The 55,696-nt window shown below is 53.0% G+C and carries 58 protein-coding genes, 1 tRNA gene, 2 rRNA genes and 1 pseudogene (1 of these 62 cut by a window edge); 25 read left to right on the top strand and 37 right to left on the bottom strand.

All coding sequences use genetic code 11. The features are described 5' to 3' along the window. On the top strand, window positions 1-302 hold the 3' portion of the coding sequence (argR, locus tag ACOTYB_RS18640; RefSeq protein ID WP_003860428.1) for a transcriptional regulator ArgR. It extends 169 nt beyond the left edge of the window; only the last 302 of its 471 coding nucleotides appear in the window; its start codon lies off the left edge, out of view; the stop codon is at window positions 300-302. Window positions 303-680: 378 nt separating this feature from the next. After that, complete coding sequence (gene yhcN, locus ACOTYB_RS18635; RefSeq protein ID WP_003860426.1) at window positions 681-944, top strand: peroxide/acid stress response protein YhcN; 264 nt, start codon at window positions 681-683, stop codon at window positions 942-944. Window positions 945-1,003: 59 nt separating this feature from the next. On the opposite strand, the gene ACOTYB_RS18630 is transcribed toward yhcN, so the two are convergent. The 5 genes from ACOTYB_RS18630 to aaeX all read right to left on the bottom strand — a co-directional run bounded on the left by ACOTYB_RS18630 (window position 1,004) and on the right by aaeX (window position 5,979). Then, window positions 1,004-1,276 carry a barstar family protein gene (locus ACOTYB_RS18630; RefSeq protein WP_003860424.1) on the bottom strand — a complete coding sequence of 91 codons (273 nt, stop codon included), beginning with the start codon at window positions 1,274-1,276 and terminating at the stop codon, window positions 1,004-1,006. Between the two features lie 45 nt (window positions 1,277-1,321). Continuing rightward, window positions 1,322-2,776: an NAD-dependent succinate-semialdehyde dehydrogenase gene (locus ACOTYB_RS18625; RefSeq protein WP_003860422.1), complete on the bottom strand. Its 1,455-nt coding sequence runs from the start codon at window positions 2,774-2,776 to the stop codon at window positions 1,322-1,324. A gap of 86 nt (window positions 2,777-2,862) precedes the next feature. Then, window positions 2,863-4,830 carry a p-hydroxybenzoic acid efflux pump subunit AaeB gene (gene aaeB, locus ACOTYB_RS18620; protein WP_409249005.1) on the bottom strand — a complete coding sequence of 656 codons (1,968 nt, stop codon included), beginning with the start codon at window positions 4,828-4,830 and terminating at the stop codon, window positions 2,863-2,865. Between the two features lie 5 nt (window positions 4,831-4,835). After that, the gene (aaeA, locus tag ACOTYB_RS18615) at window positions 4,836-5,768 is read right to left on the bottom strand and encodes a p-hydroxybenzoic acid efflux pump subunit AaeA (protein ID WP_003860417.1); all 933 of its coding nucleotides are present in this window, start codon (window positions 5,766-5,768) and stop codon (window positions 4,836-4,838) included. 7 nt (window positions 5,769-5,775) lie between these two features. After that, window positions 5,776-5,979: a p-hydroxybenzoic acid efflux pump operon protein AaeX gene (gene aaeX, locus ACOTYB_RS18610; RefSeq protein WP_003860416.1), complete on the bottom strand. Its 204-nt coding sequence runs from the start codon at window positions 5,977-5,979 to the stop codon at window positions 5,776-5,778. Between the two features lie 179 nt (window positions 5,980-6,158). Between aaeX and aaeR the strand changes: the two genes are divergently transcribed. Next, on the top strand, window positions 6,159-7,085 hold the full coding sequence (gene aaeR / locus ACOTYB_RS18605; protein WP_003860415.1) for an HTH-type transcriptional activator AaeR: 927 nt from the start codon (window positions 6,159-6,161) through the stop codon (window positions 7,083-7,085). Between the two features lie 49 nt (window positions 7,086-7,134). Here aaeR and tldD read toward each other — a convergent pair whose 3' ends face one another. The 8 genes from tldD to csrD all read right to left on the bottom strand — a co-directional run bounded on the left by tldD (window position 7,135) and on the right by csrD (window position 19,408). Next, window positions 7,135-8,580: a metalloprotease TldD gene (tldD, locus tag ACOTYB_RS18600; protein WP_003860414.1), complete on the bottom strand. Its 1,446-nt coding sequence runs from the start codon at window positions 8,578-8,580 to the stop codon at window positions 7,135-7,137. Window positions 8,581-8,663: 83 nt separating this feature from the next. Further along, the gene (yhdP, locus tag ACOTYB_RS18595; RefSeq protein WP_409249004.1) at window positions 8,664-12,470 is read right to left on the bottom strand and encodes an AsmA2 domain-containing protein YhdP; all 3,807 of its coding nucleotides are present in this window, start codon (window positions 12,468-12,470) and stop codon (window positions 8,664-8,666) included. 42 nt (window positions 12,471-12,512) lie between these two features. Continuing rightward, a complete protein-coding gene (gene rng / locus ACOTYB_RS18590) occupies window positions 12,513-13,982 on the bottom strand; it encodes a ribonuclease G (protein WP_003860405.1) in 1,470 nt (489 codons plus the stop codon). Beyond that, window positions 13,972-14,565, bottom strand: a complete 594-nt coding sequence (locus tag ACOTYB_RS18585) for a Maf family protein (protein WP_032608002.1) — start codon at window positions 14,563-14,565, stop codon at window positions 13,972-13,974. Before ACOTYB_RS18585 ends, rng begins: the two co-directional genes overlap by 11 nt. A gap of 9 nt (window positions 14,566-14,574) precedes the next feature. Next, on the bottom strand, window positions 14,575-15,063 hold the full coding sequence (gene mreD, locus ACOTYB_RS18580; RefSeq protein ID WP_003860402.1) for a rod shape-determining protein MreD: 489 nt from the start codon (window positions 15,061-15,063) through the stop codon (window positions 14,575-14,577). After that, the gene (gene mreC / locus ACOTYB_RS18575) at window positions 15,063-16,079 is read right to left on the bottom strand and encodes a rod shape-determining protein MreC (RefSeq protein WP_003860400.1); all 1,017 of its coding nucleotides are present in this window, start codon (window positions 16,077-16,079) and stop codon (window positions 15,063-15,065) included. The genes mreD and mreC overlap by 1 nt, the downstream gene beginning before the upstream one ends. Window positions 16,080-16,141: 62 nt before the next feature. Then, a complete protein-coding gene (gene mreB, locus ACOTYB_RS18570; protein WP_000913396.1) occupies window positions 16,142-17,185 on the bottom strand; it encodes a rod shape-determining protein MreB in 1,044 nt (347 codons plus the stop codon). A gap of 282 nt (window positions 17,186-17,467) precedes the next feature. After that, complete coding sequence (csrD, locus tag ACOTYB_RS18565; RefSeq protein WP_003860399.1) at window positions 17,468-19,408, bottom strand: RNase E specificity factor CsrD; 1,941 nt, start codon at window positions 19,406-19,408, stop codon at window positions 17,468-17,470. 182 nt (window positions 19,409-19,590) lie between these two features. Between csrD and ACOTYB_RS18560 the strand changes: the two genes are divergently transcribed. The 14 genes from ACOTYB_RS18560 to ACOTYB_RS18495 all read left to right on the top strand — a co-directional run bounded on the left by ACOTYB_RS18560 (window position 19,591) and on the right by ACOTYB_RS18495 (window position 31,236). Continuing rightward, on the top strand, window positions 19,591-20,565 hold the full coding sequence (locus ACOTYB_RS18560; protein WP_045343303.1) for an MDR family oxidoreductase: 975 nt from the start codon (window positions 19,591-19,593) through the stop codon (window positions 20,563-20,565). Between the two features lie 77 nt (window positions 20,566-20,642). Beyond that, window positions 20,643-21,644, top strand: a complete 1,002-nt coding sequence (gene msrP, locus ACOTYB_RS18555; protein ID WP_045343307.1) for a protein-methionine-sulfoxide reductase catalytic subunit MsrP — start codon at window positions 20,643-20,645, stop codon at window positions 21,642-21,644. Next, the gene (msrQ, locus tag ACOTYB_RS18550) at window positions 21,645-22,244 is read left to right on the top strand and encodes a protein-methionine-sulfoxide reductase heme-binding subunit MsrQ (RefSeq protein ID WP_003860393.1); all 600 of its coding nucleotides are present in this window, start codon (window positions 21,645-21,647) and stop codon (window positions 22,242-22,244) included. 234 nt (window positions 22,245-22,478) lie between these two features. Continuing rightward, window positions 22,479-22,931 carry a type II 3-dehydroquinate dehydratase gene (gene aroQ, locus ACOTYB_RS18545; protein ID WP_045343314.1) on the top strand — a complete coding sequence of 151 codons (453 nt, stop codon included), beginning with the start codon at window positions 22,479-22,481 and terminating at the stop codon, window positions 22,929-22,931. Between the two features lie 21 nt (window positions 22,932-22,952). Beyond that, window positions 22,953-23,417 (top strand): acetyl-CoA carboxylase biotin carboxyl carrier protein, encoded by a 465-nt coding sequence (gene accB, locus ACOTYB_RS18540; RefSeq protein WP_003860389.1) that lies wholly within the window; start codon window positions 22,953-22,955, stop codon window positions 23,415-23,417. A 10-nt stretch (window positions 23,418-23,427) separates the two neighbouring features. Beyond that, window positions 23,428-24,777: an acetyl-CoA carboxylase biotin carboxylase subunit gene (gene accC / locus ACOTYB_RS18535; protein WP_003860388.1), complete on the top strand. Its 1,350-nt coding sequence runs from the start codon at window positions 23,428-23,430 to the stop codon at window positions 24,775-24,777. A gap of 108 nt (window positions 24,778-24,885) precedes the next feature. Further along, a complete protein-coding gene (locus tag ACOTYB_RS18530; protein WP_220153384.1) occupies window positions 24,886-25,128 on the top strand; it encodes a YhdT family protein in 243 nt (80 codons plus the stop codon). Then, window positions 25,118-26,569: a sodium/pantothenate symporter gene (panF, locus tag ACOTYB_RS18525; RefSeq protein ID WP_023323805.1), complete on the top strand. Its 1,452-nt coding sequence runs from the start codon at window positions 25,118-25,120 to the stop codon at window positions 26,567-26,569. Before ACOTYB_RS18530 ends, panF begins: the two co-directional genes overlap by 11 nt. 11 nt (window positions 26,570-26,580) lie before the next feature. Further along, window positions 26,581-27,462 (top strand): 50S ribosomal protein L11 methyltransferase, encoded by an 882-nt coding sequence (prmA, locus tag ACOTYB_RS18520; RefSeq protein WP_047054297.1) that lies wholly within the window; start codon window positions 26,581-26,583, stop codon window positions 27,460-27,462. A 137-nt stretch (window positions 27,463-27,599) separates the two neighbouring features. Beyond that, a complete protein-coding gene (locus ACOTYB_RS18515) occupies window positions 27,600-28,340 on the top strand; it encodes a carbonic anhydrase (RefSeq protein ID WP_003860379.1) in 741 nt (246 codons plus the stop codon). Window positions 28,341-28,669: 329 nt separating this feature from the next. Continuing rightward, window positions 28,670-29,635 (top strand): tRNA dihydrouridine synthase DusB, encoded by a 966-nt coding sequence (gene dusB, locus ACOTYB_RS18510; protein WP_022651936.1) that lies wholly within the window; start codon window positions 28,670-28,672, stop codon window positions 29,633-29,635. A gap of 23 nt (window positions 29,636-29,658) precedes the next feature. Next, window positions 29,659-29,955, top strand: a complete 297-nt coding sequence (gene fis / locus ACOTYB_RS18505; RefSeq protein WP_000462905.1) for a DNA-binding transcriptional regulator Fis — start codon at window positions 29,659-29,661, stop codon at window positions 29,953-29,955. 168 nt (window positions 29,956-30,123) lie between these two features. Further along, window positions 30,124-30,888 carry an abortive infection family protein gene (locus tag ACOTYB_RS18500; RefSeq protein ID WP_248260464.1) on the top strand — a complete coding sequence of 255 codons (765 nt, stop codon included), beginning with the start codon at window positions 30,124-30,126 and terminating at the stop codon, window positions 30,886-30,888. A 93-nt stretch (window positions 30,889-30,981) separates the two neighbouring features. Further along, window positions 30,982-31,236: a hypothetical protein gene (locus tag ACOTYB_RS18495; RefSeq protein ID WP_248260465.1), complete on the top strand. Its 255-nt coding sequence runs from the start codon at window positions 30,982-30,984 to the stop codon at window positions 31,234-31,236. Window positions 31,237-31,302: 66 nt separating this feature from the next. Here the strand turns inward: ACOTYB_RS18495 and ACOTYB_RS18490 are convergent, their stop codons facing one another. From ACOTYB_RS18490 to ACOTYB_RS18440, 11 genes are all read right to left on the bottom strand, one after another. Continuing rightward, window positions 31,303-31,638 carry a lipoprotein gene (locus ACOTYB_RS18490; RefSeq protein WP_248260466.1) on the bottom strand — a complete coding sequence of 112 codons (336 nt, stop codon included), beginning with the start codon at window positions 31,636-31,638 and terminating at the stop codon, window positions 31,303-31,305. A 50-nt stretch (window positions 31,639-31,688) separates the two neighbouring features. Then, complete coding sequence (locus ACOTYB_RS18485) at window positions 31,689-32,039, bottom strand: hypothetical protein (RefSeq protein WP_248260467.1); 351 nt, start codon at window positions 32,037-32,039, stop codon at window positions 31,689-31,691. Continuing rightward, entirely contained in the window at window positions 32,036-32,650 is a 615-nt protein-coding gene (locus ACOTYB_RS18480; RefSeq protein ID WP_047959566.1) for a tail assembly protein, read from the bottom strand. The genes ACOTYB_RS18485 and ACOTYB_RS18480 overlap by 4 nt, the downstream gene beginning before the upstream one ends. 13 nt (window positions 32,651-32,663) lie before the next feature. Beyond that, window positions 32,664-34,325: a terminase large subunit gene (locus ACOTYB_RS18475; RefSeq protein ID WP_192479752.1), complete on the bottom strand. Its 1,662-nt coding sequence runs from the start codon at window positions 34,323-34,325 to the stop codon at window positions 32,664-32,666. Beyond that, window positions 34,309-34,665 carry a phage terminase small subunit P27 family gene (locus ACOTYB_RS18470; protein WP_000113647.1) on the bottom strand — a complete coding sequence of 119 codons (357 nt, stop codon included), beginning with the start codon at window positions 34,663-34,665 and terminating at the stop codon, window positions 34,309-34,311. Before ACOTYB_RS18470 ends, ACOTYB_RS18475 begins: the two co-directional genes overlap by 17 nt. Before the next feature lie 275 nt (window positions 34,666-34,940). After that, on the bottom strand, window positions 34,941-35,384 hold the full coding sequence (locus ACOTYB_RS18465) for an HNH endonuclease signature motif containing protein (protein WP_248260468.1): 444 nt from the start codon (window positions 35,382-35,384) through the stop codon (window positions 34,941-34,943). After that, window positions 35,384-35,677 (bottom strand): head-tail connector protein, encoded by a 294-nt coding sequence (locus ACOTYB_RS18460; RefSeq protein WP_216280246.1) that lies wholly within the window; start codon window positions 35,675-35,677, stop codon window positions 35,384-35,386. Before ACOTYB_RS18460 ends, ACOTYB_RS18465 begins: the two co-directional genes overlap by 1 nt. After that, complete coding sequence (locus tag ACOTYB_RS18455) at window positions 35,670-36,008, bottom strand: phage head closure protein (RefSeq protein WP_014072019.1); 339 nt, start codon at window positions 36,006-36,008, stop codon at window positions 35,670-35,672. The genes ACOTYB_RS18460 and ACOTYB_RS18455 overlap by 8 nt, the downstream gene beginning before the upstream one ends. Then, entirely contained in the window at window positions 36,005-37,240 is a 1,236-nt protein-coding gene (locus tag ACOTYB_RS18450; RefSeq protein ID WP_142988049.1) for a phage portal protein, read from the bottom strand. The genes ACOTYB_RS18455 and ACOTYB_RS18450 overlap by 4 nt, the downstream gene beginning before the upstream one ends. 1 nt (window position 37,241) lies before the next feature. Then, a complete protein-coding gene (locus tag ACOTYB_RS18445) occupies window positions 37,242-37,802 on the bottom strand; it encodes an HK97 family phage prohead protease (protein ID WP_000848270.1) in 561 nt (186 codons plus the stop codon). Between the two features lie 51 nt (window positions 37,803-37,853). Beyond that, window positions 37,854-39,020 (bottom strand): phage major capsid protein, encoded by a 1,167-nt coding sequence (locus ACOTYB_RS18440; RefSeq protein WP_103142641.1) that lies wholly within the window; start codon window positions 39,018-39,020, stop codon window positions 37,854-37,856. A gap of 245 nt (window positions 39,021-39,265) precedes the next feature. Between ACOTYB_RS18440 and ACOTYB_RS18435 the strand changes: the two genes are divergently transcribed. Together ACOTYB_RS18435 and ACOTYB_RS18430 are read left to right on the top strand one after the other, a co-directional pair. Further along, window positions 39,266-40,006, top strand: coding sequence for a hypothetical protein (locus ACOTYB_RS18435; RefSeq protein WP_023304522.1), 741 nt, complete (start codon window positions 39,266-39,268; stop codon window positions 40,004-40,006). A gap of 55 nt (window positions 40,007-40,061) precedes the next feature. Beyond that, window positions 40,062-40,571, top strand: a complete 510-nt coding sequence (locus ACOTYB_RS18430) for a hypothetical protein (protein WP_023304523.1) — start codon at window positions 40,062-40,064, stop codon at window positions 40,569-40,571. Window positions 40,572-40,605: 34 nt separating this feature from the next. Here the strand turns inward: ACOTYB_RS18430 and ACOTYB_RS18425 are convergent, their stop codons facing one another. The 6 genes from ACOTYB_RS18425 to ACOTYB_RS18400 form a co-directional block, all read right to left on the bottom strand. Beyond that, on the bottom strand, window positions 40,606-40,866 hold the full coding sequence (locus ACOTYB_RS18425; RefSeq protein WP_023304524.1) for a hypothetical protein: 261 nt from the start codon (window positions 40,864-40,866) through the stop codon (window positions 40,606-40,608). Between the two features lie 214 nt (window positions 40,867-41,080). After that, window positions 41,081-42,445 carry a helicase RepA family protein gene (locus ACOTYB_RS18420; RefSeq protein ID WP_421765860.1) on the bottom strand — a complete coding sequence of 455 codons (1,365 nt, stop codon included), beginning with the start codon at window positions 42,443-42,445 and terminating at the stop codon, window positions 41,081-41,083. Further along, window positions 42,442-42,810, bottom strand: a complete 369-nt coding sequence (locus ACOTYB_RS18415; protein ID WP_014072026.1) for a hypothetical protein — start codon at window positions 42,808-42,810, stop codon at window positions 42,442-42,444. The genes ACOTYB_RS18420 and ACOTYB_RS18415 overlap by 4 nt, the downstream gene beginning before the upstream one ends. Continuing rightward, window positions 42,807-43,028: a hypothetical protein gene (locus ACOTYB_RS18410; protein WP_006178882.1), complete on the bottom strand. Its 222-nt coding sequence runs from the start codon at window positions 43,026-43,028 to the stop codon at window positions 42,807-42,809. The genes ACOTYB_RS18415 and ACOTYB_RS18410 overlap by 4 nt, the downstream gene beginning before the upstream one ends. Beyond that, window positions 43,021-43,206, bottom strand: coding sequence for a hypothetical protein (locus ACOTYB_RS18405; protein ID WP_248260469.1), 186 nt, complete (start codon window positions 43,204-43,206; stop codon window positions 43,021-43,023). Before ACOTYB_RS18405 ends, ACOTYB_RS18410 begins: the two co-directional genes overlap by 8 nt. Beyond that, entirely contained in the window at window positions 43,199-43,411 is a 213-nt protein-coding gene (locus tag ACOTYB_RS18400) for a host cell division inhibitor Icd-like protein (RefSeq protein ID WP_047344599.1), read from the bottom strand. The genes ACOTYB_RS18405 and ACOTYB_RS18400 overlap by 8 nt, the downstream gene beginning before the upstream one ends. Before the next feature lie 193 nt (window positions 43,412-43,604). On the opposite strand from ACOTYB_RS18400, the gene ACOTYB_RS18395 reads away from it, so the two are divergent. Beyond that, window positions 43,605-43,901: a YlcI/YnfO family protein gene (locus ACOTYB_RS18395; RefSeq protein WP_014072029.1), complete on the top strand. Its 297-nt coding sequence runs from the start codon at window positions 43,605-43,607 to the stop codon at window positions 43,899-43,901. Between the two features lie 329 nt (window positions 43,902-44,230). On the opposite strand, the gene ACOTYB_RS18390 is transcribed toward ACOTYB_RS18395, so the two are convergent. The 3 genes from ACOTYB_RS18390 to ACOTYB_RS18380 all read right to left on the bottom strand — a co-directional run bounded on the left by ACOTYB_RS18390 (window position 44,231) and on the right by ACOTYB_RS18380 (window position 46,487). Next, complete coding sequence (locus ACOTYB_RS18390) at window positions 44,231-44,440, bottom strand: helix-turn-helix transcriptional regulator (RefSeq protein WP_047959570.1); 210 nt, start codon at window positions 44,438-44,440, stop codon at window positions 44,231-44,233. Window positions 44,441-44,529: 89 nt separating this feature from the next. After that, window positions 44,530-45,267 carry a hypothetical protein gene (locus ACOTYB_RS18385; RefSeq protein ID WP_045327405.1) on the bottom strand — a complete coding sequence of 246 codons (738 nt, stop codon included), beginning with the start codon at window positions 45,265-45,267 and terminating at the stop codon, window positions 44,530-44,532. Continuing rightward, a complete protein-coding gene (locus ACOTYB_RS18380; RefSeq protein ID WP_063162759.1) occupies window positions 45,267-46,487 on the bottom strand; it encodes a tyrosine-type recombinase/integrase in 1,221 nt (406 codons plus the stop codon). The genes ACOTYB_RS18385 and ACOTYB_RS18380 overlap by 1 nt, the downstream gene beginning before the upstream one ends. Window positions 46,488-46,867: 380 nt before the next feature. Between ACOTYB_RS18380 and ACOTYB_RS18375 the strand changes: the two genes are divergently transcribed. Beyond that, window positions 46,868-47,032: a DUF2556 family protein gene (locus ACOTYB_RS18375; RefSeq protein WP_003860373.1), complete on the top strand. Its 165-nt coding sequence runs from the start codon at window positions 46,868-46,870 to the stop codon at window positions 47,030-47,032. Window positions 47,033-47,172: 140 nt separating this feature from the next. After that, window positions 47,173-49,257: a putative bifunctional diguanylate cyclase/phosphodiesterase gene (locus ACOTYB_RS18370; protein ID WP_045343322.1), complete on the top strand. Its 2,085-nt coding sequence runs from the start codon at window positions 47,173-47,175 to the stop codon at window positions 49,255-49,257. Here ACOTYB_RS18370 and envR read toward each other — a convergent pair. Further along, window positions 49,252-49,899, bottom strand: a pseudogene (gene envR, locus ACOTYB_RS18365) (acrEF/envCD operon transcriptional regulator). The gene ACOTYB_RS18370 and the pseudogene envR sit on opposite strands and share 6 nt — an antisense overlap. Before the next feature lie 398 nt (window positions 49,900-50,297). Between envR and ACOTYB_RS18360 the strand changes: the two are divergent. The 3 genes from ACOTYB_RS18360 to ACOTYB_RS18350 all read left to right on the top strand — a co-directional run bounded on the left by ACOTYB_RS18360 (window position 50,298) and on the right by ACOTYB_RS18350 (window position 55,032). Beyond that, window positions 50,298-51,437 carry an efflux RND transporter periplasmic adaptor subunit gene (locus ACOTYB_RS18360; RefSeq protein WP_045343325.1) on the top strand — a complete coding sequence of 380 codons (1,140 nt, stop codon included), beginning with the start codon at window positions 50,298-50,300 and terminating at the stop codon, window positions 51,435-51,437. A gap of 11 nt (window positions 51,438-51,448) precedes the next feature. After that, complete coding sequence (locus tag ACOTYB_RS18355; protein WP_220317089.1) at window positions 51,449-54,562, top strand: efflux RND transporter permease subunit; 3,114 nt, start codon at window positions 51,449-51,451, stop codon at window positions 54,560-54,562. Window positions 54,563-54,810: 248 nt separating this feature from the next. After that, window positions 54,811-55,032, top strand: coding sequence for a lipoprotein (locus ACOTYB_RS18350; protein WP_003860364.1), 222 nt, complete (start codon window positions 54,811-54,813; stop codon window positions 55,030-55,032). A gap of 340 nt (window positions 55,033-55,372) precedes the next feature. Here the strand turns inward: ACOTYB_RS18350 and rrf (ACOTYB_RS18345) are convergent. The 3 genes from rrf (ACOTYB_RS18345) to rrf (ACOTYB_RS18335) form a co-directional block, all read right to left on the bottom strand. Beyond that, window positions 55,373-55,488 (bottom strand): 5S ribosomal RNA (rrf, locus tag ACOTYB_RS18345). Window positions 55,489-55,531: 43 nt separating this feature from the next. After that, window positions 55,532-55,607 (bottom strand) — tRNA-Thr (locus ACOTYB_RS18340). A 14-nt stretch (window positions 55,608-55,621) separates the two neighbouring features. Continuing rightward, window positions 55,622-55,696: ribosomal RNA gene (gene rrf / locus ACOTYB_RS18335) — 5S ribosomal RNA — on the bottom strand; the annotation flags it as partial.

Raw genomic sequence — 55,696 nt, 5'->3', positions numbered from 1 at the left:
GTACGCGCAACGCCAAAATGGAAATGGTTTATTGCCTGCCTGCTGAACTTGGCGTGCCAACGACCTCCAGCCCGCTGAAAAACCTGGTTCTGGACATCGACTATAACGATGCCGTGGTCGTGATCCACACCAGCCCGGGCGCAGCCCAGCTGATTGCCCGCCTGCTGGACTCGCTGGGTAAAGCAGAGGGGATCCTCGGGACCATCGCCGGTGATGACACCATTTTTACCACCCCGGCAAATGGTTTCTCGGTGAAAGACCTCTACGAAGCGATTCTGGTCCTGTTCGAACAGGAGCTGTAATTGTCTGCCCCGTAGCGCCTGACTGCGGGGATCATTCTGCTGCTTCCGCATTTTACCCTGCTTTTCTCTGCCTGCTGTTTTTGCAAATAGTGCTTTTTACCACCTGTTAACATTCATTCAGTGAATGATCTGCCGCAAAATCGCACAAAAAATCAAATTGATCTATCCCTTTGATTTAGACAAGAAAAAACCATAAACCTCGCATTGTGGCGCTCCTTTTTATGCATTCGCGTTATAAAAAATGATTTTTTTAACACGTAATAACAGGCGAAACCATTAGTCTGGTATTAATTTTTTGCGTGATTAGTGTATACTTGATTTTGTGATGAGGGTCACAGAACAAAGACCCCAGTAAAATAATTGACGAGGTAAATAATCATGAAAATTAAAACCACTGTAGCTACCCTGAGCGTACTGTCAGTCCTGTCATTCGGTGCGTTTGCAGCCGACACCATTAATGCCGAACAGGCACAATCCCGTCAGGCTATCGGGACTGTTTCTGTTGGTGCCATCGGTACGTCTCCGATGGACATGCACGAAATGCTGAACAAAAAAGCGGAAGAACAGGGTGCGTCATCTTATCGCATCATCGAAGCGCGCAGTGGCGACCACTGGCACGCTACCGCAGAACTTTACAAATAAACCCTCGTCGTATCTCATCATACGACTTGCCCCTGACCTCCCGGTCAGGGGCTTTTTTATCACTGGCGCACGTTGAAACGCAGTTGCCCTTCCAGCTCCTCCTCCGCTTCATCAAACAATAAAATCAATGCGCCAAAGCGTCTGCGCAGTTTTTCAGGCAGATGGGTAAATTCGATTTCCAGCGGTAACGGCAGCCTGTCGCCGGTAACCACATCCCACAGCATATCAAGATTGCTTACGCTGCCCCGCTCCAGGTCGAACGCCCGAATAAACTCGCGATAGAAGTCTTCCTGACTCTCAATTTCGTCAAAATCAAAGGTATAAATTTTCATTGCCAGCCACCCGGTACAGGCGGGCGGCAAATGCCGCCCTGTCTATTATAATCCCCCGATATGCAGGGTTTTAACTTCCAGAAACTCTTCCAGCCCCAGCACGGACCCCTCGCGGCCCAGCCCGGACTCTTTTACGCCCCCAAACGGACCCAGTTCGGTCGAGACCGCACATTCATTAATTCCGATCATGCCGCTCTCAATGGCCTGTGAGACGCGGAACACGCGCGAAAGATTCTGGGTATAAAAGTAGGCCGCCAGCCCGTAAGGCGTATTGTTAGCGCGCATAACCACTTCGTCTTCCGACGTGAAGCGGAAGCAGGCGGCAACGGGACCAAAGGTCTCCTCTTCTGCCAGCTTCATGCCTTCATGGCAGTCACCGAGTACGGTTGGCATCCAGAAGTTGCCGCCAAGTTCGTGCGGTTTACCCCCAGCCAGCACCGTGGCGCCCTTCGCTACCGCATCTTCGACGTGCTCACGCACTTTCTCGACAGCCGAAGGCTCAATCAGCGGGCCGACAACGACGCCCTCGTCCAGACCGTTACCCACCTTCAGCGCCTTCACCGCATCGGCAAGTTGATTGACGAACTTGTCATAGACCGTCTCCTGAATATAGAAACGGTTTACGCTGACGCAGACCTGCCCGGCGTTACGGAACTTATTGGCGATCGCGCCTTTGACGGCGGCATCAATATCCGCGTCCTCGAAAACGATATACGGCGCATTACCGCCCAGCTCCATCGATACCTTTTTCATGGTCTCTGCGGAATTGCGAACCAGCGTTTTCCCGACGGCGGTTGAACCCGTAAACGAGATTTTGCGCACGTCATGGCTGGCCATAATGGCGTCGCTAATTTCTGAGGTGCTCCCCGCGACCGCATTCAGCACACCATCCGGCACACCGGCCTGCTTCGCCAGCGTCAGCAGCGCAAAGGCGCTCAGCGGCGTGTTGTTTGCAGGTTTGATCACGCCGGTACATCCTGCTGCCAGCGCCGGGCCGAGCTTACGGGTGAGCATAGCCATCGGGAAATTCCATGGCGTGATAGCAGCAACCACCCCGACAGGTTCACGAGTGGCCAGAATACGGGAGCCAGGTTTAACCGGAGGAATGATTTCACCGTTGGCGCGCTTGGCCTGCTCGGCAAACCACTGAATGAAGCTGGCAGCGTAGTCCACCTCACCTTCAGCCTCTTTCAGCGGCTTGCCCTGCTCGGTAGTCATCAGCCGCCCGAGCCAGCTTTTGTTCTCGATAATCAGTTCATACCAGCGATAGAGGATCGCGGAACGCTCTTTTGCCGTTTTTGCGCGCCATGCGGGAAAGGCCTTCGTCGCGGCCACAATGGCCTCTTCGGTTTCGGCTTTTCCTGCTTTCGCCACTTTCGCAATGACTTCGCCCGTGGCCGGGTTTAGCACATCAAACGTGGTGTCGAGTGTTTTCCAGATACCGTTGACCAGATACCCGGTCTGAAAAAGAATACTGTCCTGAAGAGCCTGGGTTGTCATGTGTCCTCCCTTCCTGAATGTTTGAACCTGCAAGAATAAGTATAGCCACAAAAAAACCGACGCTTTTGGCGTCGGTTTTCTCTTCGTTAGCTGTCTGTCAGCGCATTCTGGTAGCGGTGCAGCATAAACACCAGCCGCTCTACCGGCTCGGTAACCTGCGGCGGCGCTTCCCAGATCCGCAGTTTCTCCTGGTAGATATCCAGCTCCTCCAGCAGTTGCTTAAAGTAGCGGCGACGTTTGTCATCACTGGATGCCGATATCACATGGTCCGCCGTGCGCCGTAGCTGGCGGTGGAAGGCGGACAAATCGTCGTTGATCGGCACTGGCGCGTTCCGCAGACGCTGGTGCGCGATAATCATGGTTAACGCCAGGCGGAAGCGGGCGACATCGCCCGGGAATTTATTTAGCAACAGGAACAGCTGCTGATAGAGCGCCGGCAGGTGGTTCTCCTTGCGCCGCGCGGTGTTGGTGGTCAAGGACGATACGGCGGCCGATACAAACTGATTCAGCAGCACGCGCCCTGTCCGCGCCTGAGAGTTATCCCGCACCAGCAGGATCACCATCATTGCCAGGAAACAGCCCACCAGCTGACCTAGTGCGCTATCCAGGAACTGACTGAAATGGAAGGTCATCGGGTTATCCAGCACGATGATGTTAATCGTACTCGCCAGTGCGCCTAACGATCCCAGACGGCGTTTTTGTACCTCAATCCCGATAAAGAACGCCATCACCGCCAGGCTGATGCAGAGCAAAAGCATGCTTTGCTGCGTCGAGGGAATAATCACCAGGAAGTAGAGCGCGCCAATGGGTAACGCCGCAATGGTGCCGTACAGAAAATCGATCGCGACCATGCGCGGGTTGGGCAGACGCATCGCCAGCGCGGTGACGACGGCAATCATCACCATCGCGCCGCTGCCAGACGTCCAGCCGGTCCACAGCCAGAACAGCGTGCCGAGTATACAGGCCAGGGTGGTACGCCAGAAGTTAACCATCGCATGATGGCGCTCGGCGGATTCAGGTTTGATCACCACTTCGCCCTGTAACACCTCTTCTTCCGCCGCACTGATTTTGGTGTTGCTAATCACGCCGCGTTTCAGGAGCAGGTAGCGCGTTGCGGCGCCTACCCAGGTATAAATGGTGACTGGCGTATCCCGTTCTCCTGTCCACGCAATCACACGACGCATGCGTTTAAGCTGTCGATGCACGTCCTGCACCGTCTCCACAGGCTCATCAAACAGTTCGCGGAAAGTATCCGTTACCACTTCGGGGCGGGTGTTCTGAATCAGGTAGGTTTCACACGCCTGGGTGATCAGCGTTAACGAGACGGTATTGATCGCTTTCAGACGACGGTTGGCCCGCTCCCAGCGGGAAGACTCCATATTGAGGTTACTGCGCATCCCTTCCAGCGCCTGCGTGCGGCGCACCAGCGCACTCCAGGACTTGTCGACCTCTTCGCTGTCGCCGTGCTTAATGCACAGCTGCATGAGCTGGTACTGAGCAACAATCAGCGCGTCCAGCTCACGATCGACTTCCTGCTTGATCGATCGCGGAGAGAAGAGCAGGTCTGCGACAATCGCGCAGACGATACCAATGACAATCTCGCTGCAACGTTCCACGGCGAACTGCGGAGCAAGCAGCGGTTCACTCTGAATGGTGATGATAATAATCAGCGCGGTATATCCCGCCAGACCCCAGGCGTACGAGTTCTCCACCTTCACCAGCGAAGAGACCCAGGTGCAAAAACCCGCCCAGATACAGCATACAATCAGCATCAGCAGCGGCGTGCGGATCATCAGGATGATAATGGTCAGGGCGGCGATACAGCCGATAAAGGTGCCGATAATACGCAGCATCCCGCGATAGCGAATTGCCCCGGAGTAAGGTTCGCCACCCGCCGCGAAGGCAGGACCGGCGGCGACGATCGCGGCGGTCAGAACGGCCCAGCGCGGCGTTTCAAGCTGGAAATGGAAGCCAACAAACAGCGCCAGCACAATGGCGCATGCCAGCTTCACGGCGAAGCGGATGTGCTGGCTGGCGATGGAAAAAATGCCCATAGCGATCAACCAAACTCGCGCAGGCGATGGGCGATTTGTCGGAAGATCGAATCCTGGCTGGCATCACGGTCTTTTTCACCCGTGATCACCACCGTCGCCGTGGTGCCTGCGGGCCAGAGGTTGCTCTGCTGCTCATCCAGACGAATGCGTACCGGTACGCGCTGCGCCAGACGAACCCACTCGAGGTTAGAATCGACGGTCGCCATCCCTTTTGAATCATTGGTACTGCTGGAGTTGGTCACCCCCGCGGCCACGCTGTCCACGGTTCCCTTCAGGACCCGGTTGCTGCCGAGCGGCGTGATTTCGGCGCGATAGCCCGGACGCACGCCTTCCAGCTTGGTCTCTTCCATATAGGCGAGGACGTAGAAAGAGTTCTGTTTCACCAGCGCCACGGCCGTAGAGCCGCGCGTGATAAACTCGCCCGCATAGACATTGAGGTTGGTCACCCAGCCATCGGACGGGGCGCGGATAACGGTACGTTCCAGATCGAGCTTCGCCAGATCGCGCGTCGCCTGCGCTTTTGCCAGCTGATGCAGCACGGTTTGCAGCACGTTATTGGACTGGTCAATCTCTTCCCGGGACATGGCCTGGATGCCCAGCTTGTTACGGCGTCCTGCTTCACGGCGTTTTTCAGAGGCCAGCGCGTTGTAATACGCCACGTCGGCTTCCGCTTCTTCCAGCGCTTTTTGATAGCGCGGCTGGTCGATGGTGAACAGCACCTGATCTTTTTTCACCAGTTGGTTATCGTGGACGTTGACTGCCGTAATGAGACCGGCGACATCGGGCGCTATCGCGACCACCTCCGCGCTGAAACGCGCATCGCGCGTCCACGGGGATTCGGTGTAATAAACCCAGGCGCGAAAAATAGCGATGAACGCCAGGATGACCAGCGCCATAGTGATGGCAGTGCGGGAGATTTTTCTTGTTAGCGTTTTCACATCAACCTCAGACAAACATGCGCGATATTAAATAGAACAGGCAGCAATACAGCGCGGTATTGAACAATGCAGGATGCCAGACGAAATCATAAATCCCGGTAGGGACCAGCACCTTGCGCACCAGCCAGAAGATCGCCAGTGATAAAAGAAGCTCGAAAAATATCGGTGGGAACGACAAACCGAACACCACGATAACGGGAAACAGACTCATGTTGACCTTGATTAAAGAGAGTGCAGGTTACTGGATTTTTATGCTCGCGCCGCCGCAGGAGAGCAAGAATTGCCGGGCGAGAGTGGCGCAGCCGTTATGTAATTAATAATATATTAACGTAACTGTTATGCTGTTATCTATCATATGTGATCTAAATCACTTTTAAGCCAGAGTGAATAATGGAACGTCTAAAACGCATGTCCGTCTTTGCGAAAGTGGTTGAGCAAGGCTCTTTTACCGCCGCAGCACGTCAGCTACAAATGAGCGTCTCATCCATTAGTCAGACAGTGTCAAAACTGGAAGATGAGCTTCAGGTGAAGCTGCTCAACCGCAGCACCCGCAGCATCGGGCTGACGGAAGCGGGTAAAATTTACTATCAGGGCTGCCGTCGAATGCTGCATGAAGTGCAGGACGTTCACGAGCAACTCTATGCCTTTAACAACACGCCTATCGGCACGCTGCGTATCGGGTGTTCTTCAACTATGGCACAAAATGTTCTCGCTGCCATGACGGCGGAAATGCTGAAAGAGTATCCCGGTTTAACCGTTAATCTGGTTACGGGCATTCCGGCACCGGACCTGATTGCCGATGGGTTAGACGTGGTGATCCGCGTTGGCGCGTTGCAGGACTCTAGCCTGTTCTCGCGTCGACTGGGCAGCATGCCGATGGTGGTCTGCGCTTCGAAAAGCTACCTGGCACAGTATGGCGTGCCGGAGAAACCTGCCGATCTGAGCAACCACTCGTGGCTGGAATACAGCGTTCGGCCAGATAACGAATTTGAACTGATCGCGCCGGAAGGGCTTTCCACTAAACTGCTGCCTGAAGGCCGCTTCGTCACCAACGATCCGATGACCATCTCACGCTGGCTGGTGGCCGGGGCCGGGATCGCCTACGTACCGCTGATGTGGGTGATCAACGAGATCAACAGCGGCGTGCTGGAGATCCTCTTCCCGCGCTACCAGTCCGATCCGCGTCCGGTGTACGCGCTCTATACGGAAAAGGACAAGCTGCCGCTGAAGGTGCAGGTCTGTATTAACTATCTGACGGACTATTTTGTGGAAGTGGCGGAGCTGTTTCAGGGCATGCGGGGCAGAAGGAAAGAGTAGGCTTTTCCCCTCTCCCCGTTGGGGAGAGGGTTAGGGTGCGGGGGAAAATTTACGCCGTGCCGCCCACCGTCAGATTATCTACTTTCAGCGTAGGCTGACCGACGCCCACAGGCAGGCTCTGGCCCTCTTTGCCGCAAACGCCCACGCCGTTATCCAGCTTCAGATCGTTACCGACCATGGAAATCTGCTGCATGGCCTCAATGCCAGAGCCAATCAGGGTTGCGCCTTTCACCGCTTTGGTCACTTTGCCCTTCTCAATCAGATACGCCTCTGAGGTAGAGAAGACAAATTTGCCGGAGGTGATATCCACCTGACCGCCGCCAAAGTTTGGCGCGAAGATCCCGTAATCAACGGATTCGATAATCTCCTGCGGCGTGGATTTGCCCGGCAACATGTAGGTGTTGGTCATGCGCGGCATCGGCAGGTGCGCGTAGGATTCACGACGGCCGTTACCCGTTGGCGCTACGCCCATCAGGCGCGCGTTAAGCTTGTCCTGCATGTAGCCTTTCAGTACGCCGTTTTCGATCAGCACGTTGTACTGGCCCGGCGTGCCTTCATCGTCGATAGAAATCGAGCCGCGACGGTCGAGCATGGTGCCATCATCCACCACGGTACACAGTTCGGAGGAGACAAGCTGCCCCATCTGACCGCTGAATACGGACGTCCCGCGACGGTTGAAATCACCCTCAAGGCCGTGACCGACCGCTTCGTGCAGCAGCACGCCAGGCCAGCCTGCGCCCAGAACCACCGGCAGCGTACCGGCAGGAGCCGCCACGGCAGACAGGTTGACCAGCGCCATGCGCACGGCTTCTTTTGCCCACGCATCAGCGCGCGCTTCGCCGTCAACGTCGCCGAGGAACCAGTCGTAGCCAAAACGACCGCCGCCACCGCTTGAGCCGCGCTCGCGCTTGCCGTCGTCTTCAACCTGCACGCTGATAGAGAGACGCACCAGCGGGCGAACATCCGCCGCCAGGGTACCGTCCGTCGCCGCCACCAGGATCAGTTCATAAACACCGGTCAGGCTGGCAGAGACTTCCTGCACGCGTTTATCCGCCGCGCGAGCCACTTTGTCCACGCGACGCAGGATGTCGAGCTTCTCTTCGCGGCTCATGCTTTGCAGCGGGTCGATGCTGGTATAGAGCGCAGCGTGCTGCACTTCACCCAGCGTTTTCACGCGACCATCTCCGGTATCACGCACAATGGTGCGCGCGGCCTGCGCGCTCTGCTCAAGTGCGGCGAGGCTAATCTGATCGGCATAAGCAAAACCGGTTTTCTCCCCGCTGACGGCGCGCACGCCGACGCCCTGGTCGATGTTGTAAGAGCCATCTTTAATGATGCTGTCTTCTAAAACCCAGGATTCGTGATAGCTCGACTGGAAATAGAGATCGCCGTAGTCGAGGCGGCGTTCGGTCAGTTGACCAAGAATGGAGAACAGGTCCTGATGGCTCAGGCCGTTCGCTGCGAGCAAATGTTCACTTACCAGGTTCAGACTCATCTATTGCTACTCGTTCGTTGCCGCCCGTGGCGGTATAAAGATCGTATTTATTGAGAGTGAGGCAATTACCTGCCCACGTCAAATCATTGCGGTGCTTCTTTGCGCGGCTGGCGCAGCACCTCGTTAATCTGCGGTTTATCGACCGGACCGGTAATGCGATAGCGCAGAATAGAGACCTTGCTCCACAGCGGCCCCAGCACTTTACTGGCGGCAAACACCGCCGCACCGACAATCGGGTTCACCACAAAGGCCGCCGCAACGCCCACGCTTGCGGAAATTTCCGGCGCCACCACGGCTTCCATATCCAGTTCGCGACGCACGAGGTTGACCGAGCCTTTCATGGCGATATCCGCTTCCAGGCCATCCACCAGCGTATCGTCCGTATGCAGAACGCCGTCTTTGATCCACGCCGTACTGCGAATGGAATCGTAGTAGAAACCTTCGCTGAAGGTGTCGCTGAAATCGAAGCGCAGCTTGCGCAGCAGCGCATCAAAACTCAGCAGGCGCAGGATCTGCCCGGCGCGCCCCGTGCTCACGTCGGCAATCTCACCCTTACCGAAGTTGGTTTTCAGGATGCCGTTAAGCGAAGCTTCATCGGGTGTCCACGGCGCAGCGCGCCAGTGCAGATCGTAATTCACATCGAAGGACGATCCGCGAAGCGGCGTGCTAATGCCGAAGAAGTTAGCCGCGGCGTCCAGCTTATTGCCTTTAATATCGCCTTTCAGCGAGGTGCGTTGTTCACCCGGTTTGTTCACCCATTCGCCCGCGGCAGTCATGCGGCCAAAGCCGGTATCCACCAGCCCACCAGAGAGGCTCAGCGTATTTCCCTGAATGGCAAAATCACCGTCGATACGGCCATATTTCTGTCCCCACAGCCAGCACTCCGCGCAGCGCAGCTGGAGATCGGGCCAGCCGCTGAAATCCACGCGCGACGTCCCATTGCCACTGACAGGAGAAGTGCTTGTCGACTCTGCTTTAGACGCCGTAAAGGTCGGATTGTAATAGAGATAACGGATAGCCGCCTGCCATGGCGCGTGATCGCGCATGATCAACGAACCGTTGATCTCACGCCCCTGCGCCTCGACCTTTGAGCCGTTTACCGTCGGCCGGGAGACAATACTCAGGTTGTTCCACTGCTGCCCGCCCAGCGTCAGCGCAGGCGTGCGCAAGGTAATGGACTGCGGGAACTGCGCCGTTTGGTCGACGTTTTGCCCGACACCTTTCTGGAACAGTGCCAGCCACTCTGCGCCATCCATCGGCGGGAGATTCAGTTCAACGCCCGCCTGCTCCGGCAGCGGCGGCGTGGTACGGCTGTCCGTCGTCCAGATCGCCCTGTCCAGCGTCAGCTTGCGGTTAAGCAGCCAGCGGCTGTTGAAGTGGTTTGTTCCGCCCGCGTTTCCGGTTAAATCGAAGCTGTTAAGGTTGCCCGCAACCTTAACGTTGACGGGCAATGCTTCACCGCTTTTTTTATTCAGCGGCGCGGGAAGCTGGCTGCTGAGGTTTTTTAGATCGCCCGTAATGTCGACGTTATAGCGCGCACCGGCATGATAAGGCAGGTCGATGGCGACCTTGCCATTCCATGACACCGCACCGTCCACCGCATTCTCAATCGGCTTCGGCAGAACATCCATGCGTGACGGCTGCCAGTTCGCGTCCATATTGACCGCCACCTGGTAGGCTTTATCGCCCTCGGTGGTGGAGAAATCGATATTAACGGGTTGATTGAACCAGGTCGCTTTAAGCGGCTCACTTTTCAGCGTGCCGTTAACAAAGCTGAACTGACCGCTGAGGTTTTTCAGGGTGCTGTCCAGCGGCTTGATATAGAGGCTGTTGTTATTAAGGCGAACGTCGCCTTTGGCGGTGGTCAATTCACCGTCCAGCGGGATATCCAGATGTAAGCGAGCATTCACATCGCCATCTAACTGCAACTGCTGAAGGGTGGCTGCCAGGGAGTCATTCAGCGGCGTATCTTCAAAGTACGGGCCAACCGCTTTACCCGGCCCCTTAATATCCGCATCAATCAGCAGCTTCTCTTTGGAATAATCCGGGATGTTTGCCGTCAGGTTGCTTGCCGTTACGCCGCCCAGCGCGACGCTGTCCGTCTTCATCCACAAGCCGTCATTCAGGAAGTTGAGTTCAATATCCAGATTCTTCAGCGCCGGCCAGTCTGGCTGGAAGGCATAGGTGGCGTTGCGTAGCGGCACCAGAACCTGGAACTGGCCTTCGTTGTGCTTATACGGGAACAGGTGCGGGTTGCCGCCGTAGACCAGCGTGGCGTTATCCGCCTGGCCGCCCTGAATAGCGCCGCTGAGATAGTCCACCAGCGCTTTCCCCATCAGGTTTTCCGGGAAGTAGCGCCACGCCTGTGAACCGTCATCTGTGCTGATGCCCGCCAGAATACCCAGCCACGGCTCATCGCCTTCAGGCTGTAGATAACGGAAATTACCACGGGCATGTACCGCTTTGGCTTTTACATCAATATCGCGGCCATCGAGCTGAAAACCTTTGTCATTCTTCAGCCAGTTGAGAGTGGCATTTCCCTTTTCGATCTCCAGTGGCGCACGGAAGACCGTTTCGTACGGCATTTTCGCGTCCTGCATTTCTGCCGTCAGCCTGCCGTTTTCCACGCTTCCTTCCAGTTTACCGCTGAAGTGCTCGGCACCCGGCAGCAATTTCCACTGTTTCCATGCGAGATTTTTCCATGCCGCCTGAAAACGCGTCTTTTCCGTAGCCTGGAGCGGAATATCCAGCGCCAGTCGGTTTATCTGCCCGCTCGGCTGCGTCGCCAGCCAGATTTCGCCCAGCTCCGGTGAAAGTTTTGCGGCCATTGAACGCAGCCCTTCAATCGCCGTCAGATCCAGGTTACTGGCGCGGATACGCAGCTCGTCGCTGCGTTTACCGTTTATCCCGCCGACGTCCTGTTCCGGCATCCACGCCAGCGTCAGCGCGCCGCGCGGCCAGGGTTTGTTATCCATGGAGATGCGCGTATCCGGAATGGCGAACTGCCAGCCGCCTTTATCTTGCGTCACGTGTGCGGTGAGGTTATCGACGGAAAGTTGATGCTGATGGTTTTCCCCTTTCCAGCTCGCGCCCCCCTGCTTAAGCCAGATATCGCCGCTGGCGAACGCCCCGTTCGTCAGCGTCATCCAGCCTTCCAGGCTGAAGCGCGCGGTCTCCAGCTGCATGTTCTGCTGTAGCCACTCACCGAGCCACGGCTTCACGTCCACGTCGTCCGCCTGTAGCCAGACCCTGCCGTTGTTCAGCAGGCCATTGTCGTCACGCAGATCCATCCGCACCTGCATAACCCCGTGCTGCCCGTTCAGGCTGGAGAGATTCACCTGCCCCTCGGCGCGGTGGCGATCTTTCCCGTTTAACCAGGTCAGCTGTGGGATCGCCAGCTCAGCGCGCTGACCGGAAAGAGTAATAAAGCTCACTTCGCTGTCGCGCAGATCGAAATGATCGAACTGCCGCAGGAACAGATCGCTGATACGGCTGGTTTCCAGCCCTCGATCGCTGTCGCCGCTTTGCAGCGACGTGTTAGTCATCAGCTGAAGTTGCCAGAAGGTGAGATCGCGAAACTGCCAGCGCAGATGCAGCAGGCTTTGCCAGACATCCAGCGCCAGGGTGACGCGTTTGATTTTGAGGTGGCCGCCATCTTTCAGGCTGGCGCTAATATCCCGCGCATCTAGCGTCGGGCCAAAGTTCTGCCAGCTTGCCTCGATATGACTCACGTCCACCGGCAGGCCGGTGGCGGATTCGATTTTTGCCAGAATCTGCGGACGCCAGCTGTCCAGATGCGGCAAGGCGAGACGCAGCCCGCTCACGAGCAACGCGACAATCACGACCAGCGTTGCCCCTGTAAGCAGTAAAATCCCCGGCAATCGCCTCACGCGTCTCTCCTTGTCAGCCTTAAATCTCGCAGCGAACTGCGTTTACATCATGACGACGTCAAACTGCTCCTGGTTATAGAGCGGCTCAATTTGCACTTTTACCTGTTTGCCGACAAAGATTTCCACTTCCGCCAGCGCGTGCGACTCTTCCCCTTTCAGGGCCTCCGCCACCGCAGGGGAAGCATAGACCAGAAAACGGTCTGAGTCGTAGGCATGATGGACACGGACAATTTCACGCATGATCTCGTAGCAGACCGTCTCCACCGTCTTTACCGTTCCGCGTCCATGGCAGGTTGGACACTCATTACACAGGACATGTTCCACGCTTTCGCGGGTCCGTTTCCGGGTCATTTCCACAAGACCGAGCTGCGAGAAGCCATTGATGCTGGTTTTCACGCGGTCCTTACTCAGCGCCTGCTCAAGAGAGTGCAGCACGCGACGGCGGTGATCTTCATTGTTCATATCGATAAAGTCGATGATGATAATGCCGCCCAGATTACGCAGGCGAAGCTGACGCGCGATGGCCTGCGTCGCTTCGATGTTGGTGTTGAAGATGGTGTCATCGAGGTTGCGATGGCCGACAAACGCGCCGGTGTTGATATCGACGGTGGTCATCGCTTCGGTTTGATCGATGATCAGATAGCCACCCGATTTCAGCTCAACCTTACGCTCCAGCGCACGCTGGATTTCGTTTTCAACGTCATAGAGGTCAAATATCGGCTGGCGTCCGGTGTAATGCTCCAGCAGACCCGGCATTTCCGGGATGTACTCGGCGGTGAACTCCAGTAAGGCTTCGTACGTCAGACGGGAGTCCACGCGGATGCGGTCAAGCTGGGCGTCGGCGAAATCACGTAATACGCGCTGAGCGAGCGCCAGCTCACCGTACAGCCGGTAGCGGGTCTGGTTGCGTTTTTTACGCTCCATCACTTTGGTCCAGACGCGCTTCAGGTAGGCCGCATCCGAGGCGAGATCTTCTTCGCTGATCCCTTCCGCCGCGGTACGGATAATAAACCCGCCCTGCTCGTCGCAGTAGGCGCTGACCACCTTTTTCAGGCGCTCACGCTCGCTTTCGCTCTCAATACGCTGTGACACGCCGACGTGCGACGCCCCCGGCATAAACACCAGGTAGCGTGAAGGCAGGGTGATGTCGGTGGTCAGACGCGCGCCTTTAGTGCCCAGCGGATCTTTTACCACCTGCACCATCAGATCCTGGCCCTGACGCACCAGCTCAGAGATGTCGCGCACGGCAAACTGCTTTTGCTCTTCGCCTGCCACACATTCGGTGTGCGGCATGATATCGGAGGCATGTAAAAACGCCGCCTTATCGAGCCCAATATCTACAAAAGCCGCCTGCATACCCGGCAGGACACGACTGACACGACCTTTGTAGATATTGCCTACGATTCCGCGTCGCGCTTCACGCTCAATATGAATTTCCTGAAGAATGCCACCATCAATGTAGGCCACACGGGTTTCCGATGGCGTTACGTTTACCAACAATTCAGCCGTCATAATTATCCCTTCCCTCACGCAGTGAGTTAAAATTGCTCAGCAACTCATACGTTTCCACCAGCGGTAAGCCGACTACGGCGTGATAGCTGCCATTTATCTTCCTGACAAAACAGCCACCCAACCCTTGAATACCGTATGCACCTGCTTTATCCATAGGTTCACCGCTGGCGATATAGCCGGCGATCTCCTCGTCGGTGAGGACTCTGAACGTCACTTCCGTTACCACAAGGCAATCCAGAGCGTACTGGCTGTCTGCCAGCGCTACCGCCGTCATCACCTGATGGGTTTGTCCGGACATGTTACGCAGCATCCGCGCCGCATGGTCTGCGTCGCGGGGTTTCTCAAGCACCTCACCATTGAGAATGACAATGGTATCCGCACCCAGCACCGGTAAGTCACGCGGCACGCATGCCACGCCCGCCTGCGCTTTTTCACGCGCCAGACGAGAGACATACTGCTGAGCGCTTTCACCCTCAGCACGTTTTTCTTCAATACCGGTAACGATGCGTTCGAAGGAGACACCCAACTGCGCGAGCAGTTCCTGGCGACGCGGAGAACCGGAGGCAAGATACAAAGACGTCATAGAAACCTTTTATTGCACGGCAAACTGCTGGCGAATTTTACGCATCAGCAGGAACAGCCACGGCCAGAGCACACCGTTTACTACACTACTCCAGAACACTTCCGGTCGGAAAGAGACGTTGATCACTAAAAACTCTGCCCAGAAAACAACGATATCCGCAGCGAGCGACAACAACATCACTACCAGCGCCTGTTGCCAGAGCGCAAGGTTACGAAAGAGCTGGAATTTGAGTGCGACGAGATACGCAATAATGCTCATGGATAAGGCGCGGACGCCAAGCGTAGAGCCACTGATAAGATCCAGTATGGCACCCATCACAAAACCTGTGCCGACATTTACGCGGTGCGGCAGGGCAAGGATCCAGTAGAGCAAAATGAGCAATACCCAGTTTGGCCGGAAAACAAGAATGTCGTCCGGCCAGGGCATAATTTGCAGCAACAGTGCAACGAGGAATGAGAGCCAGATTACCCAGCGCCCCTGGCTACGATAACTGGCCACTACTGCCCTCCACCCGAGACTTGCGGCGGTGGCGGCGCATCCGGCAGCGGCTGCGTTAACCCCGTCGCCGGAGCCGGTACGGGTGCAGGTGGTCCCATCGCATCCGGCGCAGGCAGTACCTGCGGCATCATCTGCATCAGGCGTTCATTCGCCACGCGATGCACATCTTCCGGGGTCATCGGGTTAGCTCCGTTACGATCGGCGCCCCATAGCAGCAGCAGGTAGCGCAAACGCTGCAAGCCGGCCGTTGGACGCGCCTGAATCACGGTGTAGGCACGCTGAGTGTCGAGCTTCACGGAAGAGACAACCGCAACCGGGTAGCCCTCAGGGAAACGACCGCCCAGACCGGACGTCACTAGCACGTCGCCCACGCGGATATCCGTGTTGGCGGGCAGATGTTCCAGTTGCAGATCGTCCGTGCAGCCGTTACCGGCGGCAATCACGCGAATATCGTTACGCAGCACCTGAATCGGCAGTGCATGGGTGGCATCGCAAATCAGCAGCACGCGGCTGGTCAGTTTGGCAACCGCCACAACCTGGCCCACGACGCCTTTATCGCTGATGACAGGCTGACCTTCGTATACGCCGTTCACGCTGCCTTTATCAATCACCACCTGATCGCTGTACGGATCGTTTACGGTGGAGATCACCTGGGTGACCATTTTCTGTTCATCCTGGCGCAGCGGCGAGCCAAGCAGTTCACGCAGGCGTGCGTTTTCCTGCTTATATTGCCCCAGCATCAGCAGCTCGCTGTTTTTCAGCAGCAGTTCCTGGCGTAACGCACGGTTTTCGAGTTCGAGCTGGTCACGCGATGAGAGCGTTTGCGACACGGAGTCGAGCAGTTCACGGGGACCATTTGAAATAAAGTAGAAAGGACTGACGGCGGTATCCATGTACGTTCGGATCTGGCTGAACGTACCGAGGCGGCTATCGGCAATAATGACCCCGAGCGCAACCAGAACCGCCAGGATCAGGCGAAACTGTAGCGACGGGCCACGGCTAAAAATTGGCTTCATAGGCTATGCGTATTCTCGCGTCAGAGAGAAAGGGTAGCAAATTGCTACCCTCTCACACCCGACTACTCTTCGCTAAACAAGTCGCCGCCGTGCATGTCGATCATTTCCAACGCCTTGCCACCACCACGGGCGACGCAAGTCAGTGGATCTTCTGCAACTACGACAGGAATACCTGTCTCTTCCATTAACAGGCGGTCGAGGTTACGCAGCAGCGCACCCCCACCGGTCAGAACCATACCGCGCTCGGAAATATCGGAGGCTAGCTCTGGCGGGCACTGTTCCAGCGCAACCATCACCGCGCTCACGATACCGGTCAGTGGCTCCTGCAACGCTTCCAGGATTTCGTTGGAGTTCAGGGTGAATCCGCGTGGCACGCCTTCCGCCAGGTTACGACCGCGAACTTCGATCTCGCGCACTTCATCACCCGGGTAGGCAGAACCGATTTCGTGCTTGATGCGCTCTGCGGTCGCTTCACCGATCAGAGAGCCGTAGTTACGGCGAACGTAATTGATGATAGCTTCGTCGAAACGGTCGCCGCCGATACGCACGGAAGAGGAGTACACCACGCCGTTCAGGGAGATAACGGCTACTTCAGTGGTACCGCCACCGATATCCACCACCATAGAACCGGTTGCTTCAGAAACCGGCAGCCCCGCACCAATTGCCGCAGCCATCGGTTCTTCAATCAGGAAGACTTCACGCGCACCGGCACCCTGAGCAGATTCACGGATTGCACGGCGTTCAACCTGGGTCGCGCCAACCGGCACACACACCAGCACGCGCGGGCTTGGGCGCATGAAGCTGTTGCTGTGAACCTGCTTGATGAAGTGCTGAAGCATTTTTTCGGTCACGAAGAAGTCAGCAATAACGCCGTCTTTCATTGGGCGGATCGCGGCGATGTTGCCTGGCGTACGGCCCAGCATCTGCTTCGCATCATGACCTACTGCGGCCACGCTTTTTGGCGAGCCGGCACGATCCTGACGAATGGCCACAACGGAAGGCTCATTCAATACGATGCCTTGTCCTTTTACATAAATAAGGGTATTCGCGGTACCCAGGTCAATGGACAGGTCATTGGAAAACATGCCACGAAATTTTTTCAACATACTAAGGGATAATCCTGAAAGCTGGGGCGGAAAACAAAATCCGCTTACTTTACCAACCACACGCAGCAGCGACAAGGCGCAAAAATCGTCTGCTACGGTGAAAATTAGTGCAGCACGTTTCCTTTGTTACAAATTCATCCCCTGAATCCCTCAGGGCTGAGTAAACAGCAGCGTCCCTCACTTTCACTTGTAACCCATTAAAGGTCGTTCACTGGCTTTTATGCTCGTCTTACTCAAAGCTACAGGCGCGATATTCTACGTGAAAACAAAGTAAACGGCAGGTCAAACAGAGTATCTTTGCAAATATTTTTTCACATTGGTGTCAAGCGGCTGAGAGGCGGCAAAAAAATCCCCCTGACCGCCCGTCACGCCGCGCTCTGTCAACATCTGCCATTCACTTCGTGAACGTACGCCTGTGGCAAATACTTGCGTTTGCGTTCCTTTGCACGCTTCCACCAGGCTTTGTACCAGCAGCTGGTTTTCCGTGCGTTTTTCAATATTCCTTACAAGACCCGGATGCAGCTTCAATAATTCAACATCCAGCTCTTTGATCCAGCTGGTGCTCACCAGCGTCAGACCCGCCTGGGTTACCGCCACGCGAGCTCCAAGCGCATTGATTAAACGCACCACCGGGCGCAACCGGCTGATGTGTTGACCTACATCTGCCTCTGCAAGTTCAAAAATAATGCGTTTGCGTTGCGATTTTTCGCATTGCATTAACGTGTCACGTAACCAGCGCTGGAAGCGCGGACGGATCAGCGATTCGACGGTCACCTGTAAAGCCAGATTTTCTTCAGGCCAGTACGATAAAAACGGAATGAGGCGGGTGATTTGCTGACGGTCATACTCTTCGGACAATCCGAATTGCAACACCATGGGCAGATATTCCGCGGAGATAACCTCTTCGGTGCCATCAAAAATACGGCACATCAGCTCACGATGATGGACATGACCACTCTTCATGACCGCCGGTTTTTGATAGATGCGCGGTCCGCCCCGGCTCAGCATCTGTTCAATCAGGGTTCGCCAGCGCACGTTGCCGCGCCCTTTCTCCGGCAGCGTATCATCATAGACCGCCCAGCCGTTCGCCCCCTGCAATACGGCGTTACGCGTTGCCGCTTCCGCATGTTCCATCACCTGCTCCGTCGACTGACCGCCGCGCCAGGCACAGATGCCTATATGCACCATGTCGTCTCTGTCGAGCATTTTGCTCTGGGGCAGCGCATCGACGGCTTTCAGCAGCTGACTGGCGATACTCTCGGATTCCTTTAAGGTGCGATGCGGCAGCAAGACGGCAAAGTCGCTGCGGTGGTAGCGTGCCAGTAACGCGCCGGGGTAGCGCATAATAAAGGTGGACAGCAGGTTAATCAGCGTAAAGAGGTTCTCTTCCGCCACGCGCTGACCCCAGGTATCACGGAGCAGATCAAAGTCGGGCAGGCGAATCATCATTACCACGCCATGCGTACCCACCTTTTCGGGGTCATCAAGAAGCGTAGCCAGCTGATTATCAAAGAAGAGACGGTTGTTGAGGCCCGTTTTGTTATCCTGCGCGGCATAAGAGCGAATCAACGTGTCCATACGGCTACGCTGATCGCTGGCAAACTGGATTTCGGAGAGCAGCACGTCCAGGGCGCTACTGGTGCGTGATGGCCATTCATAAACCGATCCCCGCACCTGCGGACCCCGCTCGCCATTCAGTATCCGCACGGAGCGTGTTTCCAGCAGTTCCTGGCCGGAAAGTTGACGACGCTGCCAGCGAACGGCGAGGAAAATCAGCAGTACGATAAAAGCAACGGCGATGGTTAAGGGCGCGGTGGTCATAAGCGAGCGTAAATAGTTGCTCATCGGATCCTGGTACATCAGATGAATTGTCATACCCGGATGTTTAAGTGAATTAACCGTGACGTCCCGATACTGATCTACCGTGCCGGCAGGACGATAGCTGCCCTGGCGGGTATGGCTGAAAACGGTCTGCTTCCCCTGTTTAATGTCGATCTGCACGATATCCACAGGCACCATTAACTCATCCAGCTCACGCGAAAGCGCCGGGAAGGAGGACGTTATCAGGCGAGTGTCGATAACCGATGCAACCGATTCAACCCGGTTAACCAGCTTATCCTGGATGGCATTGTAAAAGCTCAGCGAGCAGCCGATTAGCGTGACAAATATGGTCAGCCCCGTCAGCAAGGTAATAAAAGCTGAGAACTTCGTCGTTAATCGCATCCTTGAGATTACTCCGTGGGTTGAAGGGGGGCAAGTGAGCACTAACTTGCATTTTAAATGCGACATACTACCAAACCTGGTGTATCTGGCAATTTATTGCGTTAAATCGGCACTGCGTTTCATTGAGCGAGTATAGTCATCAGGACATATTTTCCCATCATCAAACCTAGTGAGGACCCTGTATGCAGGCTTTGATCTTAGAACAGCAGGACGGCAAAACCGTTGCCTCGGTGCAAGCCATTGAGGAGAACCGCCTGCCGGAGGGCGACGTGACCGTAGATATCGACTGGTCCAGCCTGAACTTTAAGGATGCACTGGCGATTACGGGAAAAGGTAAAATCATCCGAAATTTCCCGATGGTGCCAGGAATCGACTTTGCAGGCCGCGTGCATACCAGTGAAGATCCGCGTTTTCACGCCGGACAGCAGGTGCTGCTCACCGGCTGGGGCGTAGGTGAAAACCACTGGGGCGGACTGGCAGCACAGGCGCGCGTCAAAGGTGACTGGCTGGTCCCGATGCCGAAAGGCCTGGACGGTCGTAAGGCGATGATCATCGGCACGGCAGGCTTCACCGCCATGCTGTGCGTGATGGCGCTGGAAGAGGCCGGGATTCGTCCTGACTCGGGCGAAATTGTCGTCACCGGTGCCAGCGGCGGCGTGGGCAGCACGGCCGTCACGCTGCTGCACAAGCTGGGGTATCAGGTCGCCGCCGTCTCTGGCCGCGAAAGTACGCATGATTATCTACGTCAGCTGGGCGCAAGCCGTATTCTGAGCCGCGACGAATTCGCCGAGACCCGCCCGCTGGAAAAACAGGTCTGGGCTGGCGCAGTAGATACCGTCGGCGACAACGTGCTGGCGAAGGTGCTGGCGCAAATGAATTACGGCGGCTGCGTGGCAGCCTGTGGTCTGGCGGGTGGTTTTGCCCTGCCGACGACGGTGATGCCATTTATTCTGCGTAACGTGCGTCTTCAGGGTGTCGATTCGGTCATGAGCCCAGCCGAGCGGCGGGCTGAGGCCTGGGAACGTCTGGTGCAGGATCTGCCAGCCTCATTCTATGAGCAGAGCGCCACTGAGATCACCCTGAGCCAGGCGCCAGAGTTCGCCAATAAAATCATGGACAACCAGTTCCACGGTCGTGCGCTGGTTAAAATCGCCTAATCTTCAAATTTTCGTGACATATTCGCGCTAACCCTCCTCCTCCGTCATGCTTAGAAAAACGCCTGACGGAGGATGCCATGAAAACCCGAAAACTGACGGAAGCCGACGTAACGTCTGAATCTGTCTTTATGCTACAGCGCCGCCAGATCCTGAAAATGCTTGGCATCAGCGCCACTGCCCTGACGCTCACCCCTGCGGCCCATGCCGATCTGCTCGACTGGTTTAAGGGCAACGATCGCCCGAAAGCCCCCTCCGGCGCACCGCTTGACTTCACCAAACCGGCACAGTGGCAGAATAAACTGACGCTGACGCCGGAAGATAAAGTCACCGGCTATAACAACTTCTATGAGTTTGGTCTTGATAAGGCCGATCCTGCCGCCAACGCCGGGAGCATGAAAACCGATCCCTGGACGCTGAAGATAGATGGCGAGGTGGCAAAACCGCTGACGCTGGATCATCATGACCTCACCACCCGCTTCCCCCTTGAAGAACGCATTTACCGTATGCGCTGTGTGGAAGCCTGGTCGATGGTGGTGCCGTGGGTAGGTTTCCCTTTGCATAAACTGCTGGCGCTGGTTGAGCCCACCAGCAACGCGAAGTATGTTTCTTTCCAGACGCGCTATGCCCCGGACGAGATGCCAGGCCAGAAGGATCGGTTTATCGGCGGCGGGCTGGAGTATCCCTACGTTGAAGGTTTACGTCTCGACGAAGCCATGCATCCGCTTACGCTGCTCACCGTCGGGGTTTATGGCAAAGCGCTGCCGCCGCAAAACGGGGCGCCCATTCGCCTGACCGTACCGTGGAAATACGGTTTCAAGGGCATCAAATCGATCGTCAGCATTAAGCTCACCCGTGAACGCCCCCCCACCACCTGGAACCTGGCAGCGCCTGACGAGTATGGTTTTTTTGCCAACGTTAACCCGCACGTTGACCATCCGCGCTGGTCGCAGGCAACAGAACGTTTTATCGGTTCCGGCGGCACGCTGGATGTTAAACGCCAGCCAACGCTGCTGTTTAACGGCTATGCGGATGAGGTGGCATCCCTCTACCGTGGTCTGAACTTACGGGAGAATTTCTAAGTGCGTTTAACGGCAAAGCAGATAACCTGGCTGAAGGTACTCCTGCATTTAGCCGGATTGCTCCCCTTTATCTGGCTCTTCTGGGCAGCCAGCCAGGGACAGTTCAGTGCCGATCCGGCGAAAGATATTCAGCATTTTACGGGTCGGATGGCTCTGAAATTTTTGCTGGCGACCTTGCTCGTCTCACCGCTGGCGCGCTACGCTAAACAGCCATTATTGATACGCACCCGTCGGCTTTTAGGGCTATGGTGTTTCGCCTGGGCAACGCTGCATCTCACCAGCTACGCCCTGCTGGAACTGGGCATTAACAACCTGGCACTCCTTGGCAGCGAACTGGTGACGCGTCCCTATCTGACGCTGGGTATCGTAAGCTGGCTGGTTTTACTGGCGCTGACGCTGACATCCACGCAGTATGCGCAGCGAAAACTGGGGCGACGCTGGCAACTACTGCATAACTTCGTCTATCTGGTCGCGATCCTCGCCCCTATTCATTACCTGTGGTCGGTGAAGATTTTATCCCCTCAGCCGGTCATCTACGCCCTGCTGGCCCTGGCCCTTTTAGCGTGGCGTTACAAGAAGTTCCGCCAGTGGTTGCGATAGTTCACGAAACTGTGCGTTTTCCCGCAGATTATTTATCAACCGCGAATCTTTTTCGGATAGCGGTTGATAATCTTCCCTGATAAGACCAGTATTTAGCTGCCAAATGCTACGAAATCGTTATAATGTGCGACTTCGGTTTTCCGGACAGGGGTTTTAGGCCTCTGAAAGGGTGACAATTGCGCTTTGAGGGTATATGTTGTTTTTTACCCGAAAATCGCAGGAGATAGCGGCATAATGGCTGATAAATTCCAAATTTTAGTTTTAAACGGACCGAACCTGAACATGCTCGGCACCCGTGAGCCAGAGAAGTACGGCACGCTAACATTGAGCGAAATTGTTAACCGTCTGATTACGGAAGCAGCGTCGCTGAATGTGGATTTGGACCATTTTCAGTCTAACGCGGAGTACGCAATCATCGACCGTATTCATCAGGCTAAAGACACTGTGGACTATATCCTGATCAATCCGGCCGCGTTTACGCACACCAGTGTTGCTATACGCGACGCACTGCTCGCGGTGAGTATCCCGTTTATCGAGATCCACCTGAGTAACGTGCACGCCCGAGAGCCGTTCCGCCACCACTCCTACCTGTCAGATATCGCCGCTGGCGTGATTTGTGGGCTGGGTGCAGACGGCTATTCATACGCTTTACAGACAGCGGTAAAACGCTTGTCACAATCACACTAAACAAGAGTACGGAACCCACTCATGGATATTCGTAAGATTAAAAAACTGATCGAGCTGGTTGAAGAATCAGGCATCTCCGAACTGGAAATTTCTGAAGGCGAAGAGTCTGTACGCATCAGCCGTGCAGCCCCAGCCGCTAGCTTCCCGGTAATGCAGCAAGCTTATGCTGCGCCAGTGCAGCAGCCTGCGCTCTCCGCAGCCGTTGCGCCAGCGGCAGCAGAAGCGGCACCTGCGGCTGCAACAGAAATCAGTGGTCACATCGTACGTTCCCCAATGGTTGGTACTTTCTACCGCACCCCGAGCCCGGACGCGAAGGCGTTCATCGAAGTGGGTCAGAAAGTCAACGTAGGCGATACCCTGTGCATCGTTGAAGCCATGAAAATGATGAACCAGATCGAAGCAGACAAATCAGGTACTGTGAAAGCGATCCTGGTCGAAAGTGGTCAGCCGGTAGAATTTGACGAGCCGCTGGTCGTCATCGAGTAACGAGGCGAACATGCTGGATAAAATTGTTATCGCCAACCGTGGCGAGATTGCACTGCGTATTCTTCGTGCCTGTAAAGAACTGGGCATCAAGACCGTGGCCGTGCATTCAAGCGCGGATCGCGATTTAAAACACGTATTGCTGGCGGATGAGACGGTCTGTATCGGTCCGGCTCCGTCCGTAAAAAGCTATCTGAACATCCCGGCGATCATCAGCGCCGCCGAAATCACTGGCGCGGTCGCGATTCACCCGGGTTATGGTTTCCTCTCTGAGAACGCCAACTTTGCTGAGCAGGTTGAACGCTCTGGCTTTATCTTCATCGGCCCGAAAGCCGACACCATCCGCCTGATGGGCGACAAAGTGTCTGCGATCACCGCGATGAAAAAAGCCGGTGTACCAACCGTACCGGGCTCTGACGGCCCGCTGACCGACGATATGGATGCTAACCGCGCCCATGCTAAACGCATTGGCTATCCGGTGATCATCAAAGCGTCCGGCGGCGGCGGCGGTCGCGGTATGCGCGTTGTACGCAGCGATGCTGAACTGGCGCAGTCCATCTCCATGACCAAAGCGGAAGCGAAAGCGGCTTTCAGCAATGACATGGTGTACATGGAAAAATACCTGGAAAACCCACGCCACATCGAAATTCAGGTGCTGGCTGACGGTCAGGGTAACGCGATCTATCTGGCAGAACGTGACTGCTCCATGCAGCGTCGTCACCAGAAAGTCGTCGAAGAAGCGCCAGCGCCGGGCATTACGCCGGAACTGCGTCGCTACATCGGTGAGCGTTGCGCCAAAGCGTGTGTCGATATCGGCTATCGCGGGGCGGGTACCTTTGAGTTCCTGTTCGAAAACGGCGAGTTCTACTTCATTGAGATGAACACCCGTATTCAGGTTGAACACCCGGTTACCGAAATGATCACCGGCGTTGACCTGATTAAAGAACAGCTGCGTATCGCAGCCGGTCAGCCGCTGTCCATCAAACAGGAAGAAGTTGTGGTTAAAGGCCATGCGGTAGAGTGCCGTATCAACGCCGAAGACCCGAACACCTTCCTGCCAAGCCCGGGTAAAATCACGCGTTTCCACGCGCCGGGTGGCTTTGGTGTGCGCTGGGAGTCCCATATCTACGCCGGTTACACCGTACCGCCGTACTATGACTCAATGATCGGTAAGCTGATCTGCTACGGCGAAAACCGTGACGTGGCCATTGCCCGCATGAAGAACGCCCTTCAGGAGCTGATCATCGACGGGATCAAAACCAACGTTGATCTCCAGATGCGCATTATGAGCGACGAGCACTTCCAGAATGGTGGGACTAACATCCACTACCTGGAGAAAAAACTCGGTCTGAACGAGAAGTAAGAGATCAGTGTTGCTAAAAGGCCGGATTATCCGGCCTTTTTTATTTCTGGGGATCGCTAAGCCCCATCATGTACAATCCCCGCTTTCTTCATCCACAAGGGACAAAAAATGGACAAACGTTTTGTTCAGGCCCATAAAGAAGCGCGCTGGGCGCTGTGGCTGACCCTTCTCTATCTCGCCGCATGGTTAGTAACTGCTTACTTACCTGATTCGGCGATTGGCATTACCGGCCTCCCGCACTGGTTTGAAATGGCCTGCCTGCTGCTGCCGCTGGTGTTTATCCCGCTGTGCTGGGCGATGGTGAAATTCATCTATCGCGATATTTCACTGGAGGACGATGATGCAGCTTGAAGTCATTCTGCCCCTTATCGCTTACCTGTTCCTGGTGTTTGGCCTGTCGGTTTATGCGATGCGTAAACGTTCGACCGGCACCTTTCTGAACGAGTATTTCCTCGGGAGCCGCTCAATGGGTGGCGTCGTGCTGGCCATGACGCTGACCGCTACTTACATCAGCGCCAGCTCGTTTATCGGTGGCCCGGGCGCCGCTTATAAGTACGGGCTGGGCTGGGTGCTGCTGGCCATGATCCAGCTGCCTGCCATCTGGCTCTCTCTGGGCATACTGGGTAAAAAGTTTGCCATTCTGGCCCGTCGCTACAATGCCGTAACGCTGAACGATATGCTGTTTGCCCGCTATCAGAGTCGCTTGCTGGTGTGGCTGGCAAGCCTGAGTCTGCTGGTGGCGTTTATTGGCGCAATGACGGTGCAGTTTATCGGCGGCGCACGTCTGCTGGAGACGGCAGCCGGTATCCCCTATGAGACGGGCCTGGTCATTTTCGGTGTGAGTATCGCGCTGTATACCGCGTTTGGCGGGTTCCGCGCCAGCGTACTCAACGACACGATGCAGGGGATGGTGATGCTCATTGGTACCCTCGTTCTGCTGGTGGGTATCGTGCATGCCGCAGGGGGCCTGAGCCATGCGGTTGAAACCCTGGAAGCGATCGATCCGAAACTGGTCTCGCCGCAGGGGGCGGATGATATCCTCTCTCCAACCTTTATGACCTCGTTCTGGGTGCTGGTGTGCTTTGGCGTGATTGGCCTGCCGCATACTGCCGTGCGCTGCATCTCATATAAAGACAGCAAAGCGGTGCACCGCGGGATCATTATCGGGACAATTGTGGTGGCGATCCTGATGTTTGGTATGCACCTGGCGGGCGCGCTGGGCCGCGCGGTGATCCCTGACCTTACCGTACCGGATCTGGTCATTCCGACTCTGATGGTGAAAGTGCTTCCGCCGTTTGCCGCCGGGATTTTCCTCGCCGCACCCATGGCGGCCATTATGTCGACCATCAACGCTCAGTTGCTGCAAAGTTCCGCTACGATCATTAAAGATCTCTATCTGAATTTGCGCCCTGAACAGGTCGAAAATGAGCGACGCCTCAAGCGTATGTCGGCGGTTATTACCCTGGTGCTGGGGGCGTTGCTGCTGCTGGCCGCATGGCGTCCACCGGAGATGATCATCTGGCTGAACCTGCTCGCCTTTGGCGGGCTGGAGGCCGTTTTCCTGTGGCCGCTGGTGCTGGGGCTGTACTGGGAACGCGCGAATGCCGCGGGTGCATTAAGCGGCATGATTGTCGGGGGCGTCCTGTATGCCGTTCTCGCTACGTTTAAAATTCAGTATCTGGGCTTCCATCCGATCGTGCCTTCGTTACTGTTAAGTTTACTGGCGTTTGTGGTGGGAAACCGTTTTGGTCGACCGGTGCCACAAACTGCCCTGATTTCTACTGACAAATAAAGAGTTTTGCCATGCCGTGGATCCAATTAAAACTGAACACAACCGGCGCGAACGCCGAAGAACTGAGTGATGCGCTGATGGAGGCCGGTTCGGTCTCTATCACCTTCCAGGACACGCATGACACGCCGGTCTTTGAGCCGCTGCCAGGCGAAACGCGCCTGTGGGGTGATACGGACGTTATCGGCCTGTTCGATGCAGAAACCGATATGAAAGAGGTCGTGGCGATTCTGGAAAACCATCCGCTGCTGGGCGCGGGTTTCACGCATAAAATTGAACAGCTGGAAGACAAAGACTGGGAACGCGAGTGGATGGACAACTTCCATCCGATGCAGTTTGGTCAGCGTCTGTGGATCTGCCCAAGCTGGCGTGAAGTGCCCGATGAAAACGCCGTCAACGTGATGCTGGATCCGGGTCTGGCGTTCGGCACCGGTACCCACCCGACAACCTCCCTGTGCCTGCAATGGCTGGATGGCCTGGATCTGGAAGGCAAAACCGTGATCGACTTCGGTTGCGGATCCGGGATCCTTGCTATCGCAGCACTGAAACTGGGCGCGGCAAAAGCCATCGGGATCGACATCGATCCGCAGGCGATTCAGGCCAGCCGTGATAACGCCGAGCGTAATGGCGTTTCCGATCGCCTTGAACTGTATCTGCCCGATGCACAGCCAGAGGCGATGAAAGCCGATGTGGTGGTCGCGAATATCCTGGCTGGCCCATTACGCGAGCTGGCGCCGTTAATCAGCGTGCTGCCGGTTGAAGGCGGTCTGCTGGGCCTGTCCGGTATCCTTGCCAGCCAGGCAGACAGCGTCTGTGAAGCCTACGCCGATCTCTTTGCGCTCGACCCGGTGGTCGAGAAAGAAGAGTGGTGTCGCATCACCGGTCGTAAAAAATAAGCGTTTGGCGTGGTCGTCTGACCACGCCTTTTCCCTTCGGTTTTTTCTCCCGCCTTCTTCCTTTCTTCGATAAAATAACCCCACAAATCAAAATGTTAATTATTGATTTGGATAATAAAATTCACAGGAAGAATATGATGAAACACATTTCAGGCAAGGCAGCGCTGCTGGCGCTGAGCATGATTTCGGCTACGGCTTACGCATCACACTGGAGCTATCAAGGAGAAGGCGCACCGGAACACTGGGGCGAACTGGACGAGGCGTACAAGACGTGTAAAAGCGGAATGTATCAGTCGCCGGTCAACATAGATAACACGGTCAAAGCCCACATCTCTCCGCTGGAAACGCACTATATCGACGGCCCGGTCATTCTGACAAATAACGGCCATACTATCCAGGCGAGTGAAAATGCCGATACACGCGACAGCATCACGCTTGATAAACAGCGCTGGACGTTACAGCAGTTCCATTTCCATGCACCATCCGAAAACACGGTGCACGGTAAAAAATACGCAATGGAAATGCATCTGGTCCATAAAAACGCTGACGGCGAACTGACAGTCGTTGCCGTTATGTTCGATCAGGGCGCTGCAAACACTGAACTGGATAAACTCTGGGGCGTGATGCCGGGACAGGTTGACCAGAACGTCACGATTAAGCCAACCCTTGATATGAATAAATTACTGCCCGCGGATAAAACTTACTGGCGTTTTAGCGGCTCTCTGACCACCCCACCGTGTTCAGAAGGGGTAACGTGGCTGGTCCTCAAGCATCCGCTGACCGTCTCTGCTGAACAGCTGCAAAAATTTACTCACACTCTGCACCACGAAAACAGCCGCCCGGTTCAGCCGCTTCATGGCCGTCTGGTTGTTGAATAAGTCGATTTTTTACGTTGATATCCTGTGCTGAAATGCGACGCAGATCGCAAAGAAGCGCCATAATCTGCTGCTTATAGCAGCAGATTATCCCGAACAATTGATCCATTTATTGAGAAATGATGAGAAGTTACGGGAAATTGTAAGCGCCCACAAAATGTTCATTTATTCATAACACAATGATTTAAATAGCGAATAATCTTATCCCAAAAGAATGACTGGCGATTCCTTGATCTACAACAGAGGATTGTTCAAAGTTTGGCCTTTCATCTCGTGCAAAAAATGCGTAATATACGCCGCCTTGCAGTCACAGTATGGTCATTTCTTAACTCATGCGCATCGGACACCACCAGCTCAGAAATCGCCTGATCGCAGCCCCAATGGCAGGTATTACCGACCGGCCGTTCAGGACGCTGTGCTACGAGATGGGAGCAGGATTAACCGTTTCCGAGATGATGTCGTCTAACCCGCAGGTTTGGGAAAGCGACAAGTCCCGCCTTCGGATGGTGCACGTGGATGAACCAGGTATCCGCACCGTGCAAATTGCCGGAAGCGTGCCTGAAGAGATGGCAGATGCCGCGCGTATTAACGTGGAAAGTGGCGCCCAGATTATTGATATCAATATGGGTTGCCCGGCCAAAAAGGTGAATCGCAAGCTTGCAGGTTCAGCCCTTCTGCAATACCCCGACCAGGTGAAGTCAATCCTGACGGCGGTTGTCAGCGCAGTGGACGTTCCTGTTACGTTGAAGATTCGCACGGGTTGGTCGCCGGAACACCGTAACTGCGTAGAGATTGCCCAACTGGCCGAAGACTGTGGCATTCAGGCCCTGACCATTCATGGACGCACTCGCGCCTGTTTGTTCAACGGTGAAGCTGAATACGACAGCATTCGGGCAGTTAAGCAGAAAGTTTCCATTCCGGTTATCGCGAATGGCGACATTACTGACCCGCTTAAAGCCAGAGCTGTGCTCGACTATACGGGAGCTGATGCTCTGATGATAGGACGTGCCGCTCAGGGAAGACCCTGGATCTTTCGGGAAATCCAGCATTATCTGGACACTGGGGAGCTGCTTGCCCCGCTGCCTCTGGCAGAGGTCAAGCGCTTGCTTTGTTCGCATGTTCGGGAATTGCATGACCACTACGGCCAGGCAAAAGGGTACCGAATTGCGCGTAAACACGTCTCCTGGTATCTCCAGGAGCACGCTCCAAATGACCAGTTTCGGCGCACATTCAACGCCATTGAGGATGCCAGCGAACAGCTGGAGGCGTTGGAGGCATACTTCGAAAATCTTGCGTAATGAAATAAAGAGCTGACAGAACTATGTTCGAACAACGCGTAAATTCTGACGTACTGACCGTTTCTACCGTTAACTCTCAGGATCAGGTGACTCAAAAGCCCCTGCGTGACTCGGTTAAACAGGCACTGAAGAACTATTTTGCTCAACTGAACGGTCAGGATGTTAATGACCTGTATGAGCTGGTACTGGCTGAAGTTGAACAGCCACTGTTGGACATGGTGATGCAATACACCCGTGGTAATCAAACCCGCGCTGCCCTGATGATGGGCATCAACCGTGGTACCCTGCGTAAGAAACTGAAAAAATACGGCATGAACTGATACTAGTCAGTTAAATGCTTGTTTAAAAAGGCGCTCTTCGGCATGGGGAAGCGCCTTTTTTATTTAACTGACTGCACCACTGACTGCACAGGCCGCTGAACATCCTTGAACCACATTAAACCTTGATGTTGAATATCAGAAATCAACGTTCAATATCAGAGGGATTTTATGGCTTCGGTAATGGAAGAACTGCTGGACGATAGCGAGAAAGCAGAACATCTCCAGTTAATCATGATTAGCACTGCAACGAACGGCACAACGCCTGCTGATGATTATGCAGAGTTGAGAAATTACTTTCTTGATAATCCGCTCTATAAGTCATTAGTGCCCAGCTTTGTGCGTAAGAGCAGATCTCTCGATCAATTCTGGCAATTTATCAAAAGCAAATTCCCCTCATATGCTGAGCGCCGTACCTACATCTGGGCCGAATTCACGCCTTTGCTCGACTTCATAGAAGGCAAGAACCGAGCCCCAGCAGATGAAGTAATTACGGATGCTTTCAAATCTTTTGATACTGACGGGGTCCATGCTGTTTGGACAAAAGCTCTAGAGCGCAGACTGACAGATCCAGACGGAGCAATAACTTCGGCCAGAACGTTGCTAGAAACAGTCTGTAAACACATCCTGGATGATATGAACGTCCCCTATAACAATAAAAATATTGAGATGTCTGAACTCTACAAGCTCGTTTCCAAAGAGTTAAATCTGTCTAGCGATCAGCATGCAGAAAGTATTTTTAAGCAAATATTAGGCGGGTGTTCCGCTGTTGTGAACGGACTTGGTACTCTCCGTAACCGTTTGGGAGATGCCCATGGTAAGAATAGAGCGGCCGTTAAACCCTCTCCGCGTCACGCTGAACTCGCTGTGAATCTCTCTGGCTCCATGGCGCTCTTTTTGATAAGTACCTGGCAACATAGAAAGGACGCTGATTAATTTTCATTTCACCTGATATACATTAATGCAGTGTGCGCGCATTCCAAGTATTATCCATACATTTCACATGGCAAAAAATTCAAGGAGTTACAAATGAACATTGAGGTCAAAAAAGCAGTGAAATGTTGGGCCGACCGACCAACTTGGTTTAGCCCCCATCCGATGGATGCGGCTGAATTTAAACGTGCGGTATCAAACCTCAAGCGCCTCTCCCCAACACCAACATTCGAAGAAATCAAAGATGCAATCATGTTCTATGTATCCGATGCGCCAACGATGTTAGGTACCCCTTCGGATATTCCTCAGGCAGTTCATGATTTCGCAGCAAAAATGTACAACAAACTGTAATAAAATGCGGGCTCGATCAGCCCGCAATATTGATTAAAAATTTTAAACTCACGGGCGAAGCCATAACTAAAGACAGGCCATAGCCATTTTACCCCACGGGTTTCCGTATCCGGCTGTAAATGCGTGCATTCTGACCTCTGATCCCTCACCATCAGCATCCACCAGGGCAACAACTGAAGCACCTACATCAGAAACTGATACCACTATTCTGTAGCCCGTTTCAGTCTCCATTGTTGTTGCCGATGGGTTCAAATCTGACATCTTGGGTGCCAAGCAGCGAACTATCTCAGCTGGTTTTTTTGGGCTTTTACCAGTGAAAATTGGAGGTTTGCTAGTAATAGTGTCTACTGAACAACCAGCCAGTAAAATCGATGCGACAAACAAGGAAAGTATCTTTCTCACTTCATCCCCTTCTTTATGTTTGAATCCAACCGCATAACGGATATGCAGGCTTAATTAATAGTGTTTGGCGAATGGGTAAATGACTCTTGATTTTTCTCAAGATGCGCCTTCATATGCTCACACCAACCCGCAAAAATAGCTTCATCTGTACCAGGATAAGCTGTCAGAAAACACATAAGTATTTCGTCGGTGAGTTTGTCCTGCTGATCCCAGTCAACAATGAACTGTCTAAAAAGGACGTAGGCCTTCGCCGGGTCCCTGTTCTGCCATGTCTCCACAACCTTATCGAAAGGAGGAACAATGTAAGTTACCTCCACCGGCAATGGCTCGTATTTCGTTGGTATTAATACCTCTAGGGTAAATACCTCACCTTCCGGCCAGATTAGCATCTGATTTGTCAAAGCTGATCCTCCACATAGATACCTGCCGATATGATTGCACCGCCGATACGGCGCTTTCCATAAAGTAATGGTACCGGATAACCTTGCGCAGCAGTATTCGTAACGCCGCCAAATGCGTATGAAGCCTTATTGTCCGCACTTTGTTTGCTTGCAAGTCCAGTAGGTTGTGGAGAAAGTAATTGCACAACACCACCAGCGATCATGGCCGCTCCAAGTTTCCAGGCAACGGGCCCCCATGTGCCGCCACCCCATGCCTGACCAACCGTAACCCCAATAGCCCCTACTACCACTAGCACCGCGCCGAGAATAGTTTGTAACATCCCTGCTTTTTTACTTCCAATTACCACCGGAACGATATGAATCTCGCGTCCATTGTTCGGAAATTCTAGGTCATCTGCACCAATGTTCTTTTTCCCGACATAAATCGCATACGTTAAACCGCGAGCCCTGCTTGTATTCATGTATTTTTCGAATCCGGGAATTGTTACGGCCAGAGCCCGAAAAGCCTCATGCGTCGTCCTTACAAGGCGCTGGTGAGTTTTACCGAAGGTTTTGCCAAGCGGGCCAAACATACGGATGGTAGCAAGTGTTTCATTGTTAGCTGTATTCATCGTTCTACTCCTGTCAGATACCGTTAAATGTTGCCAGCCGCTGTTTGTGGCTGTCGCTCATGTCGAAAGCAAAATCCTCGTGCTCAGCCTGGAAGGTTCCGAACGCCATTAGCGCGGATACCGCCGGGTCTATCTTGTTAGAGGATTTCTTCTTGTTGGGCTTAATGTTGGCGTTGGCGTCAGACTCCATCACCACGTTACCAATCGCCCAGGCCAGAACCGGATCGCCACGGTGGCGAACCACTCTGCGATTAACGAACACCTCAAAGGATTTCGCTACTGGACTGAATTTGAGATAGGTTTGCGGGAACGGCTCCACATCAAGCCCCGCCCCCTGTAGCTGGGTGCGCAGGTGCGTGGCGTTCCACGTATCGAAACCCACCAGCCGGATACTGAATGTTTCAGCGTCGCGCAGAATATCGTCACGGATGCGGTCATAGTCGATACAGTCGCCGGGTGTGGTGCGTATCCAGCCCGCTTTTACCCACTGGCGGTAAATGGCGCGGTTTTTGTTGGCGACGTTAAGCAGCTGCGCTTCCGGCAGATAATGACGGGTAAGGAGTCTGATCTCCCTGTCGAACGGGAACGCATAGCTTACGCTGGTGATGTCGCTGGTAGAGGACAGGTCAAACCCGGCATAACACTCCATTCCGGCCAGATCGTCTTCGTTATAGTCGAGCGCACAGGCATCCCATGCACCGGTGCCCATCCACGGCGTGGAGCCCTGACACCAGATATTGAAACGTTTGGTCAGCATTTCCACCCACTGCGACGGTATGCCCCGCGCTTTCTGGATGGTGGACTCCAGTTTCGCCGCGTCAACGGACACATGCAGGTTAGGGTTAGCCTTAATCCACATTTCAGGCTTCTCGACCTCGCTTTCGTCGTCCAGTTCGTAGATCAGGACAAAAAGCGAATCGTTGCTCTCTTCCCCGGCCAGAATCTGGCAGCAGTAGTCATAATGCTGTTTACAGGCAGAGACAACGTTACTCCCGGCAGTCGTGATAGCGAACAAAATAGCCTCAGGGCGAGCGCCCATACCCAGCTCAAGCGCGGAATAAACGCCGTTATCCGGGTGAAGGTGGTACTCATCGACAATCGCCAGACTGGGGTTAGTCCCCTCAATGGTGGCCGCTTTCGCCGCCAGCGGCTTTAGCAGGCTGTTGCTCCTCGGGTAAATGACCTTATGCGCCTGGATATTGACGCGCTTTTTCAGCGGTTTTGACAGCAGGCACATCTGGCGGGCATCGTCGAATACGATTCGGGCCTGATCACGACTCACCGCCGCCGTGTAGATATCCTGCTGGCCCTTCTCCATCACCAGAAACCAGTTAGCCAGCATAGCGGCCACGGTTGATTTGGCGTTCTTACGCGGCACCTCAATAAATGCGCTGCTGTACTTCCGGCGCCCTGACTCGCTGTTCTTAAAGCCCAGCAGATTAGCAAAGGCGAACTGTTGCCACGGCTCCAGCTCTATAGGCTGGCCGCGCAGCGGGCCTTTGACGTGTGGACAGAGCCGGGAGAAAGCAATAAACCGCTCCACGGTCGCCGTATCGAACTCATAACGGGGGTCATTCAGGTCTGAAAAGTACCTTTCAACGGCCTGTTTTACGCGCTTACAGGCCGGAATTTCACCGGATTTAATGGCGTTTGCGTAATCATTCCAGACGGTCAAGCTCGTCCTCCTCTTCCGTTTCTACCGGATTACGGCGGCGGCTTACCGGGTCAAAGCCCAGCAGCGACGACATTTTAATCATGATTTTTTCAGCGTCGGCCTTTGCGCTAAGCGCCGGATTACGGCTCTCGCCACCCTGGCTGTTAACAATGCTGAATCCGCGGCTGGCAAGGTCTTCCACTGCTTTGCGGTACATCGAATAGTTAACGCAAAAAAGCTCAAGGTTGTTCCAGTCGGCGGGAGTCAGATCCCCGCGTTCGGCCAGTTGCTTTGCCTTCGCCTTCCACTGCTGCGCGGCTAACTCATCAAGGTAAGCGGGCGGTTTTGGTGGTCTTGCCATAAAAATTTCTCGTTTCCATCGCGTTTTATTTTCAAAAAAATCACCGTGCGTAAAAATTTGAGGGGGCAGGCGGTGCCTTGCAGCAGGGGGTTTGTCTTTAAAACCTCCCCCACCCCGCCCATGCCGCCTGTCATCGGTTGCGGAAGCATTCCATAAGCTCCCGGTCACGCTGGCTCATGCGCTTTGCTACGGGCTTCGTGTGCGCTCTCTGTCTGGCTGGTTGCCATGCCTCGCGCTGCTTTATCAGCCCACTAATCAGCCGCTGCTGTTCCTGCTCAGTCATTGTCAGCCTCATGCATCCAGGCATTGCGATGGGCTGCACGATCTTCCTGCTCACGATACAGCCCTGCTTTTCGCTTCGCTTTGGTGGTTGGGTCTTGCTGTGTGGTCTTCTGGTTATGATGCGCCTGGCATAACGGCTGATGATTCCACTCAGGCCAGAACAGAACATCATCACCGCCGTTGATAGGGATGATGTGATCGACAATCTTTGCAGGAACGTAGAGGCCCAGCTTCTGACACTCAACGCACAGCGGATAGCGCTTAAGGTACTGAGCGCGGTACTTCTCCCATGAGGCTGAATAACCACGGGCGCGTCGGTGGCCGCGTCTGGCATCCTCTGCCCGCCACGCTTCCCGCTTATGCTCGTCACACTTGCCAGACTTCACCCGTTTATTGCATCCCGGCTCTGTGCACCGGCGTAGTGGTTGCCACGGCATCAGTACACCCCCACATCTCGGTAGACAGACCACAACGCAGAGACAGCCATCGGTATCTCTTTGGTGTCGGTGTCACCGATCATCGTGCGGTACTCGTACAACTGAGAAACGTACATCAGACAGCCGATCTTGATAGCAGGGGTGAACTCCAGACCGTTATCAAATCGCTTGCCGATATGCTTCTGGCAGACCTCCAGCGCAGCTTCGATGTACGCCTGTATCAGCGTATCTTCGTAATCATCATCAATACGGCAATGCAGCTTTGCTTCTTCCAGACCGATTAACTCACTCATTGAAAATGCCTCCCTTGCACAGCAACTCAAGCCGGGTGTGATCCACATCAGGAATGACGGCCACGATGCCGTAAACCTGCCCCCGGACGTTTGGCGAGCGATACAGAATGCGGTTTGCGGTGGTGATATCGTCGCGGTAGCGCGTCCAGATTCGCACAGTGGCTTCGGAGTAAAGCGCCCCGGAAGACATGCGCTCACGCCCACTGATAGCACGAATTTCAGCCCAGACGGTGGCAAGGTCAGACCATACGTAGATAACCTGCCCCATCTGATCCCGATGAGATTCGGACTTCTGGAAGGTGATGCGGCGCTTCATCTTTCCGGCTCTCATTCATCACCTTCCTTGTTGTCCTTGCTGATCTTCACTTCCTGCTTCCATGCCTGGCTAAATTCGTCACCACCTTCACGCGGCGGCATCCCCTCACGTTCACGGGCTTCGTTCGGGTTCATGATCCCGTTCTTAATGCCGCGCTCATAAGTGGCGTAGCGTTCGGTTGGCGTGGCGCGGAGAAGGTCAGCGGAGTCAAACTCCACCTGATAGCGGGTTCCCGGAACCGGAGAGGCCACCAGCAGCGCAGATTTGATTTGTTGTTCGAAGTTCGCCAGCCACGGACGCATCGTCATGGTGAGAAATGCGCGGCTCGCTTCGCTGAAGTTGCTGTAGGTGCTGTTGCTGTATTCCTGGAGGAAAATAGGCGACACGTTGAACATGCGGGCAATATCTTCAATAGTGAAGCGACGGGAGGCCAGCCACTCGGCATCCTGATTACTCATGCCAAGCTGCTTATAGTCCATCCCACCTTCAAGGATCGGCACTTTCCCTGCATTTTTAGCGCCTTTGTAGCGATCCAGCGCATCCATAGCCTGCTTGCCCTTCACGCTGTCGAGATACTCTGCTGTGGTTATGACTCCCGCCGCCATCATGCCATCTTTCATAATGCTGGCACCGTGGCGCTGTTGGGCCAGACCTAACCCCAGCGCCTCACGGCAGATGGATATCGGGGAGCGCCCCAGAAAGCCATCATCGGTGGAGTAACGCAGGTGCAGAATCTCTTCCTGCAGGTAGGTGCGCACAGCCCCGGTAAACGGCTCGGTAACGGTATATTTGTACTTATGCTGGCCGATACGCTCAGGTACAACCGCCCCGGGTGCATATGGATGCAAGGATTGCGGCTGGCCGTCGCGGCCCCACTGGATCACCGCATAGGCGTTACCGTTCAGCAGACAATGGCGCATCATTGTGCGTTTAAACTGGTAAGGGGTCTGGCAGTCGTTCGGCTGCTCGTTCAGGAGAAAATCTACCGGATGATTGCTCAGCCATTCCCGCGCCTCGCGCCCGTTATCGTTGCGCACGCGGTAGAGGTAGCAGGGCATTGTTGCCACCGCCTCACTGATAACTGACACGGCGTTCATGACCGCCGGCAGAGATTCCGCAGTACCCGCAGACACGTACTCGCCTGATCCGGTATTTGGAATCCCTGCCATCGCCAGAAACTCATCAATGGTCATGCTGCGCTGCTCAGAGGATTCAGACTTACGGCCAAACGGCCAGATATTCCACATATCAGAGCCCCGCTAATTCAGCCCAGCGGCGGCGGTTATCGCCAGCGCGGCGCAGTTCAGGATGTTGGGAGAAAAGCGAACGATGCGCGATTTCCACGCCAGACTCAGGATAAGCAGGCATAGAAGTAACTGTGATTTCCCGTAGTTCGGCAGCGGTCACGGTGCGTAGGTATGGAGACTGGCCGATATCCCACGCCTCTTTCAGCGCCCGGAAACCAAAGCTCATGCCGGAGATATCCCCGCGCTCCACCAGCTCCAGCACATCGTTGCCAAGCTGGGTATTCGGCGGGGTCAGCTCGAAGCGCAGCCCGGTATCGTCTTCGGACAGCACCAGCGTGCCGGATTTGGTGCGGCCCAGCAGTTGGGTATAGTTATGCTCGTACAGCGCACGCACATCGCTACCGGATGCCAGGCTGTCTTTAAACGCTCCCGGCGCAAACTGCTCGCGGAACTCGTCCCAGATAATTTCTGAGAGACTGTTCCAGCGCACGGCATAGCCCACCAGCTTTTTGTTGCTGGCGCTCACTTCGGAAGTACGGATTTCAAAATCGATAGTTTTCATTACTGGACTCCACAGAGGGCAAAAAGGGGCCGAAGCCCCTTAAACGTCAAATCAGGAACCGGAGCCGGAAAGCTCAAGCACCTTGATGGCGTTGGAGTCCACCACGCCGCCACCCAGGTATTTATCGGTATGCACCTTGTAGAAACCCGGTTCGGTGATGTTGTCAGGACGGGTACGCACGCCAGTGGTGTGATCCACGATGAAATAGCCGCGCTTGAAGTCGCCAACCGCGAGGAACGCTTTACCCGCCTCCGCATCCGGCATGGTTTCCAGATACTGAACAGGACGGCCCAGCAGCGTATCGGGAGAACCGGCAACCAGCCGATCGCGCCAGATGTAATCCCCGTTGCCGTTTTTCAGCTTTTGCAGTTTGGCAGCGGTGTTGGAGTTCATCACCCATACGGCGTTTTTGCGGTATTTGGCTTTCAGCTTATACAGCAGGTCAATTAGACCATCAGAAGAAACGTCAGCGGCTTCCATCTTCTCCAGCGTGCCGAACGGACGGGTTTTATCGGCAGTGGCCGCGCGAGGGTAAGACAGGAAGCCTTTGGATTTTTTATCACCGTCGCCGTTCACAAAGTCGCTTTCTTCGGTAGCGGTGAAGGTGTCAGCGATTTCAGAAGACAGCCAGCCCAGAATATCCACCTCGGAGAAGTCGAGAATCTCCTGGGTGGTTTTCGGGTAGGCGTAGATCGGGTTGAGTTTGATATCAACACGCTCCATCTTCGGCGTGCTGGTTTCGGTACGTGCTTCACCTTCTGTACCGCGATTAACGGTAGTGCCGCCCACAGATACCAGCTTCTGGTATTCGTTGGTTTTAGTGGTCTTCACCGTTGCGATGGAGCGCATCACGCTATCATCCTGCAACTGGCGCATAATCTCTTTGTCCAGCTCAGGGATAACGGTATAGCCGCCGTCAGCCTGCACCAGCGTGGAGAGAGAGCGGGTATCACCGGTCATGATGTAGTGGCGCAGCTCGTCGTTGCTTACAGGCTCACCTTGAACGGAAGTACCAGGCAGATTGCGCTGATCGTCGGCGACGGCTTCAAGACGTGTGATTTCAACTTCAAGCGCATCAGCCTCGGCGCGGAGTTCGTCGAACTTTTTGCCCTCTTCTTCGTTCAGACTGCGCTTTTCGGTGTCGGCTTTGTCCAGCATGGATCGCATCTGGGTTTTGAGTGCGGCTTTCTGCTGGCGTAATTCGAGTAATTTCTTCATGGAGTGGTTTCCGTAACAATTAATGTTAAGACGTGAAACCAGCGCTTGGAGGGAAGGCCGTCAGTAAAGGAGCCTGTCTGAAGGGCAAAAAACCTGACGGCCAGTGGCGGCTCACGTCTGAGTGCCACTCTTTAAGATATGGATCAAATTATCGATGTAAATAAGGTATTTTTACTCCGAACATCCTTGAAAGATAACGCACAAATAATTTACAAAAAGCAATGGTCAAAATGATGGGGATTCATATGACAAAAGAGATTCTTGCCGTTCCGGGTGTACATCCATCCCCGTTGTACAAAAGAACCTATAAATCCGTTCAAGATATCGATGAAAAATTAACCAAGCTGATTCATAGATGGCGATTTTTCAATGCGGGACCGCCTATGAGAGTTACTGCGTATGATGGAACAGAAATCTGCTATCAAGGTGTAGCATTCAAAGGTTCTCCCGTTGATGTTTTTTGGAGCGGCTTTATCGGCCCTTACATTGAAAATTACTCAGTGAATGTATTAGAGCAGACCTCAGCCTTAGCAATTGAATGCCAATTTTCAATAGATGAACCCATTGAAGAAGCAAAACTCCTGTTACTTGTAATGGTTCGCAGGCTTTACCATGAAATGGCCGAGACAGATAAAATCTTAAGAGGAGATGGATTTTCCTTCCCAGAAAAGAAAGATGTCAGCGGTTACATTGAGAGCATGTCCCAGAAGATTAAAGAATACGCTGAAATAGAAAAACTGAAAAAACCATTTCCAAACCATAACATATTCAATATAGATACTGTAAATAGCAAATATGCGCAATTTGGCACAAGCAATAATATCAACACTCAAGAACTTAGTGAGTTCTTCACAATGATCGCTTCTTCGGGTGAAGATGAAGTTATCACCCTCTCAAAAATACTTTTGAAGAGCATTATGTCAAAAAACTTACTGAGCAAAGAAAAATATGACTTTCTAATATCTATTTTTAAATCCCAGCCATGACTATTATTTATTAAGCATTGATTAAATTAAAAACAGCAACCAAAGGAGTAATCCAATGAATCTTAACTCTATGATCTATCCTGAAGTTTTTACAATTGGAGGGACTGACTACAAAGGACGTAGAAATTCTATAGAAAATAAAGTATTGATACCTTACACAGAAGAGCCACATATAAATATCGGTGATGAAATCACTCAGAAATTGGGAAGTGGAGAAATCTCCTTAAAAATAATTGATATGTCATTTTTGCCTGGAGGCACCCTTAAAAGGGGTACAAAACACCCACACATGCTTAAATTGATGGTTGAAAATTTAACTGCCAATGAGCATAAGCCCAAACCATCCAGCCAAAACACATTCAACATTGGTAGCGTATCAGGCACACAAGTTCAAATCGGTGAACGTAACCATCTTATTGTAAATATAAGTATCACTGAACTTGTTGAAAAGGTGTCTCAATCACAAGATCCTCAAGCAAAATCTTTACTTAAGGATTTATTAAATAATAGCACTGTAGCTAGTCTCGTTGGTGCTGGAGCCTCAGCATTATTAGCTTTGCTTTGAATAAATGGCCTGGCAAAGAACCAGGCCAAATAAATCATTTATCACTCATCCATTTAGGAGGTGTTGGCATTCTTTCTCGAAAAGCCCGCAGATGTTCAATCAAAGCATCAACCTGCTCTCTGTTTGTTGCAAGAATTTCATCTGATAAAGTGCTACGAATAAAATCATGATGGTCTATCCACAACAGACCGCCATTTGATAGAGCCTGACGGTAGTCGGAGGTAGGCATTGAGCTCAGGTCATGAAGCCCAAACTGATCGTAATACTCTTTTATTTCCTGAACCGTAATAGGCATACATTCTCCTCGTTTGTCTAACTTGCCGCATTTAGTGCCGCGTTTAGCAATGCCGCACTTAGCGCCGCACCAGTTTTCTCAAAAAATTACGCAAACCCAGTAATGACGGGGGTTTCAGTGAAATGCCGCACTTAGCGCGTGTATACAGGGACTAAGTGCGGCATTTGGTCATAAAACATACTAAATGCCGCACGTGCCGCACTTACCGCCGCATTTACTCGACTGTTACTGGGTAAAGGTTCTCACCCTCGATGCGAATGATTTGCTCACTCTCCAGCTTGTCCAGCCAGCGCGGGAATGACTTTCTCACTTTGTCTGCACCCAGCGTTGCACGTAGATCGTCTTTAATGACGGAGATAGTGCATGGCTCCCCCTTAGCTGTGCGGCTGCGTACTGCCTGCCATAGTGCATGGTGGTTATCGCTAAGACGGGAGACATTGGCCAGTTCAGGCTCAACCTCTTTAGCCTCTCTCGGCTGATCGTGCACAACCAGAGAGCAAACAAGCTCACCATCTTCATCGGTGTAAAGTTCTGCCGTTCTCAGGTCATACGCTCTACGCTCTGGCTCCTCCGCGTCTTTCATCTTGGTACAGGTCAGAATAAGCGCCTTTCCATCCCCTTCACGCTTAACGTTAAATTCAGTATCAAGCGCAGCGCGGAAAGCACTGGAACCGCGAGCGCCTTTCCCTTCATCCTTGCCGGAGTGGTGAACTACCAGCACCGTTGCACCCGTTTTCTGTTTGATAACGTCACACCCCTCAATAAACGCCCCCATATCACGAGCATCGTTCTCATCATTCCCCCCAAAACAACGGGCCAGCGTATCGATCACCACCATGCGAACCGGCACACCACATTCGACTTCAATCTGCCTGGCAGCAAGAAGAACTTCTGTGACCTCTGACTCACGCACCGGGAACACCGGACGATTGACCAGCCAGAGGTTTTCTGCCTGTATGCCATGCACCTGTTCCCATGCCCGTATACGCCGGGGAACACCTACACCACCCTCGCCAACCACATACAGCACCGCGCCGGGAGTGACCTTCTTCCCCGCCCATGGCAGACCAGCAGCGATATGACAGGCCCACGATACGGCAAGAAAACTCTTATACGAACCGCTTGGGCCGTAAATGCTGCACAGAGACTGAGCTGGAAGGAAGTGTTTAAGGATATAGTCCTGACGGATATCAAAGCCCTCAGAACCGCGAGAGAGAGGCAGCTTTGTCCTGAACTTTGCTCCAGCATCAGGGAAGACGCGGTGAATGCGCTGCAAGTCAGACAGCATGGCATTCATTTCCCCTTCGCCTATCTCTTCCACCAGCACAGAACGCCGCGCGGTAATCATTTGTTTGCGGTCCGTGTCGAGATACCCGGCATCACAAAGCTCCTCATACGGCATTGCTGCTATCTGGTTGAGGCGAGCCACCAGCTTTCCGTAACGGGTAGTGGGGTCCTTATGCTGGTGGAGGGCTTTATCCAAATCGCTGCGACTGTACTGCTTGCCATGCGCCCATAGATATGAACAGGTGAACAAGGCATCAGATACAGTTTCTACAGCTGTCAGTTGTACCGTCATTTTGGTATGCCTCCGCTCATCTGGAATTTGCCGATCAGAGGATGGAACCAGTACGCAGAGCCATATTTGCGCTTAGCACTGCGCAACACCAGCCGCGCCGCTTCCCTGAACTTTTCATCAGGCGCAACGAACCCGCCAGATTTCAGCTTAACCAGCATCACCCCTGTGTTTTTCGCCAGCTCCTCAGCCTTTTTGGTTGAGATACCGTATTCAGCGGCCAGTGTTGCTACTGGCGTCATACCCGGAGGGATTTCTCCTCCCTGACTATCGGTGAGTGACTTAACCTGTGCCTCAAGATGCAAAATCTTTTCAACCAGCAGATCAACGCGGTTAGCCAGCTCGTTGAATTTCACGTTACTGATCATTTGCGTTCCCCTTCAGCTGGAAGGACGAATGACTTATCCAAAGCGTTAGCCAGATCATCAGCTAAGCGCGATGCAATATCCATTAAAGCCATCAGGTGGATGCGCTTCTTTTCATCGTTCGCTATAGCTACAAAAGCTGCACACGAAAGAAGAGCCGAAACCTCTTGAGCAGTGGTCAATAAGTCCTGATCGCTCTTGTAGGTATAAAGGTTATCCATTGATCGCCCCCTTTGAATTCTGCTCTATCATGCTTGCCGCCAGTTGATCCGATACTCGTCTGGCCAGGCTGATTAGGTTTTCACGCTCTACCTGATCAACGTCGCACTCTTCGACAACCATCAACAACGCAGCCAGTTCACAGGCTATTGACGTGCTTTTATTGGTTAATTCACGCATGGCAAACCTCCACAACCCGAAGATCATGAAATGGCAGGCGAGCAGCAAAAATGAGGTTTACCCCCGGCATAGTCTCGCGGGCCTCCTGTTCGCTGGATGCGTTGACGTAGATCACCAATGGTTTGGCGGTAGGGTAGTGCTCAGAAGCGGAGAGAAATCTCCATGTAAATTCCGGGCGAGTTTGGGTAGACTTCTTGAAAGCCATAGCTGTTACCTCAGATAACGGTTTGGTTAGAGGCCCGTTGGTGTTGGTAGCGCCAGCGGGCTTCGTCTTTTCTGTACCCTGATTATCAACCAAGGTGTAAGTAACTTTATTTTTAGGTGGCTTACATGTCAATGCTTTTGTGTAAGACTGATTCTGTGTATATTGTCTTACACCAGCATACGGAGGATTGCAGATGGCTACAGGCCCCAAAAACACGAAGTCACAATCATTAACCGCCCGCATCCCACACGATGTCATAGAGGGAATGGAGTCCGTCAAACGGAACGACGAAAGCAATGCAGCGTTCATCGTAGCCGCCATGCGCGGGGAGATCGCCCGACGCCAAGCAGAAGGAAACGGGGAAAATATCCTTGTTTCTTCCCTCGATACGCTAGCGCAGGTAGAAAAGATTGGAGTCAAAGCCTCCGAAGAGATCGGACAACTTATCAGCGTTGTTCGTGACGAACTCCAGCGCAGGAAGGCCAAGTAAGCAGACAAGGAGTGATACCCGATATCTGGATAACGGTCGAAACTACGGGATTTTCCCGGGGTATGCTGCATTGCAGTACACCCGGCACTCTGTTCCAGTTCTCCCGAAGTTTCGGGAGATTGGGTATGCGCCAATGCCGTACACCCTAAACAGCCCAATTTCTGGGTAGTTTCACGTAACCGCTCCATTGACGCAGTTCCTGTAATCACAGGAGCGCTCAGGCTTTGACCACCAGCTATAGGCCTGGTATGCTGATTCTGTTCTTTGTTTTCGGTACTACACTGGCGGCCCTGCATGGTCGCCTTTGTTTTTTGTGCCATACCTCCCCCTTAAGCTGCTTTGCAGCGGCTTTGCTGCCACTCAGAAACTTCAGAGAGAAGCCAACCCACAGCACGGCCACCCAGTTTACGGCGGGCTGGGAATTGACCTTCTTTTTCCATCATGTAGCGGGTTGTACGGCAGATGCCTGTTAACTGGCGGCACTCGGCTTCGCGGATAACTCTTTCTGCTGGCTGCTGGGGTTGTTTAATGTTGTTCATAAAAAAATGCTCTCGTTCGCTAAGGTTCGAGAGCATTTAAAAACAACGTTAAAATTGATCGGGTGATATCACATTATCTAGTGGTGATATCACCTACCTAAATATTTCTGCCATGTCTGCCGGTGGGTTTCCGGGAGGTCAACACCTTTCCTCGCTGCTGTTGCTTCTATGATGTTTACGATTTTTGATACAGGGGTATTATCGAAATCTACATCAGACATATCATCAATGAGACGTAATAAGCATTTAATTAACTCGCCTTTTTTAGCAACTGTTTTTCCAGACTCATCCATAGACGGGAAAGATGGTTCCTGCTTTATGTCTTCCAATTGCTCAGCCATTACGCAAAGAAATCTCTTTGAAATTCTAAAGTCCTTTTCAAAGAGAACTACAAGTGCTTCTTCTGATGTAATATCTGGCTCAGTAGATATACCTGACACTGAGAAATAGTCGTCTTCATCTGTAAACTCCAGATCTATGCAGTCAATTGGCCCAATATAGAAAAAGCCCTTAACCTTTTCGACGTTATACCCTCTACCAAAATCACCATCTTTATTAATGATGTTAGAAATAGAAATGCGCCAATGCTCATCAACAATATCAGTTGCATTGCCAATATCCTCATGAAAACCAAAAGGAACATTCATAACCATTCGCCCTATATTTTCGTCGGGCACAATATCACAGTAAAAACACAATCTTAGCGATTCAGTCGCTGCATAATGAAAAATATCTCTCGCAGAGCAATGTAATTTTTGCGCAGCAATATCAATCGGATAATATAATCTTTCAGGAAGCTCGTACTTCTTTTCATCGGTTCTTTTCATTATTTCACCGCCATTATAACAACATTATTTTGGCTTTCAGAGAGCAGGTCTAAACGATCCATCCACTTATTCAATGCGTCCAGCTTTTCAGGTAAATACTGACTGCGGTTATAAACGGACATGACACCCCCCAGCGCATGGCCCAGAAGCTGCTCGACAACATGCGGAGCAATTCCCATGTTGTTCAGAGTCGTGGAAAACGTACGGCGTAGATCGTGAAGCGTCCACGGTTCAGAGTGGCCCAGACGCTTATACAACATCCTTCCCCACTGACTGACAGCTTCCGGTTTCTTTATCTCTCCAAGCAAAAGCCCTGTGCTTTGGTGCTGCTCTAAGAGCTGTTTGATAAATGGGCGGATATCTACGGGAATAGGCCGTAGTATTTTCTCACCACCTTTGCTGTGCTCTTTTGGTACCGTCCAAACCCAATCATTTAGATCCCATTCGCTTACGCGAGACAATCTCAATTCCTGAGTTCGGCACCCAAACACCACTAGCAGACGTAAAAGCGCTGAGTAGTAGGGCTTAAATTTCAGTCCGGTACTTTCCCGCCAGATATCGGCAAGCTCCTGTCTGGTATGTTCCCGGTCGCGCTTATTCTGCTTTCTGCCTACATCGTCGATCGTCAGGTCGTCCAGGACGTTGCTCACCGCGTACCGATGAACCCGGCAGAACTTAAGAGCTTGCTTACACATCTGCAAAAGATAGCCAGCAGCTACAGGCGCTTCGTTCCTTACCCTGGCGAAACATTCCAACCAGTGGCGAGTTTCACACATAGAAAGCGGATAAGTGCCTATATAAGGAAAGATATGCTTATTGAGCTGCTCAATGTGCTTTTCAACATTAGCGCGGTTATGGGTGGCATATTCCCTGATCCAGTATTCAAGGACATCCCTGACCGTCACCGGTTTTAACGTTTCCTGAGTGGTAACGCTCAACTGGTGCTTTGGATTCTTTCCTTCTGCGAGCCATGCGCGACACTGCTCTCGTTTCTCACGAGCTGCTTTGAGTGAAAGGTCTGGATAATTACCCAGCTTTATACGCTGAGATGTTGATTCCCGGCCACCTATGCGGAAAGTGAAATACCAGGTCAACACACCCGATCTGGACACCTTCACACTCAGCCCATCGCCATCAGCATAGAAGCTGTCTCCGGGGCTCTCCCTTCCCAGCATTTTACGAAGCGATGTATCGCTTAATTTGTTCGTTCCACCAGCCATTGAAAACCTCAGTTCATATCATTTGGTGCACCAAACTGACTGCACCACTGACTGCACATCTCAATGTTACTCTATGAACAGCAATGAACAAAGGCAAACCAGAAAAACAATTTTATTGTTTTACATCAGTATGATAGATAAACATTAGCAAACATAGCCGAACGGTAAAAAACGTAGGTTTTGAAAATACGGCATGAACTAATTTCGATTAGCTAACTGCTTGTTTAAAAAGGCGCTCTTCGGCATGGGGAAGCGCCTTTTTTATCGTCCGGGCGGGCAACCGTCAACGCTTTGTAAACCTTCCCTTTCCCCACTTTTCAACGCCCGCTTTTCGTGTATATTTCCACCAACTTACAGGCTCTCTTTTCGCGGAATGACACATGATTCGTAAATACTGGTGGCTGGTCGTTTTTGCTGTCTCTGTTTTCATTTTCGATGCGCTGCTGATGCAGTGGATTGAACTGATGAGCACTGAAACCGATAAATGTCGCAATATGAATTCCGTGAACCCGCTTAAACTGGTCAACTGCTCAGAGCTGGACTAACCGCTTCCATCCTGTATAAAACCCTGTTAACACCCAATAAAAACAGGGGATTAAATCACTTTTCGTCATTTCCTGACGATGATAATGTCTGTCCCCTTTCCAACCGCTCTTGCTTAACGTCTCACACGAGTGAACAGACCATGCTGGTTAGCCAATACAACCAAATCCTCGTAGTCATCTCCTTTGTTGTTGCCATTCTTGCCGCCTATACCGCACTGAATATGGCTGCGCGCGTTGCCGGAAGCCAGGGCGTCGCTGCACGCGTCTGGCTGGCAGGTGGCGGTGTTTCGATGGGGATTGGCGTGTGGGCGATGCATTTCATCGGTATGCTGGCGATGGATCTTTCCATGAGCATGAGTTACAACGCGGCCCTGACCGTGCTTTCGATGGTTATCGCCATTAGCTCGTCAATGTTTGCCCTGTGGCTCGTTAGCGGCGAGCAGCTACGTTTGCGCCGGCTGCTGCCTGGCGCCGTCGTGATGGGAACGGGCATTGTTGCCATGCACTACACCGGTATGGCTGCCCTGGAGGTCACACCGGGTATTGTCTGGGATAAAACGTGGGTGGCTATCTCTGTGGTCATAGCCCTTGCCGCTTCACTGGCCGCTCTTTGGCTGACGTTCCGTTTACGTCAGGAAGCCGCACGAATGGCGTTGATGCGGCTGGGGGCGGCGATCACCATGGGCATCGCTATCGCTGGCATGCATTACGCTGGCATGGAAGCAGCACAATTTCCGATGTCGACGATGGTCCACCATCATGGCATTAACGGGAGCTGGCTGGCGATATTGGTTAGCGTGGTCGCGCTCGCTATTCTGGGGATTACGCTGCTGGTGTCGATGTTTGATGCCCGCCTTCAGGCTCGTACCTCGCTGCTGGCCTCATCACTGGCAGAAGCTAATCGTGAACTCGCACAGCTGGCGTTGCATGATACGCTGACGCGATTACCCAATCGTATTCTGCTTGAGGATCGCCTCGATCAGGCCATCAGCAAGGCCGATCGCGAAGGAAGCCCTTTCGCGCTGATGTTTATGGATCTCGACGGCTTTAAAACCGTCAACGATGCCTATGGTCATGATGTCGGTGACAAGCTTCTGGTAGCGGTGACTCAGCGTTTGCTGTTGCAGTTGAAAGGTCAGTACACGCTGGCGCGTATCGGTGGGGATGAATTCGTGCTGCTGGCCGAAACCGCCACCCCGGATGATGCTGCCTCACTGGCAAATTCACTGGTGCGCGTCATTGATAGCCCGTTCCATCTCGATCCTTACGAACTGATGGTCACCCTGAGCATTGGCATTGCGCTCTATCCACACGATGGCAAAACCGATCGTGAACTAATGTTTAACGCTGATGCTGCGATGTACCACACGAAACATATGGGTCGCAACGGCTATCACTTCTTCCAGCCGTCAATGAATACGCTGGCGCAGACGCATCTACAGCTGATGAATGATCTGTGGCAGGCCATCGACCGTGATGAGTTACGCCTGCTTTATCAACCTAAATTCCACGCCCCTGCCGGGCCGGTCATCGGGTTCGAAGCGCTGTTACGCTGGCAGCATCCCAAACAGGGATTACTCTCCCCCGACCTGTTTCTACCGCTGGCAGAGAAAACAGGGCTGATTATTCCGATTGGAAACTGGGTAATCGACGAGGCCTGCCGCCAGCTGCGTGAATGGCATCTTCAGGGCCACACGGACTGGTCAATGGCGGTGAATCTTTCTACGTTGCAGTTCGAACAGCCGTCGCTGGTTAAAACGGTTCTCGATTGTCTGACGCGCCATAGCGTGCCGCCCGGCATGTTGATCCTGGAGGTGACTGAAACCACGGCAATGAGCAATCCGGACGAAAGCGTACGCGTCCTGACAGCGCTGACGGATGCGGGAGTAAAAGCCTCAATAGACGATTTTGGTACAGGTTACTCAAGCTTTCTCTATCTTAAGCGGCTTCCCGCCTGCGAGTTGAAAATCGATCGCGCTTTTGTGAAAGAGTTAAGTGGAGAGAGCGAAGATGCGACAATTGTCTCGGCGATTGTCGCCCTGGCAAAAACGCTGAATCTGAAGGTCGTGGCGGAAGGGGTCGAAACCGCAGCGCAGCAGACCTTCCTGACAGAACTGGGATGCAATACGCTACAGGGTTATCTGCTGGGCAAACCAATTACCGCGCAAGCTATTATGGAACAGTGCCAGCACGGGGAGATGTCGCCACCCCGGGCGCAGTCATAAGGCTGTATCGTAAACCACTGGCGCCACTCGGGTGATATTTAGTGTCGCCAGAATATTATCCACCAGCGCCGGCGCTTGTTTGTACAGATTAAAACTGGTGTTATCCATTAACCAGTTTTTAATGACTCCGCTAAAAAAGGCATGGAAAACAATCAGCGCCAGTTCAATATTAGTTTGCGAAGAGATAATGTTATGAGCAATGCATCGCTTAAGCGTCTTGCGAAGATAATCATCGTTTAAACCGATCCGCTTGCGTATTTCACATTCTGAAATCACATCGTCATGAAATTCACACTTATGATACAGAATTTGTAAAAGCGCATACTGTCGGGGTTCGCTCGCAATATATTGCAGCGCAACAATAAATTATTCACGAAGCATTAACAAAGGGTCGTCATTTTCGGAAAGCATTAGCCTGTCACGAATGATTTCACGCAGCGGCAATTGCTGTTCCCATATTGCGTTAAATATTTCCGCTTTATTCGAGAAATGCCAGTAAACCGCCCCGCGAGTGAGTTGAGCTGCATCGGCAATGTCGGTAAGCGTGGTGCTGGCCACACCACGCGTCGCGAATAGCCTGATAGCGGCTTCAATCAGCTGCTGGCGGGTCTTTTGAGCCTCTTCTTTCTTTTTGCGCGCCATTACCTGCTACTCGTTACTTACAAGATTGATACGTTATCAAAGGATATTGCCGTGGTCGTGTCAGACAAAGTATTAACCAAAATCCGTGTTAGTTTTGCACAAAAAAAGTCAATTCGTTTAATTTATAAACCTCGTGAATAAATTGAATATATTAAATACATAAAACATATGTATAGCTTTCACCAAAAAGCATTTCGTTGATTATCCTGACAGAAATAGAGTGTCGAATGCACTGGGTCAGATTCCGATTTTTACTTTTTAAAAGCTCCATCAGCACTTATAAATTAAAAAACATTAAATACCCTCATTATTATACGCAGCTACATTTCTTTTTTTGCCTCACACCCTTTCACCGATTCATGACAAATATCGGTTCAGGGGTAGTTTAAGGAACAGTAATGACGAATCACTTCAGATGCTTACCCTTATCCGGTTTCATTGTCTGTGCCGCGCTGCTTACCGGGTGCGATGGGCAAGAAAACCCACAGCAGCATGCGCAAGCTCCTCAGGTCAGTGTTCATATTGTTAAAAGCGCGCCACTGGCCGTAAAGACAGAATTGCCTGGCAGAACTGACGCGTATCGTGTTGCGGAGGTTCGTCCCCAGGTAAGTGGTATCATTCTGCACCGTAATTTTACCGAAGGCAGCGACGTCAAAGCGGGTGAATCCCTTTATCAGATCGATCCGGCCACGTATCAGGCAGCCTACGACAATGCGAAAGGTGAACTGGTAAAAGCACAGGCGGCGGCCAATATCGCTCATCTGACGGTGAAACGTTACGTTCCGCTGGTCGGTACGCAATATGTGAGCAAGCAGGAGTACGATCAGGCGGTGGCAACCGCCCAGCAGGCGGATGCGAGCGTCGTTGCCGCGAAGGCTGGCGTTGAAAGCGCGCGGATCAACCTGGCTTATACCAAAGTCACATCCCCAATCAACGGGCGTATAGGTAAATCCAGCGTCACCGAAGGGGCGTTGGTTACTAATGGTCAGTCGACTGCACTGGCGACGGTTCAGCAGCTCGATCCCATTTATGTCGATGTGACGCAATCCAGCAGCGATTTTATGCGTCTGAAGCAGCAGACGAGCCTGCAAAAGGGAGACACCAGCAGCGTCGAGTTGCTGATGGAAAATGGCCAGCCTTATCCACTGAAAGGAACGCTCCAGTTCTCTGATGTCACGGTAGATGAAAGTACCGGCTCAATCACCCTTCGCGCCCTCTTCCCTAACCCTCAGCATATGCTGTTACCGGGTATGTTTGTCCGTGCACGCATTGACGAAGGTACACAGCCTGATGCCATTCTTGTTCCCCAGCAGGGGGTAACCCGTACACCGCGCGGGGATGCCACTGTGCTTGTGGTAAACGATAAAAACCAGGTGGAATTGCGCACTGTCGTTGCACCGCAGGCGATTGGCGATCGCTGGCTGATCACGGAAGGCCTGAAAAACGGCGACCGCGTCATTATCAGCGGCCTGCAAAAAGTTCGCCCTGGCGTTACCGTCGTGGCTATTCCTGATACCGCCGCGACTCCAGCCAGTTAAGGAATAACGACATGGCTAATTTCTTTATTCAACGGCCTGTTTTCGCCTGGGTGCTCGCCATCATTCTGATGATTGCGGGCGGGCTGGCCATTTTAAAACTGCCGGTGGCGCAATATCCGACCATTGCGCCGCCAGCGGTGGCGGTGACAGCAACCTACCCTGGCGCTGATGCCCAGACGGTACAGGACACCGTAACTCAGGTTATCGAACAGAACATGAACGGTATCGATAATTTGATGTACATGTCGTCCACCAGTGATTCCGCCGGTAACGTCACCATTACGCTGACGTTCGAGTCGGGTACGGATCCTGATATCGCGCAGGTGCAGGTTCAGAACAAACTCCAGCTCGCCATGCCGCTGCTGCCGCAAGAAGTGCAGCAGCAGGGGATTGGCGTGGAGAAATCCAGCAGCAGCTTCCTGCTGGTTGCAGGCTTTGTGTCGGACAATAAAAATCTCACGCAGGATGATATCTCCGACTATGTCGCTTCTAACGTAAAAGATGCGATCAGCCGTACTTCCGGCGTCGGTGACGTGCAACTGTTCGGTGCCCAGTATGCAATGCGCATCTGGCTGGACAGCAACGCGATGAACAAATATCAGCTCACGCCGCTGGATATCATTAACCAGCTGAAAACACAGAACGACCAGATTGCTGCGGGCCAGTTGGGAGGAACGCCGTCCGTACCAGGGCAGCAACTGAACGCCTCAATTATTGCTCAAACACGCTTGAAATCGCCGGAGGAGTTTGGTCGTGTGACGCTGAAGGTGAACCAGGACGGTTCAATGGTCCACCTGAAAGATGTGGCACGCATTGAGCTGGGTGGCGAAAACTACAACATGGTCACCAAAATCAATGGCCAGGCAGCAACGGGGCTGGGGATCAAGCTGGCGACTGGCGCAAACGCGCTGGATACCGCTGCCGCCATCAAGAGTAAACTGGCGCAGTTGCAGCCCTTCTTCCCTCAGGGTCTGAAAGTCGTGTATCCGTACGACACCACACCTTTCGTGAAGATCTCCATCCATGAAGTGGTGAAGACGCTGTTTGAAGCGATTGTTCTCGTGTTCCTGGTGATGTACCTGTTCCTGCAAAACCTGCGGGCAACGCTTATTCCCACTATCGCCGTTCCCGTGGTGTTACTGGGCACCTTTGCGGTACTGGCTGCGTTCGGGTTCTCCATTAACACCCTGACGATGTTCGGGATGGTATTGGCGATAGGTCTTCTCGTCGATGACGCCATCGTGGTAGTCGAGAACGTAGAACGCGTCATGGTTGAGGACAAGCTGCCGCCAAAAGAGGCGACGCAGAAGTCAATGGAGCAAATCCAGGGCGCTCTGGTGGGCATTGCCATGGTGCTTTCGGCGGTATTTATTCCGATGGCATTCTTTGGTGGTTCAACCGGGGCTATCTATCGCCAGTTCTCGCTGACCATTGTCTCCGCGATGGCCTTGTCGGTACTGGTGGCGTTGATATTAACGCCTGCTCTTTGTGCAACGCTGCTCAAACCGGTTTCCAGCGAACATCATGAAAAGAAAGGTGGTTTCTTCGGCTGGTTTAACGCGCTCTTTGATAAGAGTGTGGAGCACTACAGCAACAGCGTGAGCGGCATTTTATGTAAGACCGGCCGCTATCTGCTGGTTTACGTCATCATCGTCGGCGGCATGGCAGTTCTGTTCCTGCGCCTGCCTTCCTCCTTCCTGCCGGAAGAGGATCAGGGTGTGTTTATGACGATGGTTCAGTTGCCGGCAGGGGCGACGCAGATGCGTACCCAGCAGGTACTCGATCAGGTTCAGGATTATTACCTGACGAAAGAGAAAGCGAACGTTGAATCGGTCTTTACCGTAAACGGGTTTAGTTTTAGCGGACAGGGTCAGAACTCCGGTATCGCTTTCGTCAGCCTGAAGCCATGGGAAGAGCGTCCGGGCAAGGAAAACGGCGTTGAGGCGATTGTCAGCCGCGCGACGAAAGCGTTCAGCCAGATCAAAGACGGCCTTGTATTTCCGTTTAACCTGCCTGCCATTATTGAACTGGGTACCGCAACAGGCTTTGACTTTGAACTGATAGACCAGGCAAACCTGGGACATACGCAGTTAACGCAGGCGCGTAACCAGCTGCTGGGCATGGTGAGAGAACATCCTGACTTACTGGTCCGCGTGCGTCCTAACGGACTGGAAGATACGCCACAGTTCAAGCTGGACGTCGATCAGGAGAAGGCACAGGCGCTGGGTGTGAGCGTGTCTGACGTCAATCAGACTATTTCAACAGCCCTGGGTGGCACCTATGTGAACGACTTTATCGATCACGGACGGGTGAAAAAAGTTTATGTCCAGGCTGATGCTCGCTTCCGTATGCTACCCGGAGACATTAACGGCCTGTATGTGCGTAGCGCTAACGGCGAAATGGTGCCTTTCTCTGCCTTTAGCAGCTCTCACTGGGTGTACGGTTCACCGCGTCTGGAACGTTACAATGGGATGCCATCAATGGAGATCCTCGGTGAGTCTGCTCCAGGCAAAAGTACCGGTGAGGCAATGGCGCTGATGGAAAACCTTGCGTCAAAACTGCCGTCCGGCATCGGCTACGAATGGACGGGGATGTCTTATCAGGAACGACTTTCCGGGAATCAGGCTCCGGCGCTGTACGCCATTTCACTTATTGTGGTGTTCCTGTGTCTGGCGGCTCTCTATGAAAGCTGGTCAATTCCATTCTCGGTCATGCTGGTTGTGCCTCTGGGGGTGATCGGTGCGCTTCTGGCTGCATCAATGCGAGGGCTGAACAATGACGTTTACTTCCAGGTTGGTCTGCTTACAACAATTGGTTTATCAGCCAAGAACGCCATACTGATCGTTGAGTTCGCCAAAGATCTCATGGATAAAGAAGGCAAAGGGATTATCGAAGCCACGCTTGAAGCCTCGCGTATGCGTCTGCGTCCTATCCTGATGACTTCCCTGGCATTCATCCTTGGTGTTATGCCTCTGGTCATCAGCAGCGGTGCAGGTAGTGGTGCACAAAATGCGGTCGGGACGGGCGTGATGGGCGGGATGCTCTCAGCCACCCTGTTGGCCATATTCTTTGTTCCTGTTTTCTTTGTGGTTGTCCGGAGACGATTTACAAAGCACAAGGATTAATGAAAATCATAAAGGCACCTCTGGTGCCTTTTTTATTTCCTGAAAACAATGTAAAAACACATCCCCTCTTCACATATCCTCCATTAATAATTACTGCCCGCGCTTTTTTCTTCATAATTTTTACAATCCACACAAATTGAGATTATTCCACGTGCTGCATGGTATTAGTGCGGTGGTAAAATAATCATCGATTCGTTAATTGCCGCATCGGCTCTTTAGCGAATAGGCGATCATATTGAGGTAACATCATGAAAAGATTCCTTTCCGTTGCACTTCTCGCTGCGCTGCTTGCTGGTTGCGCGCACGATTCCCCATGTGTACCGGTATACGACGATCAGGGGCGACTGGTTCACACCAATACCTGTATGAAGGGCACTACCCAGGATAACTGGGAAACAGCAGGTGCGATTGCTGGTGGCGCCGCGGCAATCGCTGGCCTGACACTCGGTATTGTCGCCCTCACTAAATAAGGCTTCTAAAAGCGCGGCGATGGCCGCGCTTTTATTTTTGCCTGATATAAGAAACGTATATTCCCCATCGCAAATAACATCAGATATTAATTAAATTCAATACGCTACCTTACTCCTCGCTATATCCCTTACCTGTACAGCATTTGGCATAACATTTAATTCATTTAACACTACTGCGAGCCAGCAGAATGCATTTCACAACTACAGTTTCAGTACGGTAAAGCGCTACGTCCGTAGGGTATTAACGGCACCAGTGAGAACATCGAATGAGGGAATTGGTTTAGCTAGAGATATAACGCAAAAAGGCCATCCTTTCGGATGGCCTTTCTACTTGTTTGATGTCTGGCAGTTCCCTACTCTCACATGGGGAGACCCCACACTACCATCGGCGCTACGGCGTTTCACTTCTGAGTTCGGCATGGGGTCAGGTGGGACCACCGCGCTAAAGCCGCCAGACAAATTCTTTTACTTCTTGCCGAACTTTAACCTAAGTATAAAGTGGTGCTGATACCCAGAGTCGAACTGGGGACCTCACCCTTACCAAGGGTGCGCTCTACCAACTGAGCCATATCAGCACGCTAAATTTGATGCCTGGCAGTTCCCTACTCTCACATGGGGAGACCCCACACTACCATCGGCGCTACGGCGTTTCACTTCTGAGTTC

The organism is Enterobacter cloacae complex sp. IR5450 (assembly GCF_049238665.1).
GTDB lineage: Bacteria > Pseudomonadota > Gammaproteobacteria > Enterobacterales > Enterobacteriaceae > Enterobacter > Enterobacter hormaechei_C.
The sequence above is the reverse complement of the archived record's forward strand: the minus strand, read 5'-3'. Positions and strand labels throughout refer to the sequence as shown.

Bases quoted from the DNA above. Each gene is read 5' to 3' on its own strand.
- ACOTYB_RS18400 (WP_047344599.1), bottom strand. From the start codon at position 43,411: ATGGCTTTCAAGAAGTCTACCCAAACTCGCCCGGAATTTACATGGAGA.
- ACOTYB_RS18440 (WP_103142641.1), bottom strand. From the start codon at position 39,020: ATGAAGAAATTACTCGAATTACGCCAGCAGAAAGCCGCACTCAAAACC.
- ACOTYB_RS18465 (WP_248260468.1), bottom strand. From the start codon at position 35,384: ATGCCGTGGCAACCACTACGCCGGTGCACAGAGCCGGGATGCAATAAA.
- ACOTYB_RS18350 (WP_003860364.1), top strand. From the start codon at position 54,811: ATGAAAAGATTCCTTTCCGTTGCACTTCTCGCTGCGCTGCTTGCTGGT.
- ACOTYB_RS18430 (WP_023304523.1), top strand. From the start codon at position 40,062: ATGAATCTTAACTCTATGATCTATCCTGAAGTTTTTACAATTGGAGGG.
- ACOTYB_RS18415 (WP_014072026.1), bottom strand. From the start codon at position 42,810: ATGATCAGTAACGTGAAATTCAACGAGCTGGCTAACCGCGTTGATCTG.
- ACOTYB_RS18480 (WP_047959566.1), bottom strand. From the start codon at position 32,650: ATGAATACAGCTAACAATGAAACACTTGCTACCATCCGTATGTTTGGC.
- ACOTYB_RS18460 (WP_216280246.1), bottom strand. From the start codon at position 35,677: ATGAGTGAGTTAATCGGTCTGGAAGAAGCAAAGCTGCATTGCCGTATT.
- ACOTYB_RS18425 (WP_023304524.1), bottom strand. From the start codon at position 40,866: ATGCCTATTACGGTTCAGGAAATAAAAGAGTATTACGATCAGTTTGGG.
- ACOTYB_RS18450 (WP_142988049.1), bottom strand. From the start codon at position 37,240: ATGTGGAATATCTGGCCGTTTGGCCGTAAGTCTGAATCCTCTGAGCAG.
- aroQ (WP_045343314.1), top strand. From the start codon at position 22,479: ATGGCTGATAAATTCCAAATTTTAGTTTTAAACGGACCGAACCTGAAC.
- mreB (WP_000913396.1), bottom strand. From the start codon at position 17,185: ATGTTGAAAAAATTTCGTGGCATGTTTTCCAATGACCTGTCCATTGAC.
- ACOTYB_RS18495 (WP_248260465.1), top strand. From the start codon at position 30,982: ATGAACATTGAGGTCAAAAAAGCAGTGAAATGTTGGGCCGACCGACCA.
- ACOTYB_RS18500 (WP_248260464.1), top strand. From the start codon at position 30,124: ATGGCTTCGGTAATGGAAGAACTGCTGGACGATAGCGAGAAAGCAGAA.
- ACOTYB_RS18515 (WP_003860379.1), top strand. From the start codon at position 27,600: ATGAAACACATTTCAGGCAAGGCAGCGCTGCTGGCGCTGAGCATGATT.
- ACOTYB_RS18420 (WP_421765860.1), bottom strand. From the start codon at position 42,445: ATGACGGTACAACTGACAGCTGTAGAAACTGTATCTGATGCCTTGTTC.
- ACOTYB_RS18375 (WP_003860373.1), top strand. From the start codon at position 46,868: ATGATTCGTAAATACTGGTGGCTGGTCGTTTTTGCTGTCTCTGTTTTC.
- panF (WP_023323805.1), top strand. From the start codon at position 25,118: ATGCAGCTTGAAGTCATTCTGCCCCTTATCGCTTACCTGTTCCTGGTG.
- prmA (WP_047054297.1), top strand. From the start codon at position 26,581: ATGCCGTGGATCCAATTAAAACTGAACACAACCGGCGCGAACGCCGAA.
- accB (WP_003860389.1), top strand. From the start codon at position 22,953: ATGGATATTCGTAAGATTAAAAAACTGATCGAGCTGGTTGAAGAATCA.
- dusB (WP_022651936.1), top strand. From the start codon at position 28,670: ATGCGCATCGGACACCACCAGCTCAGAAATCGCCTGATCGCAGCCCCA.
- fis (WP_000462905.1), top strand. From the start codon at position 29,659: ATGTTCGAACAACGCGTAAATTCTGACGTACTGACCGTTTCTACCGTT.
- ACOTYB_RS18405 (WP_248260469.1), bottom strand. From the start codon at position 43,206: ATGCGTGAATTAACCAATAAAAGCACGTCAATAGCCTGTGAACTGGCT.
- yhcN (WP_003860426.1), top strand. From the start codon at position 681: ATGAAAATTAAAACCACTGTAGCTACCCTGAGCGTACTGTCAGTCCTG.
- csrD (WP_003860399.1), bottom strand. From the start codon at position 19,408: ATGCGATTAACGACGAAGTTCTCAGCTTTTATTACCTTGCTGACGGGG.
- ACOTYB_RS18370 (WP_045343322.1), top strand. From the start codon at position 47,173: ATGCTGGTTAGCCAATACAACCAAATCCTCGTAGTCATCTCCTTTGTT.
- ACOTYB_RS18530 (WP_220153384.1), top strand. From the start codon at position 24,886: ATGGACAAACGTTTTGTTCAGGCCCATAAAGAAGCGCGCTGGGCGCTG.
- ACOTYB_RS18625 (WP_003860422.1), bottom strand. From the start codon at position 2,776: ATGACAACCCAGGCTCTTCAGGACAGTATTCTTTTTCAGACCGGGTAT.
- ACOTYB_RS18435 (WP_023304522.1), top strand. From the start codon at position 39,266: ATGACAAAAGAGATTCTTGCCGTTCCGGGTGTACATCCATCCCCGTTG.
- tldD (WP_003860414.1), bottom strand. From the start codon at position 8,580: ATGAGTCTGAACCTGGTAAGTGAACATTTGCTCGCAGCGAACGGCCTG.
- ACOTYB_RS18630 (WP_003860424.1), bottom strand. From the start codon at position 1,276: ATGAAAATTTATACCTTTGATTTTGACGAAATTGAGAGTCAGGAAGAC.
- ACOTYB_RS18390 (WP_047959570.1), bottom strand. From the start codon at position 44,440: ATGAACAACATTAAACAACCCCAGCAGCCAGCAGAAAGAGTTATCCGC.
- ACOTYB_RS18385 (WP_045327405.1), bottom strand. From the start codon at position 45,267: ATGAAAAGAACCGATGAAAAGAAGTACGAGCTTCCTGAAAGATTATAT.
- ACOTYB_RS18360 (WP_045343325.1), top strand. From the start codon at position 50,298: ATGACGAATCACTTCAGATGCTTACCCTTATCCGGTTTCATTGTCTGT.
- mreC (WP_003860400.1), bottom strand. From the start codon at position 16,079: ATGAAGCCAATTTTTAGCCGTGGCCCGTCGCTACAGTTTCGCCTGATC.
- ACOTYB_RS18455 (WP_014072019.1), bottom strand. From the start codon at position 36,008: ATGAGAGCCGGAAAGATGAAGCGCCGCATCACCTTCCAGAAGTCCGAA.
- ACOTYB_RS18395 (WP_014072029.1), top strand. From the start codon at position 43,605: ATGGCTACAGGCCCCAAAAACACGAAGTCACAATCATTAACCGCCCGC.
- ACOTYB_RS18445 (WP_000848270.1), bottom strand. From the start codon at position 37,802: ATGAAAACTATCGATTTTGAAATCCGTACTTCCGAAGTGAGCGCCAGC.
- accC (WP_003860388.1), top strand. From the start codon at position 23,428: ATGCTGGATAAAATTGTTATCGCCAACCGTGGCGAGATTGCACTGCGT.
- ACOTYB_RS18470 (WP_000113647.1), bottom strand. From the start codon at position 34,665: ATGGCAAGACCACCAAAACCGCCCGCTTACCTTGATGAGTTAGCCGCG.
- ACOTYB_RS18585 (WP_032608002.1), bottom strand. From the start codon at position 14,565: ATGACGTCTTTGTATCTTGCCTCCGGTTCTCCGCGTCGCCAGGAACTG.
- ACOTYB_RS18410 (WP_006178882.1), bottom strand. From the start codon at position 43,028: ATGGATAACCTTTATACCTACAAGAGCGATCAGGACTTATTGACCACT.
- aaeB (WP_409249005.1), bottom strand. From the start codon at position 4,830: ATGGGCATTTTTTCCATCGCCAGCCAGCACATCCGCTTCGCCGTGAAG.
- ACOTYB_RS18380 (WP_063162759.1), bottom strand. From the start codon at position 46,487: ATGGCTGGTGGAACGAACAAATTAAGCGATACATCGCTTCGTAAAATG.
- rng (WP_003860405.1), bottom strand. From the start codon at position 13,982: ATGACGGCTGAATTGTTGGTAAACGTAACGCCATCGGAAACCCGTGTG.
- ACOTYB_RS18355 (WP_220317089.1), top strand. From the start codon at position 51,449: ATGGCTAATTTCTTTATTCAACGGCCTGTTTTCGCCTGGGTGCTCGCC.
- msrP (WP_045343307.1), top strand. From the start codon at position 20,643: ATGAAAACCCGAAAACTGACGGAAGCCGACGTAACGTCTGAATCTGTC.
- aaeX (WP_003860416.1), bottom strand. From the start codon at position 5,979: ATGAGTCTGTTTCCCGTTATCGTGGTGTTCGGTTTGTCGTTCCCACCG.
- aaeR (WP_003860415.1), top strand. From the start codon at position 6,159: ATGGAACGTCTAAAACGCATGTCCGTCTTTGCGAAAGTGGTTGAGCAA.
- ACOTYB_RS18560 (WP_045343303.1), top strand. From the start codon at position 19,591: ATGCAGGCTTTGATCTTAGAACAGCAGGACGGCAAAACCGTTGCCTCG.